General features: G+C 38.0%; 46 protein-coding genes (1 of these 46 running past the window's edge). 22 read left to right on the top strand and 24 right to left on the bottom strand.

The window, feature by feature from the left end; translation table 11 throughout:
• The 4 genes from VLZ86_RS14900 to VLZ86_RS14885 form a co-directional block, all read right to left on the bottom strand.
• A protein-coding gene (locus tag VLZ86_RS14900; protein ID WP_325452752.1) for a cupin-like domain-containing protein crosses the window boundary here: on the bottom strand, positions 1 to 184 show its start. The gene continues 680 nt to the left of window position 1, outside the view; 184 of the gene's 864 nt are visible here — the first part of the coding sequence; the start codon lies at positions 182 to 184; its stop codon lies beyond the left edge, outside the window.
• 144 nt (positions 185 to 328) lie between these two features.
• Positions 329 to 1,435: a serine hydrolase gene (locus VLZ86_RS14895; RefSeq protein ID WP_325452750.1), complete on the bottom strand. Its 1,107-nt coding sequence runs from the start codon at positions 1,433 to 1,435 to the stop codon at positions 329 to 331.
• Positions 1,436 to 1,490: 55 nt separating this feature from the next.
• The gene (locus VLZ86_RS14890) at positions 1,491 to 2,918 is read right to left on the bottom strand and encodes a flotillin family protein (RefSeq protein WP_325452748.1); all 1,428 of its coding nucleotides are present in this window, start codon (positions 2,916 to 2,918) and stop codon (positions 1,491 to 1,493) included.
• Positions 2,887 to 3,522 (bottom strand): hypothetical protein, encoded by a 636-nt coding sequence (locus tag VLZ86_RS14885; protein WP_325452746.1) that lies wholly within the window; start codon positions 3,520 to 3,522, stop codon positions 2,887 to 2,889. Before VLZ86_RS14885 ends, VLZ86_RS14890 begins: the two co-directional genes overlap by 32 nt.
• A 464-nt stretch (positions 3,523 to 3,986) precedes the next feature.
• On the opposite strand from VLZ86_RS14885, the gene VLZ86_RS14880 reads away from it, so the two are divergent.
• Positions 3,987 to 5,774 carry a peptidase M61 gene (locus VLZ86_RS14880; RefSeq protein WP_325452744.1) on the top strand — a complete coding sequence of 596 codons (1,788 nt, stop codon included), beginning with the start codon at positions 3,987 to 3,989 and terminating at the stop codon, positions 5,772 to 5,774.
• A 58-nt stretch (positions 5,775 to 5,832) separates the two neighbouring features.
• Here the strand turns inward: VLZ86_RS14880 and VLZ86_RS14875 are convergent, their stop codons facing one another.
• The 7 genes from VLZ86_RS14875 to VLZ86_RS14845 form a co-directional block, all read right to left on the bottom strand.
• Positions 5,833 to 6,108, bottom strand: coding sequence for a F0F1 ATP synthase subunit epsilon (locus tag VLZ86_RS14875; protein WP_325452742.1), 276 nt, complete (start codon positions 6,106 to 6,108; stop codon positions 5,833 to 5,835).
• A 75-nt stretch (positions 6,109 to 6,183) separates the two neighbouring features.
• Positions 6,184 to 7,692 carry a F0F1 ATP synthase subunit beta gene (atpD, locus tag VLZ86_RS14870; RefSeq protein ID WP_325452740.1) on the bottom strand — a complete coding sequence of 503 codons (1,509 nt, stop codon included), beginning with the start codon at positions 7,690 to 7,692 and terminating at the stop codon, positions 6,184 to 6,186.
• 189 nt (positions 7,693 to 7,881) lie between these two features.
• Positions 7,882 to 9,498 carry a G-D-S-L family lipolytic protein gene (locus VLZ86_RS14865; RefSeq protein ID WP_325452738.1) on the bottom strand — a complete coding sequence of 539 codons (1,617 nt, stop codon included), beginning with the start codon at positions 9,496 to 9,498 and terminating at the stop codon, positions 7,882 to 7,884.
• Positions 9,499 to 9,510: 12 nt separating this feature from the next.
• Complete coding sequence (locus VLZ86_RS14860) at positions 9,511 to 12,261, bottom strand: TonB-dependent receptor (protein WP_325452736.1); 2,751 nt, start codon at positions 12,259 to 12,261, stop codon at positions 9,511 to 9,513.
• 212 nt (positions 12,262 to 12,473) lie between these two features.
• Complete coding sequence (glmS, locus tag VLZ86_RS14855) at positions 12,474 to 14,321, bottom strand: glutamine--fructose-6-phosphate transaminase (isomerizing) (RefSeq protein WP_325452734.1); 1,848 nt, start codon at positions 14,319 to 14,321, stop codon at positions 12,474 to 12,476.
• Positions 14,322 to 14,346: 25 nt separating this feature from the next.
• The gene (locus VLZ86_RS14850; protein ID WP_325452733.1) at positions 14,347 to 15,987 is read right to left on the bottom strand and encodes a DUF4270 domain-containing protein; all 1,641 of its coding nucleotides are present in this window, start codon (positions 15,985 to 15,987) and stop codon (positions 14,347 to 14,349) included.
• A 44-nt stretch (positions 15,988 to 16,031) separates the two neighbouring features.
• Positions 16,032 to 16,841 carry a glycogen/starch synthase gene (locus VLZ86_RS14845; RefSeq protein ID WP_325452731.1) on the bottom strand — a complete coding sequence of 270 codons (810 nt, stop codon included), beginning with the start codon at positions 16,839 to 16,841 and terminating at the stop codon, positions 16,032 to 16,034.
• Positions 16,842 to 16,951: 110 nt separating this feature from the next.
• On the opposite strand from VLZ86_RS14845, the gene panC reads away from it, so the two are divergent.
• The 10 genes from panC (at position 16,952) to VLZ86_RS14795 (ending at position 28,853) form a co-directional block, all read left to right on the top strand.
• Complete coding sequence (gene panC / locus VLZ86_RS14840; RefSeq protein ID WP_325452730.1) at positions 16,952 to 17,800, top strand: pantoate--beta-alanine ligase; 849 nt, start codon at positions 16,952 to 16,954, stop codon at positions 17,798 to 17,800.
• A 13-nt stretch (positions 17,801 to 17,813) separates the two neighbouring features.
• Positions 17,814 to 18,164 (top strand): aspartate 1-decarboxylase, encoded by a 351-nt coding sequence (gene panD / locus VLZ86_RS14835; RefSeq protein WP_133757156.1) that lies wholly within the window; start codon positions 17,814 to 17,816, stop codon positions 18,162 to 18,164.
• A gap of 2 nt (positions 18,165 to 18,166) precedes the next feature.
• On the top strand, positions 18,167 to 19,138 hold the full coding sequence (locus VLZ86_RS14830) for a lysylphosphatidylglycerol synthase transmembrane domain-containing protein (RefSeq protein WP_325452726.1): 972 nt from the start codon (positions 18,167 to 18,169) through the stop codon (positions 19,136 to 19,138).
• An 85-nt stretch (positions 19,139 to 19,223) separates the two neighbouring features.
• A complete protein-coding gene (locus VLZ86_RS14825) occupies positions 19,224 to 20,363 on the top strand; it encodes an alpha/beta hydrolase (protein WP_325452724.1) in 1,140 nt (379 codons plus the stop codon).
• Between the two features lie 85 nt (positions 20,364 to 20,448).
• Positions 20,449 to 21,615, top strand: a complete 1,167-nt coding sequence (locus tag VLZ86_RS14820; protein ID WP_325452722.1) for an alpha/beta hydrolase — start codon at positions 20,449 to 20,451, stop codon at positions 21,613 to 21,615.
• Positions 21,616 to 21,687: 72 nt separating this feature from the next.
• Positions 21,688 to 23,046, top strand: a complete 1,359-nt coding sequence (gene radA / locus VLZ86_RS14815) for a DNA repair protein RadA (protein ID WP_325452720.1) — start codon at positions 21,688 to 21,690, stop codon at positions 23,044 to 23,046.
• A 425-nt stretch (positions 23,047 to 23,471) separates the two neighbouring features.
• Positions 23,472 to 23,936, top strand: a complete 465-nt coding sequence (locus VLZ86_RS14810; RefSeq protein WP_325452718.1) for a hypothetical protein — start codon at positions 23,472 to 23,474, stop codon at positions 23,934 to 23,936.
• Positions 23,937 to 24,090: 154 nt separating this feature from the next.
• A complete protein-coding gene (gene ileS, locus VLZ86_RS14805; RefSeq protein WP_325452716.1) occupies positions 24,091 to 27,558 on the top strand; it encodes an isoleucine--tRNA ligase in 3,468 nt (1,155 codons plus the stop codon).
• A 4-nt stretch (positions 27,559 to 27,562) separates the two neighbouring features.
• The gene (locus VLZ86_RS14800; RefSeq protein WP_325452714.1) at positions 27,563 to 27,946 is read left to right on the top strand and encodes a TraR/DksA family transcriptional regulator; all 384 of its coding nucleotides are present in this window, start codon (positions 27,563 to 27,565) and stop codon (positions 27,944 to 27,946) included.
• A 253-nt stretch (positions 27,947 to 28,199) separates the two neighbouring features.
• Positions 28,200 to 28,853: a lipoprotein signal peptidase gene (locus VLZ86_RS14795; RefSeq protein WP_325452712.1), complete on the top strand. Its 654-nt coding sequence runs from the start codon at positions 28,200 to 28,202 to the stop codon at positions 28,851 to 28,853.
• On the opposite strand, the gene VLZ86_RS14790 is transcribed toward VLZ86_RS14795, so the two are convergent.
• The 4 genes from VLZ86_RS14790 to VLZ86_RS14775 all read right to left on the bottom strand — a co-directional run bounded on the left by VLZ86_RS14790 (position 28,835) and on the right by VLZ86_RS14775 (position 31,765).
• Positions 28,835 to 29,404 carry a 5-formyltetrahydrofolate cyclo-ligase gene (locus VLZ86_RS14790; RefSeq protein WP_325452710.1) on the bottom strand — a complete coding sequence of 190 codons (570 nt, stop codon included), beginning with the start codon at positions 29,402 to 29,404 and terminating at the stop codon, positions 28,835 to 28,837. The genes VLZ86_RS14795 and VLZ86_RS14790 overlap by 19 nt on opposite strands.
• 10 nt (positions 29,405 to 29,414) lie before the next feature.
• Positions 29,415 to 30,389 carry a succinylglutamate desuccinylase/aspartoacylase family protein gene (locus VLZ86_RS14785; protein ID WP_325452708.1) on the bottom strand — a complete coding sequence of 325 codons (975 nt, stop codon included), beginning with the start codon at positions 30,387 to 30,389 and terminating at the stop codon, positions 29,415 to 29,417.
• Positions 30,390 to 30,397: 8 nt separating this feature from the next.
• Positions 30,398 to 31,270, bottom strand: a complete 873-nt coding sequence (gene rimK / locus VLZ86_RS14780) for a 30S ribosomal protein S6--L-glutamate ligase (RefSeq protein WP_325452706.1) — start codon at positions 31,268 to 31,270, stop codon at positions 30,398 to 30,400.
• A 69-nt stretch (positions 31,271 to 31,339) separates the two neighbouring features.
• A complete protein-coding gene (locus tag VLZ86_RS14775) occupies positions 31,340 to 31,765 on the bottom strand; it encodes an ATP-dependent zinc protease (protein WP_325452704.1) in 426 nt (141 codons plus the stop codon).
• Positions 31,766 to 31,872: 107 nt separating this feature from the next.
• On the opposite strand from VLZ86_RS14775, the gene uvrC reads away from it, so the two are divergent.
• Both uvrC and VLZ86_RS14765 read left to right on the top strand, forming a co-directional pair.
• Positions 31,873 to 33,663: an excinuclease ABC subunit UvrC gene (gene uvrC, locus VLZ86_RS14770; RefSeq protein ID WP_325452702.1), complete on the top strand. Its 1,791-nt coding sequence runs from the start codon at positions 31,873 to 31,875 to the stop codon at positions 33,661 to 33,663.
• Between the two features lie 140 nt (positions 33,664 to 33,803).
• Positions 33,804 to 35,999, top strand: a complete 2,196-nt coding sequence (locus VLZ86_RS14765) for a patatin-like phospholipase family protein (protein ID WP_325452700.1) — start codon at positions 33,804 to 33,806, stop codon at positions 35,997 to 35,999.
• A 432-nt stretch (positions 36,000 to 36,431) separates the two neighbouring features.
• On the opposite strand, the gene VLZ86_RS14760 is transcribed toward VLZ86_RS14765, so the two are convergent.
• From VLZ86_RS14760 to VLZ86_RS14750, 3 genes are read right to left on the bottom strand one after another with little or no spacing between them, the layout of a single operon-like run.
• A complete protein-coding gene (locus VLZ86_RS14760) occupies positions 36,432 to 38,891 on the bottom strand; it encodes a carboxypeptidase-like regulatory domain-containing protein (protein ID WP_325452698.1) in 2,460 nt (819 codons plus the stop codon).
• A gap of 6 nt (positions 38,892 to 38,897) precedes the next feature.
• The gene (locus VLZ86_RS14755; RefSeq protein WP_325452696.1) at positions 38,898 to 39,635 is read right to left on the bottom strand and encodes a GLPGLI family protein; all 738 of its coding nucleotides are present in this window, start codon (positions 39,633 to 39,635) and stop codon (positions 38,898 to 38,900) included.
• 9 nt (positions 39,636 to 39,644) lie between these two features.
• Positions 39,645 to 39,806 carry a hypothetical protein gene (locus VLZ86_RS14750; RefSeq protein WP_325452694.1) on the bottom strand — a complete coding sequence of 54 codons (162 nt, stop codon included), beginning with the start codon at positions 39,804 to 39,806 and terminating at the stop codon, positions 39,645 to 39,647.
• Between the two features lie 306 nt (positions 39,807 to 40,112).
• Between VLZ86_RS14750 and VLZ86_RS14745 the strand changes: the two genes are divergently transcribed.
• The 8 genes from VLZ86_RS14745 (at position 40,113) to VLZ86_RS14710 (ending at position 51,442) form a co-directional block, all read left to right on the top strand.
• Positions 40,113 to 40,235, top strand: coding sequence for a hypothetical protein (locus VLZ86_RS14745; protein ID WP_325452692.1), 123 nt, complete (start codon positions 40,113 to 40,115; stop codon positions 40,233 to 40,235).
• Positions 40,236 to 40,700: 465 nt separating this feature from the next.
• Positions 40,701 to 41,855 (top strand): homogentisate 1,2-dioxygenase, encoded by a 1,155-nt coding sequence (locus VLZ86_RS14740; RefSeq protein WP_325452689.1) that lies wholly within the window; start codon positions 40,701 to 40,703, stop codon positions 41,853 to 41,855.
• Between the two features lie 163 nt (positions 41,856 to 42,018).
• On the top strand, positions 42,019 to 43,179 hold the full coding sequence (hppD, locus tag VLZ86_RS14735) for a 4-hydroxyphenylpyruvate dioxygenase (RefSeq protein WP_325452687.1): 1,161 nt from the start codon (positions 42,019 to 42,021) through the stop codon (positions 43,177 to 43,179).
• Between the two features lie 149 nt (positions 43,180 to 43,328).
• A complete protein-coding gene (locus VLZ86_RS14730) occupies positions 43,329 to 44,105 on the top strand; it encodes a DUF3108 domain-containing protein (RefSeq protein ID WP_325452685.1) in 777 nt (258 codons plus the stop codon).
• A 5-nt stretch (positions 44,106 to 44,110) separates the two neighbouring features.
• Positions 44,111 to 45,043: a tryptophan 2,3-dioxygenase family protein gene (locus VLZ86_RS14725; protein WP_325452683.1), complete on the top strand. Its 933-nt coding sequence runs from the start codon at positions 44,111 to 44,113 to the stop codon at positions 45,041 to 45,043.
• A 14-nt stretch (positions 45,044 to 45,057) separates the two neighbouring features.
• Positions 45,058 to 46,341, top strand: coding sequence for a M23 family metallopeptidase (locus VLZ86_RS14720; RefSeq protein WP_325452681.1), 1,284 nt, complete (start codon positions 45,058 to 45,060; stop codon positions 46,339 to 46,341).
• Between the two features lie 3 nt (positions 46,342 to 46,344).
• Positions 46,345 to 47,991: a glucose-6-phosphate isomerase gene (pgi, locus tag VLZ86_RS14715; protein WP_325452679.1), complete on the top strand. Its 1,647-nt coding sequence runs from the start codon at positions 46,345 to 46,347 to the stop codon at positions 47,989 to 47,991.
• A 163-nt stretch (positions 47,992 to 48,154) separates the two neighbouring features.
• Complete coding sequence (locus VLZ86_RS14710; protein ID WP_325452677.1) at positions 48,155 to 51,442, top strand: TonB-dependent receptor; 3,288 nt, start codon at positions 48,155 to 48,157, stop codon at positions 51,440 to 51,442.
• A gap of 620 nt (positions 51,443 to 52,062) precedes the next feature.
• Here VLZ86_RS14710 and tsf read toward each other — a convergent pair.
• From tsf to VLZ86_RS14685, 5 genes are all read right to left on the bottom strand, one after another.
• Complete coding sequence (gene tsf, locus VLZ86_RS14705; RefSeq protein WP_325452675.1) at positions 52,063 to 53,028, bottom strand: translation elongation factor Ts; 966 nt, start codon at positions 53,026 to 53,028, stop codon at positions 52,063 to 52,065.
• 91 nt (positions 53,029 to 53,119) lie between these two features.
• Positions 53,120 to 53,911 (bottom strand): 30S ribosomal protein S2, encoded by a 792-nt coding sequence (gene rpsB / locus VLZ86_RS14700; protein WP_325452673.1) that lies wholly within the window; start codon positions 53,909 to 53,911, stop codon positions 53,120 to 53,122.
• Between the two features lie 228 nt (positions 53,912 to 54,139).
• A complete protein-coding gene (rpsI, locus tag VLZ86_RS14695; protein WP_325452671.1) occupies positions 54,140 to 54,526 on the bottom strand; it encodes a 30S ribosomal protein S9 in 387 nt (128 codons plus the stop codon).
• Entirely contained in the window at positions 54,526 to 54,981 is a 456-nt protein-coding gene (rplM, locus tag VLZ86_RS14690; RefSeq protein ID WP_129015894.1) for a 50S ribosomal protein L13, read from the bottom strand. Before rplM ends, rpsI begins: the two co-directional genes overlap by 1 nt.
• Positions 54,982 to 55,510: 529 nt before the next feature.
• Positions 55,511 to 56,719, bottom strand: coding sequence for a multidrug effflux MFS transporter (locus VLZ86_RS14685; RefSeq protein ID WP_325452669.1), 1,209 nt, complete (start codon positions 56,717 to 56,719; stop codon positions 55,511 to 55,513).
• 444 nt (positions 56,720 to 57,163) lie between these two features.
• Here VLZ86_RS14685 and VLZ86_RS14680 point away from each other — a divergent pair, with 444 nt between their 5' ends.
• Positions 57,164 to 57,409: a hypothetical protein gene (locus VLZ86_RS14680; RefSeq protein ID WP_325452668.1), complete on the top strand. Its 246-nt coding sequence runs from the start codon at positions 57,164 to 57,166 to the stop codon at positions 57,407 to 57,409.
• 60 nt (positions 57,410 to 57,469) lie between these two features.
• Here the strand turns inward: VLZ86_RS14680 and VLZ86_RS14675 are convergent.
• On the bottom strand, positions 57,470 to 57,671 hold a 202-nt coding region (locus tag VLZ86_RS14675), incomplete at its 5' end, for a hypothetical protein (RefSeq protein ID WP_325452666.1).

The following is a 57,671-nucleotide window of genomic DNA, read 5'->3' as shown; positions in this document are numbered from 1 at the left end:
AAAGTGGTACGATCTTATCTCCTGCAATCTCCTTGATATAGTCTAGTCGCCACTTTTCATAGGCTGGCCATTCTTCAATAAAGCGCTCAATTACAACAGGTTTTTGTGGCTTGAAATAGTGCTTTATAAAATCCTCTTTGGTAATAGTTTTTACACGAGGGATGTCTTGTAGATCTAGTGCCAATACATTAAGGTTTAGCTTGCAAAGTTAAGCAATCGTAACAGAATGACTGAAAAGGAATGTTAAATATTTGAGTGATTTCACCTTTGGCATCAGTGAGTCCGTATGTTAAATCAGGTTGTCTTGAAGATAAAAAAACTCCTCTTTTCAATGACCTTCCAAAACCAATTGCCGCCCTAAGGCTGCCAAAAAAGGAATGCCTACAGTGTCATATTCGTAAATACCATCATTATAAATTCTGTTTTTGTTGACATGGATGGTGGCCGTGATAAGGTATTCTTTTTTTGTCTTGCTGTCTACGATATAGGCGCAATCGGTTAAATAGCCATAAGCATAACCTACTTTGTTATAAATTTTCAGATGTTCAGGGATAGGATTTTTACTATCTCCAATAACTAAAAACTTGCCATAGCTATCATAATATTCCTCGGTGGTATATCCGGCTTCGCGAGGAAGGATTCCCATGGCTTGAATTAAAAAGTGCCGATCATCTTCTTTAACATGAAATTGTTGGTCTTTAGGAAATAATTCTGGAAATATCAAACGTTTTAGAATGCCATGTAATGAACTGATGGGCAAATAGTTTTTATCAGAAAAATCCATCGGCTGATTGACCAAGCTGTCGCTAACGGTGTATCCCAATCCCTTTTTTATCAGATTCAAGTGTAAAGGAGAAATAGATAAATTATTTATTGGCTCTGTCTTAAAAATGATTTCTTCACCCTTGTAAAAAGAAATAGACTTGGTCACCAAATCGTCAGAGTTTGGTGTGGACAAACGGTGTGAGATTCTAGCGGAAATACCTTTAGCGTTAAGACGACGGTTGATGTCATCCTGACCTAAAAACTCAAACAATCGGTTGGAAGCAGCGTTACTGCTTACCGCAAATATGTCGGTGATATCTTTGGCGAATGAGGAGATGATGCTATCTCCTTCTACTTGATAAGTCGTGTTTCTATTGAGCAATTTGTGTTCGTTCAACTTTTCCAAAGCCAATATGGCTATTGGTAACTTCACGGAACTGGCAGGATAGAAATACGTGTTATCGTCTACCTGAAATTGATCTTCCTTAAAACTGACCTTATCATTTTTGTCACGAACGACTTCAGAAAAGAAAACCTGCACTTCGTGGGAAGGCAGGTCTTTCATTACTCTATTTATTTTGACATCATCGGAAGATAATGCGCTTTTAACTGGACCCATGGTCGTACATCCCAAAGTGCTTAATAATATAAATAAGACTGCATATTTCATTGTTTAAAAATATAGAAAAGTTATTTAAAACGATAATTCAATAACTTAAAAACTCTTATTCCTCATTTTTTGGAACGCTCTTACTTTTTGGATTTTCTTTCTGGACATCAGATTGGTCCTTGCCTTTTAAATATTCAGGCAAATCCATTCCAGCCATATTGAACATGTCCTGCAATGGTGGCACTGATTTGTACATGCCTGAAAGGAAATTAGCCGTTGATGATTTCCCATCGCCATTGCCACCGTTTTCCCATACGGTTACTTTATCGATTTTGATATTTTTAATGGCTTCCGCTTGTGTTCTTACCAATTCCGGTAGTTTATCAGCAATCAATAGCAATACCGCATCTTTTGAATTGTTGCCGGCAGCTTTCACAATTTGATCTAAACCTGCAGCTTGCTTGGTCAAGACTTCGTATAGACCTTGGGCTTCTGCCTGCGCCTTGAATAAAATAGCATCAGCTTCACCTTTTGCTCTTCTACGGATGCGTTCTGCGTCAGCTTCGGCATCAATTTCTACTTTTTGTTTATCTATTTCAGCTGGTACAATAATATCGGCCATTTGAGAGGAGCGCACACGTTCAGCTCTTGCTATTTCAGCTTCCTTCTCGGCAGCGTAAGATTCTTCCAGTCCTTTTGCTGTTTGTACTTTTTCAGATGCGGTAGCCACACGGTCTGCTTCTGCTTCACGTTGACGTCTTAAGGAATCGGAATTTGCCACCGCAATTTTGGCCGTATTTTCACCTTCAACTGCTTGAGCATTGGCCGCAGCCACTTGTGATCTTTGGTCTTGTACGGCATTTGCCTCTCCAATCGATCCATCTCTTACTTTTTCGGCAACCGACTTACGTGCGGCATTGATTGCATGGGCGGCAGCTTCTTTTCCTAAAGCTTCAATATATCCAGACTCGTCAACAATATCGGTAATATTGACGTTGATCAATTTAAGGCCTACTTTTTTCAATTCCGATTCTACACTTTGTGAAATGTTGGTTAGGAATTTATCTCTATCGTTGTTGATTTCTTCAATGTCCATGGAGGCTACAACTAAACGCAATTGACCGAAAATGATTTCTTTGGCCAATTCTTGGATATCACTCATGCCTAAACCCAATAAACGTTCGGCAGCATTCTGCATCACGCCCGGTTCTGTTGAAATCCCAATCGTAAATCTGGAAGGAACGTTGACCCGTATATTTTGTTTTGAAAGAGCATTTACCAAGTTGACCTCAATAGACATTGGCGTCAAGGTCAAAAACGAATAATCTTGGATGACAGGAAAAATAAAAGCAGCGCCACCATGAATACATTTGGCAGATTGGCCACCTCCAACTTTACCGTAAACTACCAGGATTCTATCGGAAGGACAGCGTTTGTAGCGTCTGATAAGGATGATTAAAAATACAAAAATAAAGAGGATCGCAACAACGACTGCAATGGGCAGCCCTAAATTAAACGTCTCTTGTGTCAGCAGGAATCTCATAGGTTTTTGGTTTAAAGGGTTCTATTGGTTTAATGGTTTGATCGACAATAAGGATGCCGTTACTGGTGACATCTACAACTTTAATAATGGTGCCCGATTTCAATTCAGTAAGGGAATCTGAAAGTGCTTCGAGCTCTCTTAAAGTGCCTTGAACACGTACGCTAACCTTACCCATTCTTGAACGGTTTTCGCCAATGGTCAAATAGACTTCACCAATGGCGCCAATGGCATTTTTATAATCGAGTGTGCCGCTATCGGTCAGTTTTTTCATAGAATGGAACATCGCAGCCATAATGGTCATCATGATCAAACCGGCAATTACCGAAATTAAGACGGTGATGGGTTTTGAAAATCCTTCGCCAATACAGGCAATTCCCGTCCATCCAAAAATGGTAAAAAATCCGATAAGATTTTTAAGTGAAATAAATTGAAATTCGATGCCAGTATCGGTATCAATCGATGTGTCAACATCATCAAAATCCTCGCCACCATCAAATCCCATAAGGGTCATGATAACAATGAAAAGGAACACGAGAGAGCCAATAAGGGCGATGACCCAGTAAAACTTGGCGAACAATTCTAAATCTGAAAACCACTCCATCATAATCGGATAATTTTTAATTTAAAAATGGAATATAAGACTTTAAAAATCTTAGACCATTTATTTTGATAATAACATTGAAAGGGTATTCACCTCGATCTTTCAATGCTTTAGGTAATTCTATTCAATAGAAACATGGGTTAAATTCCTAATGTTCGACTATTACTACCGTCACTTCAATATTTTTCAAGGAGAAATTCCTAGAGTATTGTCAACCTTCTATTTATTGGTAGTAAAATACGGATTTTTGTTACAGAGGAGGTAGTTTTTATAATTTGACATCTGCGTTTGGTTGAAATTACTTTATTTTAAATCAAACTCTGTGTCGCACATTTCACACCTGTATTTATGTTTGGTGTAAAATGGCAGTGAGGAAAATAAGATTCCAAAAAGAGACCCGAAGAGTGATTTGAGGTCTTAAAAAGGTTTAAAATCATTGTATATTTACGAATCAAAATTTCAAAACCATGATTCGTATACTTTTCTCCCTCATTTTTTTTCTGACGTCATTTCTTTTTCAAGCGCAAATTTCTTCAAAATATACTATTTCTTTTGAAAATGCGGTACATCACGAAGCTACCATCAACGCAACTTTTACTAATCTCCAAGCAGATGAGACGGAATTTGCCATGAGCCGTTCTTCGCCTGGTCGCTATGCTTTGCATGAATTTGCGAAAAATGTTTACAATGTAAAAGTAACCGACGGAAAAGGAAAGGAACTTACTGCCACGCGGCCAGATCCGTACTCTTGGAAGGTTAAAGGCCATGATGGTACAATCCATGTCAGTTACACGTTGTTTGGTAATCATGGCGATGGTACTTATGCGCAATTTGATGAAACCCATGCACACTTTAATGCACCCGCAGTCTATATGTATGCACCGGAACTCAAAGATCAGGAAATTGAGGTGACTTTCAATGTTCGGGAAGACCTGAATTGGAAGATCGCCACCCAACTCAAACATTTACAAAATAACACCTATTATGCTAAAGATTTCCAATATTTAATGGACAGTCCTGTAGAAATTGCCAATTTCAGAACGCGTTCATTTAAAGTTAAAGATCAAACCATAACTTTTGTGTTGCATGATGATGCTGCTACAGAAGAACAATTGGATGCTTATTTTGATAAAGTCAAGAAAGTAGTTTTAGAACAGAGGCAGGTTTTTGGTGAATTGCCACGGTTTGATTATGGTGAGTATATCTTCTTGGCCTGCTATATGCCAAATGCTACTGGAGATGGGATGGAACATCGGAATTCGACATCTATTCCAAGTTCAAGAAGTTTATCTCAAGGAGGTCTTGAAATGAATATTGGAACCGTTGCCCATGAGTTTTTTCATATTTGGAATGTGGAGCGTTTACGTCCAAAATCTTTGGAACCGTTTGATTTTTCAAGAGCTAATATGAGTGGCGATTTATGGTTTGCGGAAGGGTTTACCAGTTATTATGATGATCTGTCTTTGGTTAGATCTGGGATTATGAGTCGGGAAAAATATATTGACGGGCTTTTAAGGACTTTTAATTATGTTTGGACTTCTTCGGCAAGACAGTTTTTTACACCTATTGAAATGAGCTACCAAGCCCCTTTTGTAGATGCGGCGAGATCCGTAGATGATACCAATAGAGAAAACACGTTTATCTCCTATTATTCATATGGAAGTATGTTGGCCTTGGCTCTGGACCTATCCTTAAGAGAAAAGAATTTGAATCTTGATGATTATATGACCTTGGTCTGGAATTCTTATGGGAAAACGGAAATTCCCTATACAGTTGAGGACCTTCGGCAAAGCCTGAATCAGTATGCAGGAACGGAATTCAGTGATCATTTTTTTAAAAATTATATTTTTAAAAGTGGCATGCCAGATTATAAAGAGGCTTTTAAACAGGTTGGCTTGAACTTGAAAACCAAAAACGAGATTGAATTTGGTGCCTCAGTTAGGAGTCAGAGAATTATGACACATCCTAAAATGGGTTCTTCCGCATATAGATCGGGCTTTGAAAAAGGGGATAAAATTCTCAAAATTGGAGGCATTATCTTTGACGGAAATGCAAGTATCAATTCGGTGCTAAATACGTTTAAAGTAGGAGAGGTGATTACTATTATATATGAGCGTTTTGGAACTGAAAACAAAAAAATGGTCACCATTGCCACGGATGTGATCTACGATCTAAAGCCGATGGAAGAAAACGCCAAGGACTTACCCAACAAGATTAAAGAGAACCGCGAAAATTGGTTAAATTCTAAAGTCTAAAACTAAAAAATCACGCTTTCGGGCGTGATTTTTTTTATGTCAAAGAAGTAAGTTTTGATTAGTCAACCAATACAATTACTTTATTGTCTTTCATTTCAACAGTGCCACTATTAATGTACATAACCCAGCTTCCGTCTTCTTTAGTGAAGTTTTCTTCCTGACCTTCCGCAATGGTAGCATTACCCTTGAATTTCACCGGGCCTTTCCCAAGAATGGAAACAATAGCCGCGTGATTGTTCAACATTTGGAATTCACCTTCTATACCTGGTACAGTAACGCTTTCAACATTACCACTAACCAGTGAAGCTTCAGGGGATACAATTTCTAAATACATAGTTTTATAGTTTGTAGTCCGCAGTCAACATTCTGCAGCCATTGAAGACTGAAGACTGCCGACTGCCTACTTGTTTTAGGCTTCAGCAAGCATTTTTTCGCCAGATTCAATAGCTTCTTCAATAGTTCCTTTAAGGTTGAAGGCTGCTTCTGGTAAGTGGTCTAATTTACCTTCCATGATCATGTTGAATCCTTTGATGGTTTCTTTAATATCAACCAATACCCCAGGTATTCCTGTAAATTGCTCAGCAACGTGGAACGGTTGTGATAGAAAACGTTGTACACGTCTTGCGCGTCCAACAGCCATTTTATCTTCTTCAGAAAGCTCTTCCATTCCTAGAATAGCAATAATATCCTGTAATTCTTTATAGCGCTGTAATAACTCTTTTACGTTTTGAGCACATGTGTAATGCTCTTGTCCTAAAATTTCAGCCGTTAGGATTCGAGATGTAGAATCCAATGGATCCACCGCAGGATAAATACCTAACTCAGCAATTTTACGAGACAATACAGTGGTTGCATCCAAGTGGGCAAACGTTGTTGCCGGTGCAGGATCCGTCAAGTCATCCGCAGGAACGTAAACCGCCTGTACAGATGTAATGGAACCTCTTTTTGTTGAAGTAATACGCTCTTGCATGGCACCCATTTCAGTTGCCAATGTTGGTTGATAACCTACTGCAGATGGCATACGACCTAATAATGCAGAAACTTCAGAACCCGCTTGTGTAAAACGGAAGATATTATCAACGAAGAATAATACGTCTTTTCCTTGAGCTTCACCGGCACCATCACGGAAATACTCGGCAATGGTCAATCCTGATAATGCTACACGGGCACGAGCTCCAGGAGGTTCGTTCATTTGTCCAAATACGAATGTTGCTTTGGATTCTTTCATGATGTTTTTATCCACCTTAGATAAATCCCATCCACCATCTTCCATAGATTGCATAAAGTCGTCACCATATCTAATAATGCCAGACTCCAACATCTCTCTCAAAAGGTCATTTCCTTCACGAGTTCTTTCTCCAACTCCAGCAAATACGGAAAGTCCACCGTGACCTTTTGCAATATTGTTAATCAACTCCTGGATCAGAACCGTTTTACCAACACCCGCACCTCCAAATAAACCAATCTTACCACCTTTTGCATAAGGCTCAATCAAGTCGATAACTTTGATCCCTGTGAATAATACTTCTGTTGAAGTTGATAGATCTTCAAATTTAGGTGCTTGTCTGTGGATAGGCAAACCAGCATCGCCGGCTTTAGGTAAATCACCCAATCCATCAATAGCATCACCAATAACATTAAACAAACGTCCGTAAACATCTTCGCCAATTGGCATTTGAATAGGAGCACCCGTAGCCACTACTTCAGTGCCTCTGCTAAGCCCATCCGAAGAATCCATCGCAATGGTACGAACAGTATCCTGACCAATATGAGATTGGACTTCTAATACTAATAAAGAACCATCAGGTCTTTTAATTTCTAAAGAATCATAGATTTTTGGAAGCTCTGAACCCGCTTCAAACGCTACGTCGATTACTGGGCCAACGATTTGTGCAACTTTACCTGTAACTTTTGACATTACTTATCTGTTTAATGTTGAATTAAATATAAAGCGAAAAAATACGTACCCAATCAAGTTGGGTACTTCGTTTTTCGCGCTGCAAAGATATGATTTTTAAACTAATTAAAAAGTGCTTTTTGGCGTTTTTTAAGCAAAAAAAAACACCTTCTTTTGAAAGGTGTTTTAATTTTTGAATTTTAATCTGAATTATCTTAATGCTGAGTTATAGTTTGTTGGATATTGTCCTGGTTTTGCTTTATAGCCAGCCGCAACAAAATTGGAGCCATACTTGGCGTCAATAGCTTTTAAAAACTCGTTTGCCATAAGCGAATAACCTCTTGATGTTAAGTGTACGCCGTCTAAGCTGATCAATCCACCAGTCACTAATTTTGTAGTGAATATAAAATCTCCATCAGAAAAACCACTTTCTGTTGCGGTTTGTAAAATAGATTTAAAATCTACCAAGGCCAAGTTGTTTTGGTCTGCAATGGCCGCAATGGATTGGTTGTATAAATCCGTAGCCGCTTTGATCTCTGCCTGCTCACTTGGGATTAATACCCATTTGTCAGCTAAAGGCAAAGTAACGCCTTCTACAGAAAACTGTCCTGCAAGTTGCTGAGGGAGTCCCTGAGCCATAAGGGCGGCAACAGATGCCGTGTTTACAGTTCCAATGATACTGCTACTAGGTAAAACCAATAAATCTTTGGCAGTAGCTTGTCTTGCTTGACCATAAGTTACTCCTAAAAGATTTGCTACTAATGGAGCCGCTTGGGGAGGCAAACCAAATTGTGCAATGAATGCAGGAAAGGTTGGACTCGCATTTAAAGCGCCAGTTATTTGAGCAGAAATATTCGCTAAACTTTCATCGTGAATGACGACAGCGCTCGCGGCTGTTTCTGAAAAGACAATAACTCTAGATGCATCAATTACCGCGAAAATCTGATTCAAAGCTCCAAAAATGGAATTCAACATTGGAATTTGAGGACCAAAAGCAGGATTTGCAGGGCTTAATGGATTATGTGGTACGGTTGTAAAATGTGCCAAATTAGTAATATAAGGTACATTGGTGACGACACCTTTTGCACCATTACTTGTTAATGCCTTGACCGCACCTGAAAATGAAGCAGCAAATACATCAGGATCTGTAATGTCATTACTTCCGTAAGTTGCCGGATTAAAGTTGCCTAATTGATAGACTCCAGTACCTCCAGAAGTAGCATAGGCCAATACATCATTTCCACCAATTTCTGAAAGTGTGAAAAACGTCGCATTTTGGGCTACAGCATCACCAAGAACTGTGGCTGATGCGCTAGACGCCATACGTCCAAAATAAGGGTTTAAAGCCCCATATCCAGGAATTCCTAAATGAAAACTTTTTGCTCCTGGAATACCATAGTTGTTAAACGGACCAGATAATACATCAGTTAATTGAGTTGTTGGTACAGCATTTAGCAATTTTGGCGCTGGACTGGCTCCTGTTAAATCTAAATAGAGCCTTGGAGCTACCGCTACATTAGAACCTATAACAAAGCCTCCAATATTATCTTTCATTAAGGGTTGTGAAAATGTCCCACTACCAACATTTTCAAAAATACCAGCAAGAATATTAGGGAAGGAGTTTTCCTGCGCTTTTATAAATAGGGCATTGTCAGTATATCCGGCAGAAAAAGATGCGCCTACCGCTACATATTTTGAAAAGTCAACAGAACCTGCAGTCAGCTCCGGTAATGGTTCGGGGGCTGGGTTGTAATCATAGTCATCATCACTACAGGCTGTAAAAGCAACTAGTATAGCGGACAGTAGTAAATATTTTATATTTTTCATTGTTAGTTTGTTTTATAGGTTGTTGATAGTCCAAGATACATAATACATTGATCCGATAGAACCTGTACCAATAGCCGTAAAGTATTCCTTACCAAGAACGTTGGTTGCCCCTGCCTTAAATGTAGATTTTAAAGTAGGAACGGTAAAGTTAATTTGCGCATCGAGCGAGTGGTATGCTGGGATAGCACCGTCTCCAAAGGTAGCTTGCCAGTAATAATCGTCACTCCATCTCCAAGCGGTATTAAACCCAAAGTTTTTAAACAACTCGGTATTTCCGAAATTGATTTTTGTTTTATGCTCTGGCGTATTAAAGCTTGTTTTAAAATCAGGGAATGCTGCCTGATCGAAATCTTGTTTTGTGTACGTGTAGCTACCACCTAAATCAAAATTCCCAAATACTTTTGTTGATATTCCAATAGAACCACCATAAGAATTGACATCTGCTTTTGAATTGGTGTAGGTTTGATAAACTTGATAATCTCCATTTGCAATAGCAGCAATTGATAATGCATTGTCTCCAGCAGTTCCGTAAAAAGGAGCAACTACAACTTCGCCAGAAATGAAATCTTGGTATTTGTTGTAATAGACGCTCATATCAATGATCACACTATTGAGCTTACCTCTATATCCTACTTCGGCAGTGGTAATCTTTTCTGGAGTTACAAGTGCTGAATTTCCAATTTTTAAATCGGCAGGATTTTCAGATTGTGCAAAAGCAGTCACTGAAGAGGCTAAATATGAATTTGTGTAAGCTGCACCTCCCGTTTGAGAAATTTGGGCAGGTTGTCCGAATGCAATTTGGCCTGCTGCGCTCACAGGATGATCTCTAACGTAACGGTCTAAGTTGCTTGGCGCTGAACCTACCAATACGGCACGACCGGCATCTAACCCAATAAATAAATCTTGAGTAGTTGGGTTTCTAAAACCTGTTTGTACGGAAGCTCTAATATTATGATTTTGGTTGACCGTAAAACCTGCAGAGATTCTTGGAGACAGAAAACCATCAAAAAATTCCGATTTGTCATAACGTGCAGAACCTGTCAATTTCAATTTCATTTCTGCGCCTAAGTCAAATTCTTTCTGCAGTTGGGTATAGACACCAAATTCTGAATAAGGAATAGAGCCATCAAAATCCGTGTAGATAGTTCCTGATGAATTCAATTCATATCTTCTGTAAGATCCTCCAACTTGGATATCAATAGCATCCCATAAGTGACTAAAGTTGTAGTTACCATCTGCGTGATAGTATTTGGACTGATCTTTAAATTGAGAACCACTAGCAAAATCAGGATCTTTAATAATTCTATCAAAAGCCGATTGGAAGGCAGGCGTGCCTGGTTCTAATCGTCCTGTTTCTGCTACTGCTCTTGCTGCAGCATGGGCTTCTGCTTCCGTTGCACCACTGAATGTTGCGCCGGCATAAGTTTGAATGTATTCTCCAAACCATTGTGCATCGGGTTTCCAGGCACGGTTAATATTAATTCCAGTAAAAACCATGTCATAAGAATCTCCAGCACTATCAGCAACCACATAGCCCCTTACGAAGAAATTATCGTTCTTTACCTCAATTTTATGTTGTTGCTGAGTGAAATTATCAATGGCATATCTGTTGGTTCCTTGGTAAAGAGTAGAACCTGTACCAACTTTACCAACATACTGGATTTCAAAATCATTGGCCCAAGGTCTGAAATATAGTCCCCAGTCGGCTTTGATGCTTTCTGCATTGTAATCGGTTAAATCACGTTCTTCATATCCTGTTCTGCTCACTATCACATCTGGAATTACTCCTAATCCTCCAGAGGCAGCTCTAATGTTTGTAGATACTTCATCCCCATAAATATTAAAACCATCGTAATCTATACTTGCTCTAGTGGCACCACCGCTTGGTTTACCACCGTAGTTGTTGGCAGTCCAATCCGTTCCTTTTAACCATCCAAAGTTTACTTTTGCGGCAAAATGATCGGTGAATTTGTAAGCCAATCTTAAGCCCGAGTCTCTATAGGTGTTATCTCCACTGCCATCTTGAGAAGTGATACCTTGTTTATGGTATCCACTGATCCCTTGAAAGTCAAATGGGTTTTTACTACGCATAAAGAGAATCCCGTTAAAAGCGTTCGCGCCATATAGAGCAGATGCGGCACCTGGTAATAACTCCACGCTCAATACATCAGTTTCATTCATACCAACTAAGTTTCCAATTGGGAAATTGAGAGCAGGAGAGGAGTTGTCCATTCCATCCACCAGTTGCATAAATCGTGTGTTGGCAAAAGTTGCGAAACCTCTAGTATTAATGGATTTAAATGTCAAACTGTTGGTGTTGACATCAACGCCTTTTAAGTTTTCCAACCCGTCATAGAAGCCGGCAGATGCTGTATTTTTTATTTCCTTAAGACCAAATCTTTCAACAGTTACTGGCGATTCAAAAACACGTTCTGGCGTTCTGGACGCTGAAATAATCACTTCATCCAAAGAGGTACCTTCTCGAAGCATAAAATCGAGGTTTTGGGTTGATGAGGCGACCTGTTTTGTTACCGATTCAAATCCAACACTACTTACTTGAATAGAAAATGGTGGGGTTTGGGAGGTGGTTAAACTGTAGTTTCCATCAAAATCTGAAATTGTCCCAGTTGACGTGCCTACAATAATAACGTTGGCACCTGGTAAGGGTTGACCGGTTCCATCGGTTATTTTTCCGGAAACTGTGGTTTGCGAATAAGTGAGGGTAACACTTAACAGCATTATAATCTTAAGAATTGTTTTCATTTTAGGAGATTAGTTAATTTGGATACCAATATAAATAATTAAATGATACTTTGAATTGTTTTTCATAAAAAATTATGCATGCATAGTATTATTTGGCAATAGAAGATGCAGTTGTTTGTTAAAAATGATAAAAAAAAGGCTAAAAGCTACTATTAAGTAGTTTTTAGCCTGATGTTATATGCTATTATTGTAAAGTAATAGGAAGTGAAATCTTATTCTACCGTGACGGATTTTGCAAGATTTCTTGGTTGATCTACATTTTTTCCTAACATAACTGCAATGTGATAAGACAATAGTTGCAATGGAATGGTAGTTAATAAAGGAGATAAATTCTCTAAAGTTTCAGGAACTTCAATCACGTGATCGGCGAGTTCTCTAACACTTACATCACCTTCAGTTACAATACCAATGATTTTACCTTTTCTGGCTTTGATTTCTTGAATATTACTGACCACTTTATCGTAGTGTCCCTTTTTGGTGGCTATGATAATGACCGGCATATTTTCATCGATTAGTGCAATAGGGCCATGTTTCATTTCTGCGGCAGGATAGCCTTCGGCGTGGATGTAAGAGATTTCCTTTAATTTCAAGGCACCTTCTAATGCTACTGGAAAATTATAACCTCTACCTAAATAAAGCATATTGCGCGAATCTTTATACAATTCCGCTATGGCTTGGATGTGTTTATCGGCTTTTAATGCGTGTTTTACTTTTTCTGGAATAAGTTCCAATTCCTGCAACTGACGACGGTACTCTGTACTTGACATCGTGCCTTTTGCTCTTGCTAAACGTAAGGCTATCAACGTAAGAACTGTAATTTGGGTTGTGAATGCTTTTGTAGAGGCAACGCCAATTTCAGGACCTGCGTGGGTATAGGCACCCGCATCGGTCTCTCTTGCAATGGATGACCCTACAACATTACAGACACCAAAAACAAAAGCACCTTTGGACTTTGCCAATTTAATAGCTGCTAAAGTATCTGCGGTTTCACCAGATTGAGAAATTGAAATCACCACATCCTTTTCAGTAATAACAGGGTTTCTGTATCTAAATTCTGAGGCATATTCTACTTCAACAGGTATTCTTGCCAAATCTTCAAAAATATACTCAGCCACCAATCCTGCATGCCAAGAGGTGCCACAGGCGACAATAATTATGCGGTCGGCATTTAAGAAGCGTTTCATGTTATCTTCTATACCAGCCATTTTGATGATGCCTTCATCCACCAATAATCGGCCTCTATAAGTATCTTTTATAGCTAAAGGTTGTTCGTAAATTTCCTTGAGCATAAAATGGTCGTAGCCACCTTTTTCAATTTGCTCTAAATTGAGTTGGAGTTTTTGGATGTAAGGATTGACCAAAGAGTCGTCTTCTATTTTTCTGATTTTGATATCTTTATCCAATCTAATGATTGCCATTTCATGATCTTCAAGATAGATGGCATTGTCAGTAAATTCGATGAAAGGAGACGCGTCACTAGCGATAAAAAACTCACCTTCACCAATGCCGATGGCTAAGGGGCTTCCTAACTTTGCTACAACAATTTCATTGGGTTTTGTTTTGTCAAATACTGCAATGGCATAGGCGCCAATCACTTGGTTTAAAGCCACTTGAACAGCTTTTCCTAATTTGATCTTTTCATTGCTCATGACATCTTCAATCAAATTGATCAATACTTCGGTATCGGTATCTGATTGAAATGTAAACCCACGTTGGATAAGTTCTTTTTTTAGCGAATCGTAATTTTCAATAATTCCGTTATGGATGATCACTAAATTGCCAGAATTGGAATAGTGGGGATGGGAGTTAACATCATTTGGTACACCATGAGTGGCCCAACGCGTGTGCCCAATACCCAAATTTCCACTGGTGGACATTTCTTTTTCTAAAAGTTCCTTTAAATCCGCAACCTTACCCTTTGTTTTGCACAAGTTGAGGTCCTTGCCATCATATAATGCAATACCAGCGCTATCATAGCCTCGGTATTCTAAGCGTTGCAATCCTTTTAATACAATAGGATAAGCCTCTCTATGGCCTATATATCCGACAATTCCGCACATATTTTATTTGGTATTAAGTTGACTATTAGTTATTTGGTTCAGTATAAAATATTTCCAAATATAACTTTTTATTTTCATCGGAACCTACTATGTTACTTCCGTATAAGACAGTGCCTTTAGGAGATAAAATAGAGCTTACCGGTAGTTTTTTGATAGAATTGTTAGTTGGAGTTAGAACAGATCCTTGTAGTATTGCGTCTTCTACATTGACATTGGTGGAAACGGCTAAACCTAAACTAACATTTGAGGAATCCTTCAATAAAAGGTTTTTAATGTGTTCAGTAATTTTGATTTTGTATTTGACGCCTTGAGAATTAGCCTCATCGTTGACACGTTGTAACACTCCAAGGTGATTGCTTCTGGAAATCTCAGCAGAATCGAAGTAATAATCCACCAAAGGAATGTTGTTTTTGGTATCGTATATGAAAACTCTATCTGGTTCCTGTCCTTGCGTAAGGCTTTGGTCTACATAAAAGATCAAATTGGCTTCATTGACCAGCCTTTTGGCTTTTACGAATTTTCCTGAAGCATCTGTTTGAACAAAATCATTTTTAAACGTTTCAAAAGCGGTCATTGTCCCTTCATCCGCATCCATATCAGTACCTTCAAATAGTTTTATTACGGCCATGGAGCCTTGACCACCTTTAAGGTATAATTTCTCGTCGCCAGTAACTGGGTTGCCGTTAGGCAAATTCAATATAAAATCGTTATCGAAAAAGTTAATCAAATTGCTTGAAGGCGAAGTAGTATTTGCATTATAGCCCGGGAAATTTAATCTATACGTACCTGTAATCCGCGCTGCGTCAGTTGCTGTTGATGCAGGGGGCGAACTGTAATGAAGCGTGATGTTGGCAGTGGCAGCTCCAAAATTAAGCATCATCAATGTGCCGTTATTGTTGATGGCTTCGGCCTCAAAATAAATTCCTCTAAAATAATTTTGAAAGTTATTTTCGTTACTCAATACCGGGTTGCCTTCTTTGAGTAAAATTTTATTTGACCAAAAAGTAGTGTCCATTTTAAATCGCAAGGCGGGAGCTATACGCGTAATTTCGTCCCCTTTTTTAAGAATGATTTCCTTGTTACTTGGTTTAAAATTGGTGGAATCCTTCAATACTGTACCTTGTAAGGAAGTTAAAGGTATTTGGCTTGACGCAGACATTGATCGGTCTGAATAATATTTTTGAGGTTGGTTAAATCCTGAATTCGGATCAAAGTTTCTCAGAAAATAGTTGTTCTCATAAAGTCGAAAGTTGATGGGACCATCCCCATAGATAGAATCTAATTTGTAAGAGGTAATGTCATTCTCAACTCCCGTAGATTTACTAAAAAAAGGGATGGTCAAAACTACAGAATCCAAGCGTGTTCCCTCAGGGAATTTTGGATCGAATGTAACTGGTGTCAATTGAGTAACCAAACTGGCGGTACTATTTCCGTAAACCAAATCTTTATAAAAACCAAAAAGATTGGATGGTAAATTGTTGGTTTGAACAGGTCCTAACTTATTGGAATACGCGATGACATCATACTTCATGTCAGCCACATCAAAATTATTGAGACCAGAAATATCTGAGTCAAGCGATACAAAATCCTTGTCACATGCAATGAATGCTGTCATCAATACAGCAAGGATAAATAGATTTTTTAGGGCGATTTTTTTGTTTTTCATTACTGTTTGTAAGTGGATTTAGATGCGAAGAATGTGTGGTTATATTATTTAAGAACTTTGGTGTTATAAAAATCAGCGTAGGGTTCCGCAAAATCCTCCTGAGAAAAATAGTCCAAAACTGGTTTGTCTGATGCTTTTAGATAGTCTTCCAATTCAGGATCCAATTCATATGAACCTTTTATTAGGGCATCGGAGTAATCAATCGCAATCTTCATCAGATTGATGAAACTTGGCTTTTCTAAGACTTTAATTGCTGATTCGTCGATATTGTCAAATTTCACTTTGTTGATCATCCCAGTATTTAAGGTGCCCTCAAAACTTTGGTCGTAGATGGAGGTCACAATCTTGCTCTCAGTGAACAACGGCTCATTTTTATAATATTCCTTGAGGTAAACAGGAAGTAAAGACGCCAACCATCCATTAACGTGGATGATGTCTGGTGCCCAATTGAGTTTCTTTACGGTTTCAATGACGCCTTTGGCAAAAAATATGGCACGCTCATCATTGTCCGGATAAAGATTTCCATCTTCATCTGTCAAGGTGGCTTTTCTCTTAAAATACTCTTCGTTATCAATAAAATATACCTGGATTCTTTCCTTAGGAATGGAGGCCACTTTTATTATCAAAGGCATATCCAAGTCATTGATGACCAAATTAATCCCTGATAATCTTATTACTTCATGCAATTGGTGTCTACGTTCATTTATGTTTCCATATCTGGGCATGAATATCCGTATTTGTCCTCCTTGTTTATTCACCATTCTTGGAGCTTCAAATGACATTGAAGAAATTTCAGTTTCAGGTAAATAAGGTACAACCTCGGAAGACACGTACAATATCCTCTTATCTTTCATAAATCACGGAGTTTAAAAAAATTAAAATTTAAAACACGCAAAATTACAAAATTTTATGCAGATTGCTAGTAAAATCTTAAGTTTGCACGCTGTTAATATTTTGTTATATAATGATAATTAGCCATAAAAAGGAAGATTTAAGACAGGTTGTAGATGGGCTGAGGCGAAAAAACCAAACCATTGGTTTTGTGCCTACAATGGGTGCTTTGCACGACGGACATTTGTCGTTAATTAGAAAAGGACTGGAAGAAAACTCACAAATGGTGGTGAGCATTTTTGTCAATCCGACGCAATTTGACAATACCTCCGACCTTGAAAAATACCCAAGATCCATTGCAAATGATTTGGAATTATTGCAAACAGTTTCAAAAGATCTGATTGTTTATGCCCCAGCGGCCGAAGATATTTATGGAAACAGCGTTTCTTCTGAACATTTTGATTTTAATGGTTTGGAGGACCAAATGGAAGGCCAATTTCGGAAAGGCCATTTTGATGGTGTTGGGACAGTTGTAAAGCGTTTGTTTGAAATTGTACAGCCAGATACGGCCTATTTTGGCAAGAAGGATTTTCAGCAATTTCGGATTATACAAGAATTGGTAAAAACACATCAACTTCCTATCAAAATAGTGGGTGTCGAGATTTTTAGAGATCATGACGGTTTGGCTTTGAGTTCAAGAAACGAACGTTTAACCAAAGCGCAGCGAGAAGCAGCACCTTTCATATACAAAACCCTAAAAACTGCCAAACATCTTTTTGGCACGGAAAGTGCGAATAAAGTTACGGAATGGGTTGAAAGACAGTTTGCTGAGCAGGATTTGCTGACCTTGGAATATTTCACGATTGCTGATGAAGCAAGTTTACAAACCATCCAAAGAAAAACTAAAACTAAATCATATAGAGCTTTTATTGCTGTTTTTGCCGGAGATATCCGACTTATAGATAATATAGCGCTTAATTAATTACCTTTGCCAAATGCAAATACAAGTTGTTAAATCGAAAATACACCGTGTCAAATGTACAGGTGCGGAGCTGAATTATATAGGAAGCATTACCATTGATGAAGATTTAATGGATGCAGCCAATATTATTCAAGGCGAGAAAGTACAAATTGTCAATAATGACAATGGCGAACGCTTGGACACTTATGTGATTCCTGGTCCGAGAAATTCCGGTGAAATTACCCTTAATGGCGCTGCTGCAAGAAAAGTAGCGGTAGGAGATACACTTATTTTAATTACCTATGCATTTATGGATTTAGAAGAGGCCAAAACCTTTAAGCCTTCATTGGTTTTTCCTGATGAAGCTACCAACTTACTCAAATAGTATTGAACGCCACGACCAAAAAAACATTAAGGATCGGACTCCCGATTTTATTGGCCGTTTTTTTTGGGTGGTATACCTTTTCAAAATTGCCAATTGATAAAATCATTCCGTATTTCAAATCGGCAAATTACGGTTGGATTGCTTTAGGGATGCTTCTTGGATTGCTCAGTAATTTATCTCGAGCGTACCGATGGAAATATTTATTGGTACCAATGGGCTATAGTGTAAAGCTTTTCAACAGAATTATGGCCGTTTTTATTGCTTATCTGGCAAATTTTGGTATTCCAAGATCTGGAGAAGTGCTAAGGGCTGCAGTTTTGACAAATTATGAGGAGGTCCCATTTCAGAAGGCTTTTGGTACCATTATAGCAGAACGGATGGCAGATATGATCATTCTATTCAGCATTATTGCCGTCACGCTTTTGATACAGTTTGATTTTATTTTTGAACTTTTACAAACTTCCTTCCAGCCAAAAAAGCTTCTAATTTTTGCAGCCATTGGGATTGTTATTTCGATCCTTGTTTTTGTTTATCTAAAGAAAAGCCAATCCAAAATAGCCTTAAAGGTGCGAAATTTTGCCCGCGGCTTATTGGAGGGAATTTTGAGTATTTTTAAGATGGAGCAAAAATGGCTATTCATTTTCCACACACTGTTTATCTGGATCATGTATGTATTGATGTTTTATATCACCACTTTAGCGGTAGATGATTTAAACGGCGTTTCCATTGGTGCGTTGCTGATAGCCTTTATTGCAGGAAGTTTTACCATTGCTGCAACCAACGGTGGCATTTTTGTGTATCCATTGGCTATTGGTGCAGCTTTTTCTATTTTTGACATTCCGGAAAACCCTAGCATTGCCTTTGGTTGGATTATGTGGGGCTCCCAAACCCTTATGATTATTGTGCTGGGGAGTCTTTCTTTTTTGTTTTTGCCTGTCTATAATGCGAAGCAAAAGACGATCAAGAAAGGTTGAGTCTTTATTAAACAATTAAAATGGCCTGGTAAATCAATGCGAATATTTTTTTACCTTGCCGTAGCTAATATTAATCACAAATTATATGCAAAAGATAACCCTTGTCCTATTGTTTCTCATCAGCATCTCAATGGGTGCCCAGGTTATTTATCAACCTTTTGATTCCGAAAAATTGGGCGAAAGGAGAGAGCTAAAGATTCAGTTACCTCGAAATTATAATCCTGAGGATAAATCACAGTACCCATTGATAATTGTTTTGGATGGCGATTATTTATTTGAACCTATTGCTGGAAATGCCGATTATCAGGCTTATTGGGGCGAGATGCCCAAAGCTATTGTGGTAGGTGTCAACCAAAGAAACAGCCGTGAAAAAGATCTTTTTTATGACAAGGAAATTTATTTTCCTGCGCATGAAGGCGCTTCCTTTTTTGAGTTTATAGGGATGGAGCTTATCCCATACATTGAAAGTAAATATAATGTTTCCAATTTTAGAATTGCAGTGGGACACGATTTGAGTGCGAATTTTATTAATTATTATTTATTTAAGGACAATCCCATTTTTAGGGCCTTCATTTTGTTAAGTCCAGACTTGGCTCCAGAAATGACCGTTAGGGTACAAGAGCGTCTTTCAACTATTAAAACCGATACCTTCTACTATATAGCAAGCGCTGACAATGATATAGTGGATTTAAAGGAAAAAATTCTTTCACATAACGCGCAAATGGCGGCGCTTACCAATCCGAAAGTACATTATCGATTTGATGATTTTATGGACGCCGACCATTATTCACTGGTGGGACTGGGTATTCCAAAAGCTTTAAATGAAATATTTTCGCTCTACAAACCCATAAACAAACAAGAATTTACAGACCTTGTTTTGACCTATCCTGAAGGCCCGTTTAAATATCTCGAAAAGAAGTATGCAGACATTAAGTTCTTTTACGGATTTGAAAAGAAAGTGGTTGAGAACGATATCAGGGCAATAGCCGCCGCGGCACTTAAAAAAGATGATCGTGATGCCTTGAGGGATTTATCCAGATTGGCTCGAAAGGAATTTCCAGACTCTATGATCAGTGCTTATTATACAGGCATGTATTATGAAAATGAAAACAACCTCAAAAAGGCCTTGCACAACTACCAATCGGGTCTGCTTTTAAATGCTTCTGATTTTATAGATAAGGATATATTATTAGAAAAAATCTACACTATAAAAGATAAAAATTAGGACAATCGTGCATTTCATCGAATAATTTATACAGATCAACTATATTTGTATATATTTACCATCCCAAACCTTAAACCTACTTACGATGAAAAAAGCCCTACTTTTTCTCTTCATCATGCTGTGCGCTATGTCTATTAATGCACAAACAATCTATGAAAGCTTTCAATCCCGAAAATTAAATACAACCAGAGATCTAAAAATCCGACTTCCCAATAACTACGATCCTGCATCCAATTTGAAGTACCCCGTGATTATAGTTTTTGATGGGGATTACTTGTTTGAACCGGTGGTTGGACAAGTTGCTTTCCAAACTTATTTTGATAAGATGCCGGAATCCATAGTGGTGGGCCTGGTACAAGGGAAAGATCGTTTTTATGATAGTTATCATGATGAGGTCACAGGATTACCTATAGAATTTGGAGCTCGATTTTACGAATTCATCAGTACGGAATTAATACCACACATTGATCGTAATTATAGAACCAGCAAATTCAAAGTGGCAGTTGGCCATGATCTCATGGCTAATTTTATGAATGCCTTCTTATTGAAGGATGATCCAATATTTAAAGCCTATGTCAATTTAAGTCCAGATTTTAAAGGGAATATGGATGAGAATATCAGTAACCGATTGAAATGGTTAAAAGAAGACGTTTTTTACTATATGGTAACCAGTAGTGATGATGTTGCACCGCTTCGAAATGGCGTTCTTGTAGCCGATCAAAAATTGAATCAAATTGACAACAAAGCCTTGAAGTATTATTTTGATGATTTTGAAGGGCACTCTCACTATACTTTGGTGACCGGTGGTTTATCTCAAGCCTTGGATAAAATATTTGAGCTTTATAAACCCATCAGTGATCGGGAATTTAAAGAGGACATTCTTACTTATGAAGGCACATTGGATACCTACATCAGTAAGCGTTACAAAAAAATTGAGGATTTGTTCGGAATCTCCAAGCCTATTTCAGAAGATGAATTTGAGAAAATAGTAAAAGCTGCTGAGCAACGTGATGATCTTGCCTCTCTTGAAAAAATTGGCAAATTGGCTAATAAACAAGATCCAACCACGTCTTACGGCACTTATTATATGGCGCTTCACGCAGAAAGAATTGGCAAAACCAAACGAGCAAAAAAGTTATACGAATCTGCGCTAGATTTGGAATCCACCCCACATATCAACAAAGATCTCATTCTATTAAAAGTAGAAGGACTCGCTGTGGCCGGTGATGATAAAGAAAGTGATATTGACTAATAAAACCGGAATTAGGATTTATAATAAGAACTAATACCGCAAATAGTTTTAATTTAGCTCAAACTTTAAAGGATGGCTAAATTAAAAACAACTTTTTTCTGTCAAAACTGTGGCAGTCAATATTCTAAATGGCAAGGTCAGTGTACGGCTTGTAAAGAATGGAATACCATTGTTGAAGAGGTCATCCAAAAGGAAGAAAACTCCAGTTGGAAAACCCCTTCCTCCACCGTAAAACGTGCATCAAAACCTTTGCGCATCAATGAAATTGATGTCACTCAGGACGCACGAATGAACACGGAAGATGAAGAATTCAACCGCGTTCTTGGGGGCGGCATTGTACCAGGGTCAATGATTTTGTTGGGAGGAGAGCCGGGGATTGGAAAGAGTACACTTCTACTTCAAATCTCATTGAAACTGCCTTATAAAACCCTCTATGTTTCAGGTGAAGAAAGCCAGCAGCAAATTAAAATGCGGGCAGAACGCATCAATCCTAGCAGTGCTAACTGTTATATCTTGACCGAAACCAAGACCCAAAATATCTTTAAGCAAATTGAAGCTCTTGAGCCAGATATTGTAGTGATCGATTCTATTCAAACCTTACATACTGAATATATAGAATCGTCCGCTGGCAGTATTTCTCAAATTAAGGAATGCACTACGGAGCTTATAAAATTCGCCAAAGAAACCGGAACCCCAGTTATTTTAATCGGCCATATTACCAAGGACGGAAATATTGCGGGACCTAAAATTTTGGAACATATGGTGGATACCGTCCTGCAATTTGAAGGTGATCGTAACCATGTGTTTCGGATTTTGAGAGCTCATAAAAACCGATTCGGATCTACCAATGAATTGGGGATTTATGAAATGCAAGGATCTGGGTTAAGAGAAGTTTCCAATCCTTCAGAAATTCTAATATCCAAAAAAGACGAAGAGCTTTCAGGCAATGCGGTCGCCTCCACTTTGGAAGGGATGCGTCCGCTCATGATTGAAGTGCAAGCGTTGGTCAGTACTGCTGTTTATGGGACCCCACAACGATCTGCAACAGGTTTTAATGCCAAACGTTTAAACATGCTTTTGGCAGTGCTTGAAAAACGTGCTGGATTCCGATTGGGCGCTAAAGACGTCTTTTTGAATATTACGGGAGGCATTTCGGTGGATGATCCTGCCATTGATTTGGCAGTTGTGGCGTCGGTATTATCATCAAATGAGGATGTCGCTATTCCTAAAGATTTCTGTTTTGCCGCTGAAGTTGGGCTTTCAGGAGAGATCCGTCCTGTGCAACGGGTAGAACAACGGATTTTGGAGGCGGAAAAGCTAGGTTTTTCAACTATTTTTGTATCCAAATACAATAAAATCGCACTAAAGAACAGAGGAATAAAGATTCAATTGATTTCGAAAATTGAAGATTTGGTGAGTTTTTTGGTTTAGTGGCGTGAATATATTTTGTAATTAATAAGTACCTTTAGGATTAAATCTTAGTAGCTATGGACCTTCAATTAGAAAGATCTTTCTGAGACTGAAAAACTTTTTATTAAAGCGGGAACTAAAGACCTTGAAGAAGGGCAGGTCTTCTCTCATGAGCAAGTGATGGAAGAGATAAGTAAATCTTACGGACTTTGATTACACTTAACCAGTTCTACTTTGGTTAAAACAAACCATTATGGATTGAAAATCCTTAGTTTTACATTGACAGAATAAAAGTCTGTTTCGTGAAATAGCTCATAAAGACTATGAGAAAACCCATAAGTATTCGTGTATTCGTGGCTAAAAGGAATTTTAATCTTTAACTATATAATAAACCTTGAGCAGGTTGATGTATCCAAAACCTTAAAAAATAATTAAACAACCACTAAATGAAATTCAAAGGCGTTCAAATCCTATTTGCTATTGTTTTATTCACTTCCTGCGGACCAAAGCCTAGCAAATCCATTGGTGATATCATAAAAGAAATTGATACTTATATTTCAAAAGTTGATGCCAATTCAAATTTAAAAGAAGAAACCATTGAAGGTGCTTTGACCGATAGGGAAGGTTTTAAGGATATAGGAAAATTCAAGTACACTGTATATGTTGATGGACAGAATAACCAGCTTTATAAAATAAAAAATGTTGAAATGACCGATAAAACCATTTTTGAAACTTATTATTTTAAGGAGGGCGAGTTGATTTTCATTGACACCAACATTGGAGGTGCTTCGCATAAAATGTATGTTCAAAAGAACAAGGTTATTTCCGAAACCAAAACGAATGCCGAAACCCAAAAGTTGTTGTTGGAAAAGGCAAATCGCTTCCAGAAAAATTTTAATAAAGGGCGTTAAGAATCTGCCTTTGTTGCTGTTTACGACCAACAAATTTAAAGCCTTAAGTGCTACTTTTTAACCTTAATTCCTTAGGTTTTCTTTTTCCGACATTTAGGACTTCTATTTTATCAAAAATCATTAATTTCGCACTTCGATTAGAATTAATGAGATCATGAGATTCACTGAATATAAAGGACTTGACTTACCGAGCGTTGCAAAGGAAATCGGTAAGTATTGGAAAGAAAACGGCATTTTTGATAAAAGCGTAACCACAAGAGAGGGTAATAAACCATTCGTGTTTTTTGAAGGGCCACCTTCAGCAAACGGACTTCCTGGCGTACACCACGTTTTAGCGCGCGCCATTAAAGATATTTTTCCGCGTTATAAAACCATGAAGGGGTTTCAGGTTAAGCGTAAAGCAGGATGGGACACACACGGCTTGCCAATTGAATTGGGTGTGGAAAAAGAATTGGGGATTACCAAAGAAGATATTGGCAAAACTATTTCCATAGAAGATTACAACGCTGCCTGTCGTAAAGCAGTCATGCGCTACACCGATGCGTGGAATGAGCTTACTGAAAAAATGGGTTATTGGGTAGATATGGACAACCCGTATATTACTTATGAGCCAAAATATATGGAAAGTGTTTGGTGGTTACTCAAACAAATCTACGACAAGCAACTTATATACAAAGGCTATACCATTCAGCCGTATTCCCCAAAGGCCGGTACCGGATTAAGCAGTCATGAGCTCAATCAACCTGGTACTTATCAGGATGTGACGGATACCACAGCGGTAGCGCAGTTTAAAGCCAATGCCGATTCTCTTCCAGATTTTTTACGAGATGAAGGCGATATCTATTTTTTGGCTTGGACGACTACGCCTTGGACCTTGCCAAGTAATACTGCATTGACCGTAGGGCCAAAAATTGATTATGTTTTAGTGGAAACCTATAACCAATACACGTTTGAACCGCTCAATGTTATTCTTGCCAAGCCGTTGGTGAACAATCAATTTGACGGAAAGTTCAAAAGAGTGGAAACAAAACCTGAGTTGTTGGAATACACGTCTGGCGACAAAAAAATCCCATATTTCATTGTCAAAGAATTCAAAGGAAAAGATTTAGTAGGTATTACTTATGAGCAATTATTGCCATACGCACTTCCAAATGACCATCCAGAAAATGCTTTTAGAGTGATTGCTGGCGATTTCGTAACTACTGAAGATGGTACAGGAATAGTGCATACAGCGCCAACTTTTGGTGCCGATGATGCTTTGGTTGCCAAACAGGCCATTCCGGAAGTGCCTCCAATGTTGGTAAAAGATGAAAACGGAAATCTGGTGCCGCTTGTGGATTTGCAAGGACGGTTTAGAAAAGAGGTTCAGGACGATCTTTATGGATTTGCTGGAGAATATGTGAAATCGGAGTATTTAGATGATAACGAATTGGTTTCGGAATATGAAAAGCAGAAAGTGAGTTTACAATCGGTGATTTCCAACCTTAAAGAGTATTTGAGTGTTGATGAACGCTTGGCACTAAAATTGAAAAATGAAAACAAGGCCTTTAAGGTCGAAAAATATAAACACAGTTACCCAAATTGCTGGCGTACCGACAAACCAATTCTCTATTACCCATTAGATTCATGGTTCATTAAAGTGACTGATGTCAAGGACAGAATGTTTGAACTGAATGAAACCATCAATTGGAAACCAAAATCTACCGGAACGGGCCGTTTCGGAAATTGGTTGGCCAATGCAAACGATTGGAATTTATCACGTTCACGTTATTGGGGTATTCCTTTGCCAATTTGGAGAACCGAAGATGGCAAGGAGGAAATCTGTATTGGATCTGTAGCAGAATTGAAAGCAGAGATGCAAAAAGCGGTGTCTGCAGGCGTTTTGGCAAAAGACATTTTTGAAGATTTCGAGGTTGGAAACCAATCGGAAGAAAACTATGCAAAAATAGATTTACATAAAAATATCGTTGATGACATCATTTTAGTGTCGCCATCCGGAAGACCAATGCAACGTGAAGCCGACTTGATTGATGTTTGGTTTGATTCTGGGTCTATGCCCTTCGCACAATGGCACTATCCTTTTGAAAATGCCGATCTTATTGATGATAAAAAAGCATTTCCTGCTGATTTCATCGCGGAAGGTGTTGATCAAACCCGTGGCTGGTTTTATACCCTTCATGCTATTGCCACCATGGTTTTTGATTCGGTTGCGTATAAAAACGTGGTGTCTAACGGCTTGGTATTGGACAAAAACGGACAGAAGATGTCTAAACGTTTAGGGAATGCTGTGGATCCTTTTACCACTTTAGATGATTATGGTGCAGATGCCACACGTTGGTATATGATTTCCAATGCCAATCCGTGGGATAATCTAAAGTTTGATTTGGACGGCATTGAAGAGGTCAAACGCAAGTTCTTCGGAACGCTATACAATACCTATTCCTTCTTTACGCTGTATACAAATCTCGATAATTTCAATTATTCCGAAGCCGAAATACCTTTGGAAGATCGGCCGGAGATTGATCGTTGGATTTTATCAGAACTCCATACATTGATTCAAAAGGTTGATGAGTATTATGCCGATTATGAACCTACAAGAGCGGCTCGTGCCATATCAGATTTCACACAAGATCATTTAAGTAATTGGTATGTGCGATTAAGCAGAAGACGTTTCTGGAAAGGCGATTATCAACAAGACAAAGTGTCAGCCTACCAAACCTTGTACACCTGTTTGGTGACCATTGCAAAACTTGGCGCACCCATTGCTCCATTCTATATGGACCGACTTTATCTCGATTTGAATGCTGTTACTAAAAAGGAAACTTTTGAAAGTGTACATTTATCAAATTTTCCTGTATATGATGAGGCGCTTGTTGATAAGGAATTGGAGCGTAAAATGGAAGCGGCACAAAGCATCTCTTCTTTGGTCTTGTCATTAAGAGCAAAAGAGAAGATCAAAGTACGTCAGCCCCTGCAAAAAATCATGATTCCTATTTCAAGCGAAGCTCAGAAACAGGAAATTTTGGCGGTGGCAGATTTAATAAAATCTGAGGTTAACGTCAAGGAAATTGAAGTCTTGGAAGATGCTTCCGATATTTTGGTCAAACAGATAAAACCTAATTTTAAAGTGCTTGGACCTCGTTTTGGACAGGACATGAAGGCAGTAGCTCAGGTGATTGGCGGTTTTGAAGCCAAGAATATCAAAGAAATCGAACAAAACGGTACTTTAGATATGGAAGTTAATGGAAAAAGTATTAAATTGGAACTTTCAGATGTAGAAATTACCTCACAAGATATTGAAGGCTGGCTTGTTGCAAGCTCAGGTCCATTAACAGTTGCCCTAGATGTGACTATTACAGATGAATTAAGAAAAGAAGGGATTGCAAGAGAGTTGGTAAACCGTATTCAAAATTTAAGAAAGGATTCGGGTTATGAGCTTACTGACAGGATTGTAGTACACTTTCAAAAAGATGAACATATTATTAACGCAATAAACAAAAACTTAGATTACATAAAAACCGAAACCTTAACCGAAAAGTTGGAAATTCTGGAACACCTAGATAATGGTATAGAAATTGCTTTTGATGATGTAAATACCAAGTTGTTTATTAAAAAATTTTAAAATTATGAATGTAGATGCAAACGTTAGATATTCTGATAAAGATTTGGCAGAATTTAAAGTACTGATTCAAGAAAAAATACAAAAGGCAATTCGTGATTTGGACCTTATTAAAAGCGCGTACATGAACGACCTTAACAATGGTACGGATGATACGTCGCCTACTTTTAAGGCTTTTGAAGAAGGTAGTGAAACTATGAGTAAAGAAGCGAATTCACAGTTGGCCATCCGTCAGGAGAAATTTATTCGAGACCTTAAAAATGCGTTGATTCGCATAGAAAATAAAACTTATGGCGTATGTCGAGTGACTGGTAAATTGATTGGGAAAGAGCGTTTAAAACTCGTGCCTCATGCTACTTTAAGTATTGAAGCTAAAAACATGCAACAGTAACATTCCCATGAAAATGGGAATTCGAAGATTAAACAAAGTTAATCTCGTAAAAAGACCTTTATATTTCTTTTAAACAGAAAAACACTTCTAAAATAGAGGTGTTTTTTTGTTTGATCCATTTTATTAAAAACCGAGATTTTCAATAATATTGCTATTTTTACACTTTATTTTGAATTAGAGGGCAGCATTTAAAATCATGGTATTTAGAATGTAGTCGTCATTAAAAAAGACTCTCACTTTCGTGGGAAATGTTATGTCCCTAAAAAAAGCGACCTTATTGATCATCACCATCTTATTGATTGATCAAATCAGTAAATTTTACATTAAAACCCATTTTGCCCTCCACCATAGAATTGAAGTGTTTGACTGGTTTCACATTTTGTTTGTCGAAAATGATGGGATGGCTTGGGGTACCAAACTGAGTGATTTTATTGCGGGAATCTCAGATCGCACGGCAAAATTGGCATTAACCATTTTTCGTATTGTGGCGGTGATTGGAATTGGCTATTGGTTGGTTTCTTCGATAAAGAAAAAAGGCCCTCAAATTCTTATTGTGGCCATTGCCTTAATTTTTGCGGGTGCTTTAGGTAATATTATTGATTCTGCTTTTTATGGCATCTTATTCAACGACAGTTATAGCCAAGTGGCCACATTTCGTCCAGAATCTGGCTATGATACCTTATTTCATGGAAAGGTGGTAGATATGCTCCATTTTCCAATTTGGAAAGGCATTCTACCGGATTGGATTCCGTTTTTTGGGGGGGATTATTTTACCTTTTTTGAACCAGTTTTCAATGTAGCAGATATGGCGATAAGCTCTGGGATTGGCATGTTGATCGTCTTCAATAAAAAAGCCTTTCATCAGGAGGATGAAATGGCTGAAACTGTTTATGTAGAAAAAGAATAAATGTTTTGAGGCGTGACGCAATAATCTAGAGCCACATCACTTTCAATAACCCCTTCAATAGTATCTTCAACTTCAAAGAATGACACTCCTATTTTAAGAGTTTCAGGTCGGCATTCCGAAAGAAACTTATCGTAAAAGCCTTTCCCATATCCCACCCGATGGCCGTTTTTGTCAAACGCTAACAAAGGCACAAAAACCACATCTATTTTATCAGAACTGATCTCAATACCATCCACCGGTTCAGGAATGTTCCAATAGTTTTTCTTGATGATTGTATTGTCCAATAGAAGATAATGAATCATTTTCAAAGTTTCAAACTGCGTCTTTGAAACCACAATGTTTTTGTCTTTACCCGATAAGATATTGAGAATATAATCGGTATTGATTTCTTTGTGTTCCGTAATGCTCAGAAAGATATGGTAAAAGGAAAAATTCCAAATCGGAAGTTGCAACAATTGGTTGGAAATAGCCAAACTGTGCGCTTCAATGGCATCTGAAGAGAGTTCACTGCGCTTTTGTTTGTAAAGTCGTCTTAATTCTGATTTAGTCATAGCTAGGTCATTAATCGCTTACCACCTTAGTTATATGAAAAAGCGCATCGCCTTGATAGACCAAGGAAGCCTCGTTCACATTTATCACATAGCCATCGAGTGTCGTTTTGACTTCGTGGTAAACTTTGCCGTAAGGATCCGTAATCTGACCTAAAACATCATCCACCTTAACTTTTGTGTTGACCTTGACTGTGGATTTAAACATCCCCGATTGTTTGGCCCTGATCCATTTGCTTTCTTCTATAAATACTGTGGGAAACTTGGGGGCATTTGCTTTAATTCGATGATGTAACATGTCATAATGTGCCAAAATACGTTTGACGCCTTCCACTCCAACTTTTGAGATATTGTCATCTACAAAGAATGATTTTCCACCTTCATAAAGTAAAATAGGCTTGCCCAATTGAAAACAGGCATTTCTAAAGGATTTTGAAATATGATTGGAATACAAAACAAATGGCGCACCAAAAATACGCGCCAAATTATCCAGCTCTGGTTGGTTTTTGACAATTCTTATTTGTGCCGCATTAAATCGGCTGGCACCGCCGGTATGGAAATCGATTATTAAATCGACTTCCGGAATAATTTCATGCATGAGCCTATGTGCAACCCTGCTTGCTAAGGATCCATTGGAAGATCCTGGAAACATCCTATTCAAGTCACGGCCATCCGGAAAGGCGCGTTTACTATTTAAAAACCCAAAAATGTTCAAGATGGGCATACAAATTATGGTGCCGCGCTTTGGCTGGTTAATACGTCTGGCAATTAATTGCCTGACAATATCAACACCGTTAATTTCGTCGCCATGGATGCCTGCAGAAAATAAAATGGTCGGTCCCGGTGTTTTGGAGCGTTCAATAATTATAGGAATTTCGATTTTTGTCGCGGTATGGAGTTTCGCAATATTAAAATTGATTTCTCGTGAGGCGCCTAAAGGAATCTCTTCTCCTAAAATAGTGATGGTATTTTTATTTTCTTTTAGCATGAATCAGGTTAAACGTTTCGTTCAATATATCTTATGATACTTTTGGCGATATCCTTTTTAGTGGCCGCTTCAATGCCCTCAAGACCTGGTGAAGAATTGACCTCTAAAATTAATGGTCCGCGAGCAGATTGCAACATGTCCACGCCACAAACACCCAATCCGAGTGCCTTAGCAGCTTTCAAGGCCGCGTTTTCCTCGTCTTCAGTCAATTGAATAATTTCTGCCGTGCCACCTCTGTGAAGGTTAGATCTAAACTCGCCATCTTTACCTTGGCGTTTCATCGCTCCAACAATATTGCCATCAACAATAAAAGCCCGGATGTCTGCCCCTTTAGCTTCCTTGATGAATTCTTGGATGATGACGCGTGCCTGTAACCCGTGAAAAGCTTCAATCACAGATTCTGCCGCATTGTTGGTTTCTGCCAAAACTACACCCAAACCCTGGGTGCCTTCCAAAAGTTTGATTACCAATGGCGCACCGCCCACTGATGCAATAACCTCAGAAGCATCTTTGGTATAATTTGAAAACACTGTTTTTGGCATTCCCAATCCCGCACGGGAAAGTACTTGAAGACTTCTCAGTTTATCGCGTGACCGCACCAAAGCTTGGGATTCTACCACTGAAAACACCTTCATCATTTCAAACTGTCGTACTACGGCCGTACCATAAAAGGTCACTGAAGCTCCAATTCGAGGAATAATGGCATCAACATTTTCTAATACACGCCCTTTATACAAAATGGCAGGGTTTTTCTTTTCAATAATAATGTCACATTTTAAAGGATCTATCACTTCACAAGTGTGCTTGCGCTGCCTGGCAGCTTCCACGAGGCGTTGAGTAGAATATAAATGAGGGTTTCTGGATAAAATAATAATGTTCATTGGGTTTAATTTGCTTTAAATTTTAGTGATAAGGATTAATGTGATCGCATAAAAACGCGCACCCAATGCTTATTTGTTTTTGTTGTTATAAGATATATATTTTTGTGTGACATCTACGATAAACTTTTTACTTAGGAATTTCCGACCAATCAAAATCGGAAATCTCATGTCATCCCGCGTACTTAAAGTAAGCGAGATATTGTATTTCTTTTCGAATAAAATAATATTGGTCTTTACTTTATATCGTTTTTGTACAATGCCATTACTGCTTTTAACTTTTGCGAAAGTGTATTCCTTAAATCTAAATTCCTTTCCGTTATAACGCGGATGGCCTTTATCATAAAACAAACACACCAACTCATCATTGTCTATCCAAACCTTATGGCAATGAATGGAGGAGGTATAGGCGCCTGTATCTATTTTGATGTCGATATCAAAAAGATCAAGTGCTGGAAAATCAGCTTTGTCAATTCTGCCTATAATTTTTTTGGGCATCTCACTTAATTACAATTGGGTCGCAAGATAATAAAAATTCATTCTTTTATTGAAAGACTTAAAATGCTTTACATTGAAAAGTTTTGAAGATATAGTATCTTTGATATATGAGTAAGCCTACTTTAGAAATCCAATTGCAAACATTGCCCCATGAACCTGGAGTGTATCAATATTTTGATATCAACGATAAGATTTTATATGTAGGTAAGGCCAAGGATTTAAAGAAACGCGTCACTTCCTACTTTACCAAAAATCACGATTATGGCAAGACCAAAGTACTGGTCAAGAAAATTGCCACCATTAAACATATTGTGGTCGAGACGGAAACTGATGCCTTGCTGCTCGAAAACAATCTCATCAAAAAATACCAACCACGTTATAATGTATTGCTCAAGGATGATAAATCCTATCCATGGATCTGCATTAAAAAAGAACGATTCCCCCGTGTGTTTTCAACACGCCGAGTCATCAAGGATGGTTCTGAATATTTTGGACCTTACACCAGCATGAAAACGGTAAAAACGCTTCTCGATCTCATTAAAGGGGTTTATATGTTGCGCACCTGTAATTATGACTTGGCTCCGGAGAAGATCCATACGGGTAAATTTAAAGTGTGTTTGGAATACCATTTGGGCAATTGCAAAGGTCCATGTGAAGGCTATCAATCTGAAGCAGATTACCAAGAAGATATCACAGCAATCAGGGAGATTTTAAAGGGGAATTTCAAAGATTCATTGTCACAATTCAAACAGCAAATGAGATCGCATGCTGAGGCTATGGAATTTGAAGAAGCACAGCGCATCAAGGAGAAAATTGATATTCTCGAAAATTACCAAGCAAAATCTACGGTGGTCAATCCTAAAATAAGCAACGTTGATGTGTTTTCAATAGTTTCTGATGAAGGTTATGCTTATATTAATTTCTTGCAGTTGTCTTACGGTTCCATCATCCGTTCTCACACCATGGAAATTAAAAAGAAATTGGATGAAACTGATGAAGAATTATTGCAGCTTGCCATCACTGAAATCAGACAGCGTTTCCATTCTACAAGCAAAGAGGTCTATGTGCCTTTTGATCTGGATTTGGGCGAAGACCTTAAAGTCAGTATTCCGAAATTGGGTGATAAAAAACGCATTCTCGAGCTGTCAGAGCGCAACGCCAAATACTATCGTATGGAGCGTTTTAAACAAGTCAAAATTATTGATCCTGACCGTCATGCCAATAGGATCATGGCACAAATGAAGGTCGATTTACGTCTTAAGGAGGAACCCAGACATATCGAGTGTTTTGACAACTCCAATATTCAAGGCACAAATCCAGTGGCGGCCTGCGTAGTCTTTAAAAACGGGAAACCTAGTAAGAAAGACTACCGCCATTTCAATATCAAAACCGTGGACGGCCCAGATGATTTTGCCTCTATGGAAGAGGTCGTTTACCGGCGTTACAAACGTTTGTTGGAAGAAGAGCAAGCCTTACCACAACTCATTATTATTGATGGTGGCAAAGGTCAATTATCTTCAGCCTTAAAAAGTTTGGATCTTTTAAATTTGAGAGGAAAGATTGCGATCATCGGAATTGCGAAACGTTTGGAAGAATTATTCTATCCAGATGATCCAATTCCATTATATTTAGATAAAAAAAGCGAAACCCTTAAAGTCATTCAACAACTGCGTAATGAAGCCCATCGTTTTGGGATTGAGCACCACCGTAATAGACGCAGCAAAGGCGCGTTGACCACGGAGTTGGAGTTAATCCCTGGCATTGGGGAACAATCTATAGTGGAGTTGATGACGCATTTTAAAACAGTTAAAAAAATCAGTAAAGCGAGTTTTGAGGACTTACAGCAAATTGTTGGCGCATCCAGAGCAAAGAAAATCCTTGATTTTTATAATAAGTAGCATACACATCTCGATATGTCGAGAGGTCAACTAATCTACAGATTCACGTCTTAAAGTATTTGGAATTGGAGGTTTAAAAATCTAATCATTTGAAAAAATTCACGTACATAATAATTCTCACTCTGTTCATTTCACTAGCTATGAACGGTCAGGACACCGTTTCACAAATACCACAAAAAACGCCTAAAATAGGATTGGTATTAAGTGGTGGTGGTGCTAAGGGATTTGCGCATATTGGGGTGTTAAAAGTGATTGACAGCTTGGACATAAAGATTGATTATATTGCAGGAACCAGCATGGGCGCTATTATTGGCTCATTATATGCTTCAGGCTATTCCGGAAAACAATTGGATTCCATTTTTAGATCCCTCAATTTCGATGACGTCATTAGTGATAATCTACCACGATCTGCCAAAACATTTTATGAGCGGGACAATTCAGAACGGTACGCCGTAACCTTGCCTTTTACAAACTTTAAGTTGAAACTCCCTTCAGCCTTGTCAAGAGGTCAAAATGTATTTAATCTGTTATCAAAACTAACCTTGCATGTCACTGATATTTCCGATTTTGACCAATTACCAATTCCTTTCTTTTGTGTGGCCACTGATGTGGAAACAGGGAAAGCAATTATTTTAGATCAAGGAAATTTGGCCCAGGCCGTTACGGCAAGTGGTGCGTTTCCTTCGCTATTTCAGCCGGTTATTATTGATGATCGTGTACTTATTGACGGCGGCGTCATCAATAATTATCCAATTGATGAGCTAAAGGTCAAAGGGATGGATGTGATTATTGGTGTGGATGTGCAAGATGGATTGGCCAAAAGGGAAGACCTGAATTCGGCTCCTGCGATTTTACTTCAGATCAATAACTATCGCACGATTAGTGATATGATTAAGAAAGTCGAAAAAACGGACATCTACATTAAACCAGATATCACCGATTATACGGTGGTCTCTTTTAGCGAAGGCAAAAAAATAATTGAAAGTGGTGCACGGGCAGCGCTTATAAAACTTGATGAATTAAAAAAACTTCCAAAATATAAAAGCTCAAGAGGCGTAGAGATGGATCTTACCTCTAAGGATAGTATCGCAATCAATAAGGTTAAAATCCATGGAAATAACCGATATACACGAGCCTATATTTTGGGAAAATTGAAGCTTGTGGAAGATACTAAAGTGAGTTATGCCAATTTTAATGAAGGTGTAAATAACTTGGTGGCAACCAATAACTTTACCACCTTCTATTATGAATTTGAGAAGACCGATAGACCAAATGTCTTTAATTTATTGGCTACGGTGGATGAGAGTAATGTTACCAACTTTTTAAAGTTTGGATTGCATTATGATGATCTTTATAAAAGTGCAGCGTTGGTGAATTTTACTAAAAAGCGTGCCTTGTTAGATGACGATGTGGTGTCTTTAGATTTGATCTTGGGCGATCAAGTTCGCTATAATTTTGAATATTATATAGATAAGGGCTTTTACTGGAGTATTGGGCTGCGTTCAAGATTTAATCAATTTAACAGAAATGTCAACGTAAAACTATTCTTAAATGATCAAGAGCAATCACTAACGGGGTTAAACAAGATTGGTGTTGAAATTGAGGATCAAACCAACCAGATTTATATTCAAACCATGTTTGGAAAAGATTTTGCGCTAAGCTTAGGTGGCGAGCACAAGCGCTTAAAAATAAAATCTGAAACTGTTGCCGTCAGTGGTCCGCGTGGGCAACGATTTTTTGAAAATACCGATTATTTATCCGTTTTTGGAACCTTAAGATTGGATATGTATGACAATAAATACTATCCAAAAACAGGTTTCTATTTCAACGGTGATTTCCATCTTTATCTTCATGCATCCCATTTCAATGAAGATTTTAATAAGTTTTCTATAGCCAAAGCAGATATAGGCTATGCTTTTGGAATTACCGATAAATTATCAGCCAATATTTTTACTCAAGGAGGATTTAAAATCGGCGATACCAATACGCAATCACTTGATTTTGCTTTGGGCGGTTATGGCAATAATTTCATCAATAATTTTATTTCATTTTATGGTTATGACTATATTACCCTCACCGGAGATAGTTTTGTTAAAGGCACCATGAGTTTTGATTATGAACTTTTTAAAAAACACCATATTACCTTCGCTGCCAACTATGCCAATATTGGCTATGGTCTTTTTAAATCAGGTACTTGGTTCTCATCTCCTACTTATTCGGGGTATGCACTTGGTTATGGACTCGAAACCTTTTTAGGACCATTGGAAGCAAAATACACCTATTCTCCTGAGCTTGGTGAAAGCATTTGGTTGTTTAACTTGGGGTTTTGGTTTTAAACTATTCCTGCGGAGGCGTGAAGCCTTCTGGTTCAGCGCAGCTAATCTTGCAATAGAAATCCTGTACTCGAAAGTTTTTTCAGAGAGCTCCACGGAGATACACTGAGGGCGAATGGGTTTTGTTGGATATGTGATATTGCCTAAAAAATTAACAACTTTACGCTTTTGAGAAAGATAGGTTGGATATAGTTTAGGATTTCGGAATATTATAATTTGTAAGCAACTTTAAACATTACAATTCTTGGAAGGATAAACATTTTACTGTCACTAATCAAAAAACTGTTGAATGAATTCTGTTGCTTAAATCGCATATCAAATAAATTTGTAGCGTTGATTTCAAAGCCCCACGGACTATCCTCCACTTGATAAAACAAGGACGCGTTTGCCGTGTCAAAAGTGTTTTTGGTGTTGTTGCTTTTGTTGTGATATCTATCAAAGGCATAATCGGCCTGAAAAAATAAAATCCCTTAAAAAATCATATTGTAGAATGGCAAAAAAGTTATCGTTTTCAAAATTGCTGATGATGTTGGAAGATCGGTAAGCATTGAAATCTTTTTTATAGCCAATTTCTATATTTGGCAATTTTTTAAAGAAAGTCTCCGCGCTGACGGTTGAGGAAACGGATTTTGAAATATTCAGATGCGTGTCGTTGTTTAAAATTTGGTAAAAGTCATTATAGTTAAAGGTACTTCGCAATTTGTAACGAATCTTGTTGATTTTTTTTGAAATCGCACCGTTAACGCTCCAACTATGTTCTGGCAAATCAAAGAAAACAGGCGTACTGTATTGTTCAATGCCTTGTAATTGGGTGACATTCTTAAAATGTTCTACTTTTTTATTGAAATTGGTGTTGAGGTTAAGGTTTAAATTTCTAAATAGACTGAACTTGTGATAGTTCAAACTCACCGTATGGTATAATTGATTTTCCAAAGTGGCATTGCCTTTATAAACGCTATTGAAATTGTTCAAAACGAAATTGTTGGCCAATTGCTCAATACCCGGGAAACGTGCATTGAGGCTGTATTTGAAATTAATCTTTTCACTGTTATTGAATTCTATTTTGGTGGTGAATTGGGGCAATATCAGAGCTTTGGAGTGATTGCTTTTTTCTTCAAACTGTTGGGTCTGCCAACTGTAAAAATGGGTGTATAGCATCGGTTTGAACGTGGCAATCCCGATCTGAAACTTGTATTCCAGCCCAACAAAGGTGTTCAGAAAATCATAGCCAAAATCATTGCCAAAACCTGCCGTATTAAAGTTGTTGATGGTGCCATTGCTCAATTGTTGTAAATCCTGATTGTAAAAATTGGTGAAAGCTGCATTAACGCCCACACTTGTATAGATATGATTAAAATTATTGAGTACCCAATAGTCTTTTACAATGGCATTGACGTTGTGTGCACTATTGCGTTTGGTCTGTAAAATATCATAAATGACATCATCTTCCAAGGGGATCAAGCCTTGTAGGATTTGTTGGTTGGTCAACCATTCCGTTAGGGGTTTGTCATTTTGAAAGGTATAGGTGGCTTCTAAGGTACCCGTATGGTTTTTGGATAGTTTCCTACTGTAGGTAATGTTCTGTTTAAGGTTTAGGGCTTTGATATCAGTATTAGTAGCTATGCTATTGTTTTGAATGGGGTTGATGGTATTGATCAATCCCTTACTGTCATTATTGGTTACCTTAATAAAACTATTATAGGCGAAATCTTCCTCAAAACTTGGCTTATAATTCAAGGTGAGTTTACCAATCGTGAAAAAGTTATTGAAGTTGTTGGTGGTGGTACGGTTTTCAAAATAGGGGTCTTCGTTGTTCAAATACTCATTTGTAATATGACTCTCGGTATTGGTTTTACTATTTGAGCTGATGATATACCCGCTGATATCGGTTGCCTTATTAATAGCCTGCCTAATATTTAAAGCCCCAAACTGGTTGGTATTTGCGGTATAATCTTGATTGTTGAGGTACCGTGCAAAATCACTATTGAAAAGATCAAAATAGCTGCTGGCATCACTTAAGAGTTTGCCAAAGCCACCTTCAAACTCCAAATAATCCCTAAAACTAAAACTTTTAACACCTTGATTGTTGAGGTCGCCTATAAAATTGACATTGGTTTTAGGGCTGTAATAAAATAGGTTGGGATGGATCACATAACGGTCTTTGATACCGGCACCGGCTTCAAGGTCTCCAAATGTAAATTTCTTTTTGTCTTCCTTTAGTTTAATGTTCATGGCCATGTCTTCATTATCCTGTAAGCCTTTGAGCATGGCCACCTCGTTGTAATTGTCAAGTATTTCTACTTTATCAACCGCATCTGCCGGAATATTATTGACCGCCAATTTGCTATCGCCTGTAAAAAAGGTTTTGTTTTCCACCAACACCTTCGTCACTTTTTTGCCCTGAACGGTAACATTGCCAGCTCTGTCTACTTCCACTCCAGGCAATTTTTTTAAAGCATCCCGTAGTTTTCGTTCTTCACCGGTAACAAAACGGCTGACATCATAAGTAATGGTATCTTTTTTAACCACAATAGGAGGCGTGTAGTTGAGGATAACCTCGTCCAGTTGGTTGGGGTTCTCTTTGAGGACGAAGTTTTGAATGAGGTTTTCCTCGGTAGTAGTCAAAACCTTAGTATAAGGTGTAAAACCAAGAAAGCTAACGGTAAGGTTATAGGTTTGATTTTTGGAGAGGCCAAGTTGGTAGCTGCCATTATCTTCAGTAATAGCAAAACGAACACCTTGACTATCATCTTCAGGGATTGCTAAAATGTTGGCGTAGGCCAATGGGTCTTGCAAGCTGTCCGTTACTTTACCTGAAACCTTGATCTGTTGGGCATAAGAAGAAAATCCTGCTAAAAGTAGCAGGATTGTATTTTTTATATGAAATAATTTCACAAAACCTCAATTTTTAGATTTGTTCTCAAAACCATACTCGTCAATTTTTTGTGAAATGTAGGTTTCAAATTCTTCAGATGTTATTTTGATTCCTTGAGTCGGTTTACTGATTTGTACTTGGTTTTCAAACTTTATCTCTGTTGCATAATAATTAATGTCACCATAGTTTAATTCTAAAATTAATCCTGGAAGTCCGTTGTAACCTCTTGGACCGAAAGGTAGTGGGATTTCAGGGGTAAACCAAGCTATAATTTTAATGTCATTGACGTAGATTTTATTTTTTTCAAGGATCATCTCTGCTTTTAAACACTTGTAGTTTGCTATTAATTTTGTTTCGGAAGTCAATTTCCAATCTGTTTGTATCGCATCCTCTATTAGAAAGATCTCACCAAGCATTGTTCTTTGAATGGTAACTTTTTTATCTTTTAAATTTGTGTAGTAAATTTCCTCACCTCCAAATAACTTGGCTGATTTCAGAAAAAAGTCACTCTTGTCAGTATCATTAACCAAAGCGTTCTCTATTTTAAAAAGAGACTTTTCTTTATTGAATTCAAGATGATATTTTAACTCATCCAATCTGGAAATGGTTCTATTGTAAAAGTCAATATTACTGTCTTTAACACCCTGATCGCTCTTCTTTTTAGAAGCATTGATTTTATAAACAACAGATCCAGAGTTTTCATGATTTTGAGAAAACCCAATGAATGTTAAAAACAGTAATAGAAAAGTTAGTTTGATATTCATTTTTTAACTTTAATAAGGTCCAGCCTCGCTTTCCATACAGTCTTCATAAACCCAGGCACCCAATTCTAAAGCTCGCGCTCTGTCATTCCACGTGAATACTGCTGCTTCATAAACACCCATTGCCATTTCAAAACAGTCTCCAGGTGAATCTTCAATTTGATTATTCATCATAGAAGTGTTTGCATTCAAGGAGCTAGTAAAAAATAGAACTGCCGCAAATAAACTAAATACTTTTTTCATAATTTCTAAATTTTAAAACCTACATTTTTTTAATAGGTTTGGTTAATAACTTGTTTTTCCTACAAAGTCTTAAAAATTACAAAGTCGTGTTTTACAAAGTCAATAAGTTACAAAGTCTTAAAAAAAATAAACCAGCTGGTTTTTGGATCAATCCAATGTCGTCTTTAATGGCTAAGAAGTGACTTTGTTATTACTCCAAAAGCCATCATCAACGTATCAAACATAAAAAAAAAAAAAATGGATAAATACAAATTTATTTTACGTTTACTTCAATCCTTCGCATTGACAATGAATGGGTTAGAGTTTTTAGCCTTGTCAAGTATTGTCAGTGTTGGAAACTACGGGAAAGCCGTAATCTGAATTATTTTTAGATTGTTTTAGAAAAAACTTTCTGCAAGCATAGAATTTAGATTATTTCAAATTCTTTTTTCTATATTTGTGACATGACCACACAATCCTGGGCCGGTTTACTTCTTTATCTTCAATTCCTTATGAAAAGGAATCCAGAATAAGCATGTCTTTTTTTATTCCTGCGAAGGCAGGAAACCTTTTGGTTCAGCGCAAGCTAATCCCATCGTATTTTATTCCTGCGAATGCTAAGGCAGGAATCTCATCAGTTTCGTATCTTTATAATTAAACATTCAATTGCTTTTAACTGAGCATGTTCCAAGAAGGGAAATTGAAATTGAAATTGAATCCCAATAGCTATCGGGAGAAATCAAAGTAAAACCTCGAATTCTGAACATTGAACTTTGAATGCTCAAATGATTAACTTATAACTCTGAACTCTGAACTCAAAACTGATAACCCATAACTCAAGAAAAAATGCCATTTTACCATAAACTCGGGAAGATTCCCCAAAAAAGACATACCCAATTCCGGAAACAGGATGGGACTTTGTATGCGGAACAGTTGTTCGGAACGATTGGTTTTGATGGGATGTACACCAATTCCTATCACGAACAGCGCCCAACACAGGTCAAGGCCATTCAAAAGCAATATAATGTGGCGCCTAAAATTGCCAAAGCCAATCATATCCAATCGTACCGTCTGCGAGGCTTTGAGGTCAAACCGGAAAATGATTATCTGGAAAGCCGAAAAACCGTGCTTACCAATTCCGACTGCAGCATTATTTTGGCCGCACCAAAACAGTCCACCAAAGACTATTTCTATAAAAACACCGATGCCGATGAATTGATTTTCATCCATAAAGGCAGTGGGAAATTGAGGACCCATTTAGGGAACCTCGACTTCAAATATGGCGATTATCTGTTAATACCAAGAGGCATCATCTATAAAATCGATTTTGATACCGAAGACAACCGTTTGTTTATCGTTGAATCGCGTCGACCAATCTATATGCCTAAGCGTTATAGAAACTGGTTCGGACAATTGTTGGAACATGCGCCCTATTGCGAACGCGATATCCGTCGACCAGAAGAATTGGAAACCTATAATGAAACAGGAGACTTTTTGATCAAGGTTAAAAAGCAGGACGATATTTTTGAAATGGTCTATGCCTCGCATCCTTTTGATGTGGTGGGCTATGATGGGTACAATTACCCGTATGCCTTTTCAATCCACGATTTTGAACCGATAACGGGACGCATCCATCAACCGCCACCAGTGCATCAAACTTTTGAAACCGATGCTTTTGTGGTGTGCAGTTTTGTGCCACGGTTGTATGATTATCATCCATTGAGCATTCCTGCGCCCTACAATCATAGTAATATTGATAGTGATGAGGTGCTGTATTATGTAGATGGCGATTTTATGAGCCGTAATGACGTGGATGCAGGCCATATTACCTTGCATCCTTCCGGAATACCGCACGGACCACATCCAGGATCAGTAGAACGCAGCCTCGGGAAAACAAAAACCGATGAACTCGCCGTGATGGTCGATACGTTCAAGCCTTTAAAAATTACGGAAGAAGCGTTAAAAATAGCGGATGAGGAATATTTTAAGTCGTGGCTTTGAAAAAAGTACAAAGAATCAAGTATTAAGTATTAAGAATTAACAATAAAGAAATAGGATAAGAGAGCCAAGAGCCAAGAGTCAAGACAAAAAATGAATTTTGACCATTTTAAAAGTCTATTCTCTTTTATCTAATCTATTTTTCTTTCATCTAAAAACATAAATCATGAGCAAAGACATCCAATCCGTGGAATACGGACTAGAGAAAATTTTTGAAGGCGCAGAAGATTTTTTGCCACTTCTTGGAACCGATTACGTGGAGTTTTACGTAGGGAATGCGAAACAAGCGGCGCATTTCTATAAAACGGCTTTCGGATTTCAATCCTATGCCTATAAGGGCTTGGAGACGGGATCAAGAGATAAGGTGAGTTATGTGCTCAAACAGGATAAAATACGTTTGGTATTGACCACGCCATTAAATAGTAAATCGCCTATCAATGATCATATTGTCAAGCATGGCGACGGCGTAAAAGTGGTTGCATTGTGGGTGGACGATGCCCGAAGTGCTTATGAAGAAACCACCAAGCGCGGTGCCAAATCCTATATGGAACCGAAGGTTGAAAAGGATGAACATGGTGAGGTGGTCACAGCCGGAATTTATACTTATGGTGAAACCGTCCATATGTTTGTGGAGCGTAAAAACTATAAGGGCACTTTTATGCCTGGGTTTAGAGAATGGAAATCGGATTACAACCCAGAGCCTACAGGATTAAAATATATTGACCATATGGTCGGCAATGTCGGGTGGGGTGAAATGAATACTTGGGTCAAGTGGTATGAAGATGTCATGGGCTTTGTTAACTTTTTATCTTTTGATGACAAGCAAATACACACAGAATATTCAGCCTTGATGAGTAAGGTCATGAGCAATGGCAATGGCCGCATTAAATTCCCTATCAATGAACCTGCCGAAGGCAAAAAACGGTCGCAAATTGAGGAGTATCTCGATTTTTACGAAAGTCCGGGAGTGCAACACATCGCCGTGGCAACCGATGATATCATAACCACGGTTGCCCAATTGAAGTCCCGTGGTGTTGAATTTTTATCCACACCGCCAGAAGAGTATTATAATGCAGTTCCTGGACGCTTGAAAACGTATAGCCATGAATTGCGGGAAGACATTCAAAAGCTAAAAAGTTTAGGTATTATGATAGATGCTGATGAAGAAGGATATCTTTTGCAGATCTTCACGAAACCCGTGGAAGATAGGCCAACCTTATTTTTTGAAATCATCCAGCGTATGGGGGCTAAAGGTTTTGGGGCAGGTAATTTTAAGGCGCTCTTTGAATCTATTGAAAGAGAACAGGAATTACGAGGCACTTTATAAGCCAAACGCTAACAAATATTTAACTTTTAAAACTCCGCATTAATTTGACGGAGTTTTATTGTTTTAATACTTTTGGAACACTAATTGTAATTCTTGAGGATATATACGAAATCTTAGTTTTTAAGGTTATACTTACAATTATTTAAAATATGAAAAAAGTTAATTTAATTATAGCGCTATTCTTCGTAATCCTCAGCGTCTCCGCACAAGAAAAACATGCTTTTCAAGAAGGAGAATGGTTTAAGTTTAAAATGAGTTACAGTGGGTTCCTAAAAGCCGGAAATGCGACGTTGGAAGTGAAGGAATCTCGGTTGAACGGAAAAGACGTTTTTCATGTGGTCGGCAAAGGCTGGACCACAGGAGCAATTAGATGGTTTTTCAAGGTAAAAGACCGGTATGAAAGCTATTTTGATAAACAAACAGGAATGCCTTATAAGTTTATCAGAAATATTGATGAAGGTGGCTACACCAAGGATGTTGAGATAGAATTTGATCATGCTGCTTCAAAGGCACATGTCAATAATAAAAAAACAAAAACAAAACAATCCTATGCTATTGAAGAGAACGTTCAGGACATGGTTTCGGCGTTTTATTATTTGAGAAACAATTATAATACAAATACAATCAAGGAAGGTGATGTGGTGAGTTTGAACATGTTTTTTGATGAAGAGAATTATAATTTTAAGCTTAAATTTTTAGGGAGGGAAGACCTTAAAACCACATTTGGTACCATAAAAACCCTTAAGTTCCGACCCTATGTCATGGCGGGCCGTGTCTTTAAGGAGCAAGAAAGTTTGACCTTATGGGTCAGTGCTGACGACAATAAAATTCCGTTGCGAATTCAGGCCGATTTGGCTGTGGGCTCCTTGAGAGCAGATTTAGAGGCCTTTAAAGGCTTAAAACATTCATTTAAAGTACAGTTTTAGAACGCATGTCCAATCCAGAAAACTTAGATCCTATCCTAAAGGAACTTCAGAAAAAATATACTGCAATTGATCAGGATACCCACACTTATTTAGAAGGCTTACTCCACAGTAAGCCTATTACGTATTGGGATTATATCCAAACGGATGCCTTATTAAGTTTACAAATTCAGAGAACTACGCTTCCTGATGAAATGGTGTTTATCGGATACCATCAAATCAACGAATTGCTTTTTAAGATGATTCTTTGGGAAATAGAACAAGTGTCAGAGAGCACAGCCCTGACTACGGAGTTTTTTGCATCCAAATTAATGCGGGTCAGTAGGTATTTTGATATGCTGACCACCTCATTCAACATCATGAGAGAAGGCATGGACGTGGAGCAGTACATGAAATTTAGAAACACCTTAACGCCTGCGAGTGGCTTTCAAAGTGCGCAATACCGACTAATTGAGTTTGCCTCAACAGAATTGATCAATCTTATTGATTATCGCTTCCGTAAGGATATTGACCGCAATACACCATACACACATGCGTTTGAACACTTATATTGGCAAGCGGCAGGAAAGGATTACCAAACCGGAAAAAAATCGATTTTATTGATCAATTTTGAAAAACGTTATAAAGAGGAATTCTTAAGATTCATGGAGGCCCACAATACTAAAAATCTATGGACCAGATTTAAGGAGCTTCCAAAAGCTGATCAAGAGAATGAAGACTTGGTAAAAGCCATGAGGCATTATGATCATACCGTTAATATTACCTGGGTGTTTGCCCATTACAATGCAGCCAAACATTATATAGAAAGTGGTTCGGGTGGTGGTGAAGGCACTGGAGGTAGCGATTGGAAAAAATACATGCATCCAAAATACCAAAGGCGCATATTTTTTCCTCAACTTTGGACGGAAAAGGAATTGGAAAATTGGGGAACGGAATTATAAAATTGAAAGAGTTAATGTATCAAAAAAGTTTAGTAGTAGCAGTTTTATTAGGATTGGTAGTGTGGTCGTGTAAAGACGATGTAGAGAAGAATAATCCAGAACCTTTTCAAGCGTATATAGCACCTGTCGAATTAAGAGAATTTGGATTTAACCTGAATGACTATATTGTAAAACGGGACACCATTAGGTCGGGAGACAGTTTTGGTACCATCTTACAAAGAAACAATTTGGGCTATCCAAAAATTTACCAAATAGCCGAAAGTGCAAAAGATTCCTACGATATCAGAAAACTCCAAATAGGAAGGCCTTATACCTTGCTGATGTCAAAAGACAGTTTGCAAACGCCACAATGTTTTATTTATCAGGAAAATAACATTGATTATGTGGTGATTCATTTTGCGGACTCGATTGTGACCTATAAAGAGAAAAAACCAGTCACGATCGTGACGAAGGAGGCTTCTGGCGAAATCAACAACAACTTATCAGTGACCATGGATTCCCAAGGTTTGCCACAAGCGTTGATTGGAGAAATGGCAGATATCTATGCCTGGACCATCAACTTCTGGAAACTGCAAAAGGGAGATAAATTCAAAATCATTTACAGACAACGTTATATTGAAGATTCAATCTATGCCGGATTGGAAGGTATTGATGCCGCTTATTTTCAACACAAAGGTGAGGATTTTTACGCCTTTAAATTTCAAACAGACTCTGTTACAAAAAGTGCCGATTTCTTTGATGAAAAAGCAAAAAGTTTAAAACGTGCCTTCTTAAAAGCGCCCGTTCAATTCAGCCGTATTTCATCACGATACAATCTCAACCGACGGATTGCCTATTATGGATATGCCTTGAGGCCACACAAAGGCACTGACTTTGCAGCGCCCATTGGAACGCCAATTTTAGCCACTGCCAACGGGACTGTGACGGAGTCCACTCAAAAAGGTGGCAATGGAAAATACGTGAAAATCAAACACAGTGATACTTACAGCACCCAATATTTGCACATGCGAAATCAAGCCGTTAAAAAAGGCCAATATGTAAAGCAAGGCGATGTTATTGGCTATGTGGGCATGACTGGAAACACTGGTGGTCCGCATGTGTGCTATCGTTTTTGGAAAAACGGTCAGCAGGTAGATCCCTTTAAAGAAAAGTTGCCAACTGCTGAGTCCATCCCAAATCATCTGGTCCTTGAGTATAAAGACTACATAATACCTTTAAGAGAGCGTTTGGACAAAATCCCTTATGAATACCAGAATGAAACGACGATAGAACAGGGTTATTCGATCACTAAAAACTGATCCGTGGCACTACCCAAAATCAACCCAACCCATACTCAAGCGTGGACAAAGCTTCAAGAGCATTTTAAGAGTATAAAGGATGTACATATGACCCAATGGTTTTCTGAAAATGAAAACCGTGCAGAGGAAATGACCATCAAATGGGACGATTTTTATCTGGACTATTCTAAAAATAGAATGGATGCCAAAACCATGGAATTGTTATTGGAACTTGCGGAAGAAACACAGTTGAAATCTGCAATAGACAAACAGTTTCAAGGCGATGTCATCAATGAAACGGAAGGAAGGGAAGTCATGCACACCGCTCTTCGGAGCCCTAAAGGCACCAAAATATTGGTGGACGGTGTAGATATTATGCCGGAAGTCCATGAAGTAAAAGCAAAAATCAAAAGCTTTACGGTTGACGTGGTTGACGGAAAAAGAAAAGGCTATACCAATAAATCATTTACAGATGTTGTAAACATTGGCATTGGTGGTTCTGATTTGGGGCCGGCCATGGTGGTGGATGCACTTCAGTATTATAAAAATCACTTGACCACACACTTTGTGAGCAATGTGGATGGCGATCATGTGGAGGAGGTTTTAAAAAAGCTCAATCCAGAAACCACACTTTTTATTATAGTTTCCAAAACATTTACCACACAAGAAACCTTATCCAACGCCAACACGATCAAGGACTGGTTTTTGAAATCGGCTAGGGAAAGCGATGTTTCCAAACATTTTGTGGCGGTGTCTACAAATATTGAAAAAGTAAAAAGCTTTGGAATTGACGAAAGTAACATCTTTCCAATGTGGAATTGGGTTGGCGGACGCTTTTCATTATGGAGTGCTGTTGGGATTTCCATAAGTTTAGCCACGGGTTATGATACTTTTGATAAGTTATTGTCTGGTGCGCATGCTATGGACGAACATTTCAAAACAGCAAACTTTGATAAGAATCTTCCAGTTGTATTGGCCTTAATTGGTATTTGGTACACCAACTTTTTTGAGGCGGAAAGTGAGGTTGTCATTGGCTATTCACAATATTTAAATCAGTTTGCCACTTATCTGCAACAGGCCAATATGGAAAGTAACGGCAAAAGTGTAGATAGAAATGGCAACAAGGTTACCTATCAAACCGGAAATGTCGTTTGGGGAGAACCTGGAACCAATTCGCAACATGCCTTTTTTCAATTGATCCATCAAGGTACAAAACTCATTCCTGCCGATTTTATCGGATTTGCAAAATCACTTTATGGCAATAAGGACCATCACGATAAGTTGATGTCAAATTTTATAGCCCAAACGGAGGCGCTTTTAAATGGAAAATCGAAAGAAGAGGTCATAGAAGAGTTTAAAAATCAAAATACTTCTGAACATATTATAGACCAGCTCTCACCTTTTAAAGTGTTTGAGGGTAACAAACCAACCAATACCTTACTGATTGATAAATTGACCCCGGAAAGTCTGGGCAAACTGATAGCCCTTTATGAGCATAAGATCTTCGTGCAAGGCGTTATTTGGAATGTTTTTAGCTATGATCAATTTGGGGTTGAGCTTGGAAAACAGTTGGCCACAAAAATCTTAGCAGAATTTGATTCCAAAGGTCATATTACGAATCATGATAGTTCTACCTTAAATTTATTGGAATACTACAAACAATTACGTTAAATATTGTTAAAAACTTTTGTATAGCTTTATTTCATTCATACAAAGAAGGATACGAAAGTTCCTATTTTTGAGATGTTAAATTTTCTTAACGTTTTAGTCATATTAAATCATATTAATGGTTTAATTTTGCGCAAAATTTAAAATCTAATTTTAAACATCAAAAATGAAAAAACTTACTCAATTCTTAATGATGGCTGTAGCTTTACTAACTACTGCAGTCATGACGGCTCAAGTAACTTCTTCCAGCATGAGTGGTCGGGTTACAGATGCTGAAGGTCCTGTTATGGGTGCAACAGTTATTGCTACCCATGTTCCTTCAGGTACAACTTACGGAACGATTACCAATGATGATGGTCGTTACAATTTACCAGGGATGCGTGTTGGCGGTCCATACAGTGTAGAGGTGTCTTATATTGGATATGGGACAAACACAACTAGTGATATTGTAATTGGCCTTGGTGCTGGTTATCTTCACGATGTGATTTTAAGTGAAGAAACAGTTTCCTTAAGTCAAGTGGTAATTTCTGCCAAAAGAACCAAGTTCTCCACAGAGAAAACTGGAGCCGTAACCAATATCTCAAATGAGCAGTTATCTGCGATGCCAACCATTAACAGAAGTATTACTGATGTTGCCCGTCTTTCTCCTTATTCAAATGGGATGAGTATTGCTGGTGGCGACGGCCGGTCTACCAACTTTACTGTGGATGGTGCCAATTTCAATAATAACTTTGGATTGAGTTCTAGCCTACCAGCTGGAGGAAGCCCAATCTCATTGGATGCTATTGAAGAAGTTCAAGTGGTTATCGCTCCTTTTGATGTGCGTCAAACCAACTTTATTGGAGGGGGTATCAATGCCATTACTAAATCTGGAACCAATAGATTTAAAGGTTCTGCTTACGCTTATTTCAACAACCAAGATATGCGAGGTAACCGCATTGGTGATGTTCAATTTGGAGATCGAGACGATCAGTCAAAAACCATTTACGGTGTGACTTTAGGTGGTCCAATCATTAAGAATAAATTATTCTTTTTCGTGAATGCGGAGCAAGAAAAACGTCCAGGTCAGGTTGTAAATTGGAGACCTTCAGAAGATGGTGTTGCCAATCTTGATTTATCGCTTTCACGTACCAGCATTGCTGACATGGAACGTGTAAAACAACATTTAATCTCTAACTATGGGTATGATCCAGGGTCTTACACTAGTTATCCTTCTGATGAAAGCAACAAAAAATTCCTTATACGTTTAGACTGGAATATCAATCCAACCAACAAATTAAGTGTAAGATATAATTACGCCAAGAACCAAGGCTGGAATGGAACCAATGGCAACTCAACAGATGCAGGTTACCGTAACAGATCAATGGATCGTATCTCAGAATCATCAATGGCATTCTCAAATTCAACGTATTCTATGGATAATATTGTAAATTCCTTATCCTTGGATTTAAACAGTAGAATTTCTGATAAACTTTCGAATCAATTGCTTGTAACTTCTTCTAAAATTCAAGATGCACGTGGTACTGATTCTTCTCCGTTTCCTTTTATTGATATTATGAATGGCAAAACTGCCGATGGGAATCAAATTCTTGAGCCTTATATGTCGGCCGGTTATGAATTGTTCACTTGGAACAACGCGGTCAACAACAATACCTTTACTATTACGGATAATTTAACTTACTATTTAGATAATCATAAAATTACTGGAGGATTAAGTTTTGAGCACCAATTGGCCAACAACTCCTATATGAGAAATGGTACAGGTTATTATCGTTATGCAAGTATTGAGGACTTCCTTAGTCAAGCGGCACCAACAGATTTTGCCATAACTTATGGTTACGATGGTGAAAAGAATCCAACTGCTGAAGTTGCCTTTAACCAATTTGGAGTTTACCTTCAGGATGATTGGGATGTTAATGCTAATTTCAAATTATCTTACGGAATCCGTGCGGACTACTTGAAATATGAGAACAACTTAATTAGAAACAACGCTATTTATGACCTTGACTACGGCGGAACAAAAATTGATACTGGCAAATGGCCAGATGCCAACGTTCAAGTTTCTCCAAGAGTTGGATTTACCTGGGATATCAAAGGTGATCAAAGTATGAAACTTCGTGGTGGAACCGGTATTTTCTCTGGAAGACTACCATTAGTGTTCTTCACAAATATGCCAACCAACTCAGGAATGGTACAAGGAAGTTATGCTGCGACAACTACGTATAATGCGGATGGTTCAATAAAATCAACGAACCCGGCTTTAACTAATTTATTAGCTGGTCCTATGATTACGGATGTGGCTGAAATGATTGATAGATTGGGTCTGCCAAGTACGATTAGACCAGAAGATGGTGCCTTACCTCGTGATGTGAATGGTGTGGATCCTAATTTCAAAATGCCTCAAGTGTGGAAATCATCTTTGGCTCTTGACTTTGATATTCCTGTATCTTTTCCATTGTCTGTTACCGTGGAAGGAATTTACACGAAAAACCTTAACGGTGTCATGCTTAAAAACTATAACCTGAAACAACCTGACGGATCTTGGGATCGTTTTTCTGGTCCAGATGACCGATATATCTACCCTTCTAATGCTGATATTGCTTATACTTCTAGAAATGCATATATGTTGGCAAATACCAACGAAGGATGGGGAGCAATTGGTAATATCACCGTTAATTCTGAGCCAGTTGAAGATTTAAGATTAATGGCGGCTTATACCTATACCGAATCCAAAGAGATTTCAGGGATGCCAGGAAGTAATGCTTCATCGGCATATAATGGTCTTATTTCAGTTAACGGACCTCATTTGCCAAATCTAGAGCGCTCACAATATGTTGTACCTAGTAAATTGATTGGATCTCTTTCCTATAAATTACCTTGGTCAAACAACCTATTGAAATCTGCTACGTTAATTAATGTTTTCTATTCAGGATATTCTCCTAATGGCTATAGCTATACCTATTCTAATGATATGAATGGTGATGGTTATTCTTCAGATTTGATTTACATCCCAAGTGGGAGAGGAGATATCAACTTTGTTAGTACTGCCGATGAAGATGCATTCTTCAACTTTATGGAACAAGACAAATATTTGAAAAAGAATAAAGGTAAATACGCCGAAGCTAATGCTGTCCGTAGCCCATGGGTTCATACTTTTGACCTAAGGTTAACACGTGAGTATTATTTCAACGTTGGAGAAACTAAAAACACGTTACAGTTTAGTTTAGATTTCTTGAATGTAGGTAACCTTATCAATTCTCAATGGGGTGTTTCTCAAAGAAACGACATCTCAAATAGAGGTCAGATCTTAAAGTATGAAGGTAAAGATGCGAACAATGTTCCTTCTTACTCTTTCGCTAAAGTTAGAGGTGAGTATCCAGTTGATACTTTCGACTATAACTATTATTACGGTGAAACTTGGAAACTTCAAGTTGGCGTTAAATATTCGTTCTAATCAATTAGATCAAAATTTTGCGGCGTTAACCCGTTGTTAGTGTATAAAAGCGTCCATCAAATTGATGGACGTTTTTTTTATGGGATATCTTGAAAAAAACTTAAGGAGGGTTTTATAGAATAAAGTACTGTTCTTACTTGCGGTATGAAATGGGTTTAAACCGTTATTTAAGAGGTGCTAATAGCTTTGATTTAAATTCGAATAAAGATAGCTTGGGTAAAGCACTTTATGCAACTGTGGGTTTGTTTTAGATTTGTGCCGTGCTTCCTTTTAACTCAGCGCCCAAACGATTGTAAGGCGGCTCGCTTTCCTTTAAAGCCGTTTACTTCATGATCTATTCATTAGCCAATACACAATGTAGGATATTAGAGAAGGGCGTTAAAAACGCATCAGAAATAGTCTATGGGAGCGGTTGGATGTTTGGCACTAACAATACATCCACATTCCAAAAACAAATGAAATCTGAATAATAAAAATCACTACGTCTTTCAGACAAATGTTTTGGCTATTAGACGAAATAAAAAAACCACTACGTCTTTAAAAAAAGAGTAGTGGTTTTTACTATAAGATTAGCTTGCGCTGAACCTAAAAGGTTTCCTGCTTGCACAGGAATTTGTTGATTATCCTAAAGATACACGTTTAAAGTCGGTTACTTTAACATCGCCATAAGAGTCGACATATTTGGCAACATTAATTTTCTCATCTTTAATGAACGTTTGGTCCAATAGACATTTCTCTTGATCCAAAGTGGTGTTGTCAGAAATAAAACGCTCCATTTTACCTGGAAGGATTCTATCCCAGATTTGTTCTGGTTTGCCTTCCGCTTTCAATTCGGCTTTCGCGTCTTCTTCAGCTTTTGCCAATACTTCTGGCGTCAATTGCGCCATAGAAATGTAGCTAGGTACGTTTTTAGGAGCTTTGTTCATACGCGCTCTTTCTTCGTTGTCTTTTTCAATGACGGCAATTCTAGCATCGGTTTCTGCAGCAATGAATTCAGGATCAAAATCTTTGTAAGATAATGTTGTAGCACCCATAGAAGCCACTTGCATGGCCACATCCTTCGCTAATTCTTCAATGTTATCAACTTTAGCTGAAAAGCCAACAAGCGCAGCAATTTTATTAATGTGTACATAAGAACCCACATAAGGAGCTTCTAATTTTTCAAAAGCATTCAAGTCGATTTTTTCACCAATCACCCCTGTTTGCTCAATTAGTTTATCGGCAACAGTCATCCCGCCAAAGTCGGCAGCCAATACTTCTTCTTTAGAATTATAGTTGATAGCGATGTCTGCAATATCGTTTGCCAAAGCAACAAAAGATTCGTTTTTACCAACAAAATCCGTTTCACATCCAACAACAATGGCAACGCCCACCGTATTGTCTGCGTTTATTTTGGCAACAGCAGCGCCTTCCGTAGAATCTCTGTCCGCTCTTTGATCGGCAACTTTTTGTCCTTTTTTACGCAATATGCTAATTGCTTTGTCAAAATCGCCTTCAGCTTCCACTAAAGCTTTTTTACAATCCATCATTCCGGCACCGGTAGTTTGTCTCAGTCTATTAACTTCTGCAGCTGTTATTTTTGTCATAATTTCTAGTGTATGTTATTAAAAAAAGTCGTTCAATTAATTTTCAGAAAAGAAAAGAAACAAACGACTTTAAGATGTTATATAAAAATGTTTATTCTTCTTCGTCAACGGCTACCTTCTTTGTAGCAGCTTTCTTTTCTGTTTTTTCTGGTTTGTCAGCTTTTTCATCTTGACTATCCTTGTCGGTTTTATCTGACTTACGTTCAGATAGACCATCAGCAATAGCAGATGTGATAAGCGTTAAAACTTTATCAATAGATTTTGAAGCATCATCATTTGAAGGAATAACGTAATCTACTTGGCGTGGATCAGAATTCGTGTCCACCATTGCAAAGATTGGAATGTTTAATTTCTGGGCTTCTCTAATAGCAATGCTTTCACGTTTAATATCCACTACAAATAAAGCACCTGGCAAACGGGTCATGTCTGAAATAGAACCTAAGTTTTTCTCTAACTTAGCTCTTAAACGATCAACTTGTAAACGTTCTTTTTTAGACAAGGTCAAGAAAGTGCCATCTTTTTTCATTCTATCAATCATAGCCATTTTCTTAACGGCTTTTCTGATAGTTACAAAGTTGGTCAACATTCCACCTGGCCATCTTTCAGTGATGTAAGGCATAGTTACAGCACCTGCTTTTTCAGCAACGATGTCTTTAGCTTGTTTTTTTGTAGCTACAAATAAAATCTTCTTTCCAGAAGCAGCAATTTTATGAAGCGCCTCAGACGATTCTTTAATTTTTGCGGCTGTTTTGTAAAGATTGATAATATGGATGCCATTACGCTCCATGTAAATGTAAGGAGCCATGTTTGGATCCCATTTTCTTGTCAAGTGACCAAAGTGTACACCTGCTTCAAGTAATTCTTTTACTTCTATACTTTCCATTTTGTAATAGTTTACGTTCTGTTGAATTAGCAATGATAAAGTGGTTTCCATTGTGGCGGAGCGCCTTTACCATTTAGATGCTAAACTAAATCTTCACGCGGTAACGTGATAGACAACATTAACTGGGTTAATTTTTTGTGTTGGAAGTATTCCAACACGGGTTTAAAGGTTTCAATACACCAATTGATTGGGCTGATCTTCAGGAGATCCCCAATCAAGTTGGGGATGTTAACGTTTAGAGAATTGAAATTTCTTACGAGCTTTCTTCTGACCGAATTTCTTACGTTCAACCATTCTTGGGTCTCTTGTTAACAATCCTTCTGGTTTCAGGATCAATCTGTTTTCTGCATCAACCTCACACATAACGCGAGATAATGCCAAACGGATCGCTTCTGCTTGACCAGTAATACCACCTCCATATACATTTACTGTAATATCAAAGTTGCCTTCATTGTTAGTCATAACCAAAGGTTGGTTTACTTTGTACTGTAATGCAGCACTTGGAAAGTAGACCGGCATGTCTTTTTTATTAATTGTGATGTTCCCTTTTCCTGGGGCAACATACGCGCGAGCAACAGCCGTCTTTCTACGGCCAATTTTGTGAATTACTTCCATTAATTGAATTCGTTTAAGTTAATTGTTTTTGGTTTTTGAGCAGCATGAGTGTGCTCAGCACCAACAACAACGTTTAGGTTACGGAATAATTCTGCACCTAATTTGTTTTTAGGGAGCATCCCTTTTACTGATCTTTCTACTACTCTAGCCGGATCTTTTCCGAATAGTTCCATAGCAGTTAAAACTCTTTGACCACCTGGATACCCTGTGTGACGAATGTAAGTTTTATCGTTCCACTTGTTTCCTGTTAAGTTGATTTTTTCAGAGTTGATAACAATCACGTTATCTCCGCAATCAACATGTGGTGTGAAGTTAGGTTTGTGTTTGCCTCTTAAAAGTTTTGCAACTTTAGAAGCCAAACGACCTAGTGTTTGCCCTTCAGCGTCAACCAAAACCCACTGCTTATCCACAGTAGCCTTGTTAGCTGAAATCGTTTTGTAGCTTAATGTATTCACACTAATTAAATTTTATAGATCACACCAAGGGTGTGATGAGTTAAACATTCCTCTCTTAAAAAGAGTTTGCAAATTTACGATAATCTATGTGATTACCAAATAGTATGATACGAATTTTGTTGATAAAATTTGACGGGTTTGGCTTTGCCTTATTCGGGAGATAGTTTTTAAGCTATTTTAAAAAGAAGGAGGGGATTAAAATGTGCTTAATGCTTTATAAATGATTGGGTTACTTAAGATAAGAATGAGAAGCATTTAATGAAGCGTTTTATAGGGTAATCTCCACAGAAAAACTGTCATTTTATCTGACTTATTAACATCTAAATCCTGTCAAAAAGTGATTTTTTCAGCCTAAAACTTATAAAGATGACCACCATTCGAATTGGTCGAAAACCTTTCCGCTCTTTTTTTAAAATTAAAATAGAGACCTGATCAACCTGAATAGGTACAATTAACTTCTTCACACAAAAGACCTCATAAAAAAAATCCTCAAGCCTCTCCTTTGAAATAGATCAACCCAAAATTTCGATTAGGAACTACTTACCCGCTCTAAGGTCTTAATCTTTCGGTTGCCCCAATAGAGTATCATTACAGAAACACTAGCGCATAAAAACATAATCCCTGTCATGGGAAGCGGCGTTTCGTTACTAAGCGTAGAGACCAGCGCCGTAATTATGGCACCGATTCCTAATTGTAGCGCGCCCATAAGAGCAGAAGCCGTTCCTGCACTCTTTTCAAAGGGCGCTAGTGACAAGGCTGACGTATTTGGGAAGGCAAAACCTTGGGTGCTCAAGAATAGAAACACCAAAACGATCATGGAATACATTTCAATAAGCTGAAATATCGTGCCGAAAAATAACAGTGCGCCCGCCACGACTTGGCATAACAGGGTGACTTTTACAATTTGCTGGCTTGTGTATTTTTTTAGCATATACGTATTTACCTGGCTGGCGGTCACCAAACCCATGGCAATAATCCCAAAAATCCATCCGTATTGTTTTTCCGAAACTCCATAAAGTTCCATAAATACGTGAGGCGACCCCGCGATATAGGCATATAGACCACTGGCGGCAAAAGATCCCGTTAGCGTGTAGGTATAAAATTGAGGTGTTTTAAATACGTTCCAAAACTTGGTAATGATTGGTTTCGGTTTTAAGGACATCGTGGTATCTGGCGGTGCTCCTAAAGGAAGCCAGAAATAAACGAGAAGAATATTAAGTGCCACGAGCACCGCCAAAATTATAAAAATGGAAGGCCAGCCCCAACGGGCTGTAGCGAAACCACCCAGAGTAGGGGCAATAATTGGCGAAACAGCAATCACCAGCATCAGCAGACTGAATATTTTTGCGGTTTCAGATACCGGAAAGAGATCGCGGACCAAAGCTCGGGCAGCCACCATCCCGGCGCATCCCCCCAAGGCTTGTATAAATCGAGCGAGAATCAGGGAATCTACGGAAGTCACATAAACAATATAAACAGATGCAAATAAATAGATAAACAGCCCAACCAAGAGCGGGGTCCGTCTCCCAAACCGATCCAACAAGGGTCCATAGATCATTTGTCCAAGGCTCACCCCAACAAAATAACTGGATAAAGAAAGCGCCACGCGTCCCGTAGTAGAGTTGAGATCGCGCGCTATCTCTGGGAATCCTGGTAAGTAGAGGTCAATTGAAAATGGGCCAAGGGCAGAGAGCAGACCTAAAATGAGAATGATAAGATTTCGTTTTTTCTTTTGCATTTTGGTAATAACAGTTTGCAAAATTACGAAAGACGGATTTGTTATTGGCCTGTATTGCTATATGATTAAGCTTTATCCATATGATCAACGGAAAAGTATTTCAAAGAATAGATGATACCTAATTTTGAAATGGCTATTACACGGTATATAAAAGAGAGCTTCAACGGTCAGAATGCGGGCGTTTGTAGTGAAACTTAGCGATGCAGTATCACGAATTCTTATTTGTAAAAGTAAAATTCAACTCATAATTCCTAACGCAGAAGTTAGTTTTGCAATGTTTTTAGGAGTTTTTGTGCGTTTCCCTTTGGGTCGGGCTTTTCGTTGCAATCTTTTTTCTCGTGCCTCAAAAAAAGGATTTTCACTATAATCCCTAACGCGGATTTTGCATCATTACAAACAAGTGAACTGGTTTTTATAGTATCTTTCAATAAAATCATACACCTCATGAATACATTTAAAGCCGTTCATACAGAATATTTGAAACCGTCAAGAACCATAGAAACAGTTCTTGTGTCGAAAGAAAATTTAAGTCAAGTGTACTTTATTTATAATTATGAAGGGAACTCTTTTAGCGTTTTTGAAAATCATTTGGATTTGATACTGTTCTTTCAGGATAAGGCGGAAAGTGATTTTGAGTTTAGGACAGAGAAGGCGTTGGATGAGTTTTTGGGTGGAGTTAATATATCATAATGAAATATTATAAGGCTGATTATTGGGGGTCACTTGAAAATTAATTTGTTTTCTTAAACGCTATCCAATAGCCAATTTGGCTGCATCTTTCCATAAATAATGTGGCATCGGTTCTTGAAGTTCCCAATTAATGCTCATAGGCTTTGAACCCTTATAATCTTTCAACTCGCCTTCGCCAATAAACACATAGCCCATACTGTTCCCAAACTCATCCTTTGCTTTTTCACGAACAAAAAGGAGAATTCGTTTTTCTGTGTTTATG

Origin of the sequence: Gelidibacter sp., assembly GCF_035515035.1 — a bacterium.
GTDB lineage: Bacteria > Bacteroidota > Bacteroidia > Flavobacteriales > Flavobacteriaceae > Gelidibacter.
This window is presented reverse-complemented; position numbering and strand designations above follow the sequence as displayed.

Bases quoted from the DNA above. Each gene is read 5' to 3' on its own strand.
- VLZ86_RS14865 (WP_325452738.1), bottom strand. From the start codon at position 9,498: ATGAAAAATATAAAATATTTACTACTGTCCGCTATACTAGTTGCTTTT.
- uvrC (WP_325452702.1), top strand. From the start codon at position 31,873: ATGAGTAAGCCTACTTTAGAAATCCAATTGCAAACATTGCCCCATGAA.
- VLZ86_RS14755 (WP_325452696.1), bottom strand. From the start codon at position 39,635: ATGAATATCAAACTAACTTTTCTATTACTGTTTTTAACATTCATTGGG.
- VLZ86_RS14775 (WP_325452704.1), bottom strand. From the start codon at position 31,765: ATGCCCAAAAAAATTATAGGCAGAATTGACAAAGCTGATTTTCCAGCA.
- VLZ86_RS14740 (WP_325452689.1), top strand. From the start codon at position 40,701: ATGCCATTTTACCATAAACTCGGGAAGATTCCCCAAAAAAGACATACC.
- VLZ86_RS14685 (WP_325452669.1), bottom strand. From the start codon at position 56,719: ATGCAAAAGAAAAAACGAAATCTTATCATTCTCATTTTAGGTCTGCTC.
- hppD (WP_325452687.1), top strand. From the start codon at position 42,019: ATGAGCAAAGACATCCAATCCGTGGAATACGGACTAGAGAAAATTTTT.
- panD (WP_133757156.1), top strand. From the start codon at position 17,814: ATGCAAATACAAGTTGTTAAATCGAAAATACACCGTGTCAAATGTACA.
- VLZ86_RS14880 (WP_325452744.1), top strand. From the start codon at position 3,987: ATGATTCGTATACTTTTCTCCCTCATTTTTTTTCTGACGTCATTTCTT.
- VLZ86_RS14680 (WP_325452668.1), top strand. From the start codon at position 57,164: ATGAATACATTTAAAGCCGTTCATACAGAATATTTGAAACCGTCAAGA.
- rpsI (WP_325452671.1), bottom strand. From the start codon at position 54,526: ATGGAAGTAATTCACAAAATTGGCCGTAGAAAGACGGCTGTTGCTCGC.
- panC (WP_325452730.1), top strand. From the start codon at position 16,952: ATGATAATTAGCCATAAAAAGGAAGATTTAAGACAGGTTGTAGATGGG.
- glmS (WP_325452734.1), bottom strand. From the start codon at position 14,321: ATGTGCGGAATTGTCGGATATATAGGCCATAGAGAGGCTTATCCTATT.
- VLZ86_RS14885 (WP_325452746.1), bottom strand. From the start codon at position 3,522: ATGATGGAGTGGTTTTCAGATTTAGAATTGTTCGCCAAGTTTTACTGG.
- VLZ86_RS14800 (WP_325452714.1), top strand. From the start codon at position 27,563: ATGAATGTAGATGCAAACGTTAGATATTCTGATAAAGATTTGGCAGAA.
- VLZ86_RS14765 (WP_325452700.1), top strand. From the start codon at position 33,804: ATGAACGGTCAGGACACCGTTTCACAAATACCACAAAAAACGCCTAAA.
- VLZ86_RS14845 (WP_325452731.1), bottom strand. From the start codon at position 16,841: ATGAAAGATAAGAGGATATTGTACGTGTCTTCCGAGGTTGTACCTTAT.
- VLZ86_RS14890 (WP_325452748.1), bottom strand. From the start codon at position 2,918: ATGAGATTCCTGCTGACACAAGAGACGTTTAATTTAGGGCTGCCCATT.
- VLZ86_RS14860 (WP_325452736.1), bottom strand. From the start codon at position 12,261: ATGAAAACAATTCTTAAGATTATAATGCTGTTAAGTGTTACCCTCACT.
- VLZ86_RS14895 (WP_325452750.1), bottom strand. From the start codon at position 1,435: ATGAAATATGCAGTCTTATTTATATTATTAAGCACTTTGGGATGTACG.
- VLZ86_RS14875 (WP_325452742.1), bottom strand. From the start codon at position 6,108: ATGTATTTAGAAATTGTATCCCCTGAAGCTTCACTGGTTAGTGGTAAT.
- atpD (WP_325452740.1), bottom strand. From the start codon at position 7,692: ATGTCAAAAGTTACAGGTAAAGTTGCACAAATCGTTGGCCCAGTAATC.
- VLZ86_RS14745 (WP_325452692.1), top strand. From the start codon at position 40,113: ATGGATAAATACAAATTTATTTTACGTTTACTTCAATCCTTCGCATTG.
- VLZ86_RS14850 (WP_325452733.1), bottom strand. From the start codon at position 15,987: ATGAAAAACAAAAAAATCGCCCTAAAAAATCTATTTATCCTTGCTGTA.
- tsf (WP_325452675.1), bottom strand. From the start codon at position 53,028: ATGACAAAAATAACAGCTGCAGAAGTTAATAGACTGAGACAAACTACC.
- VLZ86_RS14710 (WP_325452677.1), top strand. From the start codon at position 48,155: ATGAAAAAACTTACTCAATTCTTAATGATGGCTGTAGCTTTACTAACT.
- rpsB (WP_325452673.1), bottom strand. From the start codon at position 53,911: ATGGAAAGTATAGAAGTAAAAGAATTACTTGAAGCAGGTGTACACTTT.
- VLZ86_RS14725 (WP_325452683.1), top strand. From the start codon at position 44,111: ATGTCCAATCCAGAAAACTTAGATCCTATCCTAAAGGAACTTCAGAAA.
- VLZ86_RS14810 (WP_325452718.1), top strand. From the start codon at position 23,472: ATGAAATTCAAAGGCGTTCAAATCCTATTTGCTATTGTTTTATTCACT.
- radA (WP_325452720.1), top strand. From the start codon at position 21,688: ATGGCTAAATTAAAAACAACTTTTTTCTGTCAAAACTGTGGCAGTCAA.
- rimK (WP_325452706.1), bottom strand. From the start codon at position 31,270: ATGAACATTATTATTTTATCCAGAAACCCTCATTTATATTCTACTCAA.
- ileS (WP_325452716.1), top strand. From the start codon at position 24,091: ATGAGATTCACTGAATATAAAGGACTTGACTTACCGAGCGTTGCAAAG.
- VLZ86_RS14730 (WP_325452685.1), top strand. From the start codon at position 43,329: ATGAAAAAAGTTAATTTAATTATAGCGCTATTCTTCGTAATCCTCAGC.
- VLZ86_RS14720 (WP_325452681.1), top strand. From the start codon at position 45,058: ATGTATCAAAAAAGTTTAGTAGTAGCAGTTTTATTAGGATTGGTAGTG.
- VLZ86_RS14785 (WP_325452708.1), bottom strand. From the start codon at position 30,389: ATGCTAAAAGAAAATAAAAATACCATCACTATTTTAGGAGAAGAGATT.
- VLZ86_RS14795 (WP_325452712.1), top strand. From the start codon at position 28,200: ATGTCCCTAAAAAAAGCGACCTTATTGATCATCACCATCTTATTGATT.
- VLZ86_RS14820 (WP_325452722.1), top strand. From the start codon at position 20,449: ATGAAAAAAGCCCTACTTTTTCTCTTCATCATGCTGTGCGCTATGTCT.
- VLZ86_RS14825 (WP_325452724.1), top strand. From the start codon at position 19,224: ATGCAAAAGATAACCCTTGTCCTATTGTTTCTCATCAGCATCTCAATG.
- VLZ86_RS14790 (WP_325452710.1), bottom strand. From the start codon at position 29,404: ATGACTAAATCAGAATTAAGACGACTTTACAAACAAAAGCGCAGTGAA.
- VLZ86_RS14750 (WP_325452694.1), bottom strand. From the start codon at position 39,806: ATGATGAATAATCAAATTGAAGATTCACCTGGAGACTGTTTTGAAATG.